The 57,671-nt window shown below is 40.0% G+C and carries 53 protein-coding genes and 1 other annotated feature (2 of these 54 running past the window's edge); of the genes, 37 read left to right on the forward strand and 16 right to left on the reverse strand.

Features of this window, described 5'->3' with window-relative positions:
* The 8 genes from NYE58_RS18115 to NYE58_RS18150 form a co-directional block, all read left to right on the forward strand.
* On the forward strand, positions 1 to 1,824 hold the 3' portion of the coding sequence (locus NYE58_RS18115) for a BglG family transcription antiterminator (RefSeq protein WP_341002552.1). Its footprint begins 99 nt before the window's first position; the window shows 1,824 of its 1,923 coding nt (coding positions 100-1,923); the start codon falls outside the window, past its left edge; its stop codon occupies positions 1,822 to 1,824.
* 143 nt (positions 1,825 to 1,967) lie between these two features.
* On the forward strand, positions 1,968 to 2,285 hold the full coding sequence (locus tag NYE58_RS18120) for a PTS sugar transporter subunit IIB (protein ID WP_036677859.1): 318 nt from the start codon (positions 1,968 to 1,970) through the stop codon (positions 2,283 to 2,285).
* A 23-nt stretch (positions 2,286 to 2,308) separates the two neighbouring features.
* A complete protein-coding gene (locus NYE58_RS18125) occupies positions 2,309 to 2,632 on the forward strand; it encodes a PTS lactose/cellobiose transporter subunit IIA (protein WP_051490993.1) in 324 nt (107 codons plus the stop codon).
* A 59-nt stretch (positions 2,633 to 2,691) separates the two neighbouring features.
* Positions 2,692 to 3,990: a PTS cellobiose transporter subunit IIC gene (celB, locus tag NYE58_RS18130; protein WP_038571015.1), complete on the forward strand. Its 1,299-nt coding sequence runs from the start codon at positions 2,692 to 2,694 to the stop codon at positions 3,988 to 3,990.
* A 42-nt stretch (positions 3,991 to 4,032) separates the two neighbouring features.
* Positions 4,033 to 5,505 (forward strand): glycoside hydrolase family 1 protein, encoded by a 1,473-nt coding sequence (locus NYE58_RS18135; protein ID WP_076278465.1) that lies wholly within the window; start codon positions 4,033 to 4,035, stop codon positions 5,503 to 5,505.
* A gap of 216 nt (positions 5,506 to 5,721) precedes the next feature.
* Positions 5,722 to 6,042, forward strand: coding sequence for an ArsR/SmtB family transcription factor (locus tag NYE58_RS18140; protein WP_038571021.1), 321 nt, complete (start codon positions 5,722 to 5,724; stop codon positions 6,040 to 6,042).
* Between the two features lie 2 nt (positions 6,043 to 6,044).
* Positions 6,045 to 6,461, forward strand: a complete 417-nt coding sequence (locus NYE58_RS18145) for an SRPBCC family protein (protein ID WP_341002553.1) — start codon at positions 6,045 to 6,047, stop codon at positions 6,459 to 6,461.
* Positions 6,462 to 6,564: 103 nt separating this feature from the next.
* Positions 6,565 to 9,729 (forward strand): ATP-binding cassette domain-containing protein, encoded by a 3,165-nt coding sequence (locus NYE58_RS18150; protein WP_341002554.1) that lies wholly within the window; start codon positions 6,565 to 6,567, stop codon positions 9,727 to 9,729.
* Positions 9,730 to 9,797: 68 nt separating this feature from the next.
* On the opposite strand, the gene NYE58_RS18155 is transcribed toward NYE58_RS18150, so the two are convergent.
* Both NYE58_RS18155 and NYE58_RS18160 read right to left on the reverse strand, forming a co-directional pair.
* A complete protein-coding gene (locus tag NYE58_RS18155; RefSeq protein ID WP_076217591.1) occupies positions 9,798 to 10,193 on the reverse strand; it encodes a cupin domain-containing protein in 396 nt (131 codons plus the stop codon).
* Between the two features lie 18 nt (positions 10,194 to 10,211).
* Positions 10,212 to 10,532 (reverse strand): carboxymuconolactone decarboxylase family protein, encoded by a 321-nt coding sequence (locus tag NYE58_RS18160; protein WP_076276521.1) that lies wholly within the window; start codon positions 10,530 to 10,532, stop codon positions 10,212 to 10,214.
* Between the two features lie 169 nt (positions 10,533 to 10,701).
* On the opposite strand from NYE58_RS18160, the gene NYE58_RS18165 reads away from it, so the two are divergent.
* From NYE58_RS18165 to NYE58_RS18175, 3 genes are all read left to right on the forward strand, one after another.
* Positions 10,702 to 11,106: a MerR family transcriptional regulator gene (locus NYE58_RS18165; protein WP_341002555.1), complete on the forward strand. Its 405-nt coding sequence runs from the start codon at positions 10,702 to 10,704 to the stop codon at positions 11,104 to 11,106.
* A 229-nt stretch (positions 11,107 to 11,335) separates the two neighbouring features.
* Positions 11,336 to 13,294: an RICIN domain-containing protein gene (locus NYE58_RS18170; protein WP_341002556.1), complete on the forward strand. Its 1,959-nt coding sequence runs from the start codon at positions 11,336 to 11,338 to the stop codon at positions 13,292 to 13,294.
* Positions 13,295 to 13,452: 158 nt separating this feature from the next.
* Entirely contained in the window at positions 13,453 to 14,379 is a 927-nt protein-coding gene (locus tag NYE58_RS18175) for a VanZ family protein (protein WP_341002557.1), read from the forward strand.
* Between the two features lie 24 nt (positions 14,380 to 14,403).
* Here NYE58_RS18175 and NYE58_RS18180 read toward each other — a convergent pair whose 3' ends face one another.
* Positions 14,404 to 15,462, reverse strand: coding sequence for a PocR ligand-binding domain-containing protein (locus NYE58_RS18180; protein ID WP_076125624.1), 1,059 nt, complete (start codon positions 15,460 to 15,462; stop codon positions 14,404 to 14,406).
* A 203-nt stretch (positions 15,463 to 15,665) separates the two neighbouring features.
* Between NYE58_RS18180 and NYE58_RS18185 the strand changes: the two genes are divergently transcribed.
* Together NYE58_RS18185 and dhaK are read left to right on the forward strand one after the other, a co-directional pair.
* On the forward strand, positions 15,666 to 16,802 hold the full coding sequence (locus NYE58_RS18185; RefSeq protein WP_076217597.1) for a glycerol dehydrogenase: 1,137 nt from the start codon (positions 15,666 to 15,668) through the stop codon (positions 16,800 to 16,802).
* A gap of 1 nt (position 16,803) precedes the next feature.
* Entirely contained in the window at positions 16,804 to 18,564 is a 1,761-nt protein-coding gene (gene dhaK / locus NYE58_RS18190) for a dihydroxyacetone kinase subunit DhaK (protein WP_341002558.1), read from the forward strand.
* Between the two features lie 70 nt (positions 18,565 to 18,634).
* On the opposite strand, the gene NYE58_RS18195 is transcribed toward dhaK, so the two are convergent.
* Positions 18,635 to 19,414: a GNAT family N-acetyltransferase gene (locus NYE58_RS18195; protein ID WP_076303799.1), complete on the reverse strand. Its 780-nt coding sequence runs from the start codon at positions 19,412 to 19,414 to the stop codon at positions 18,635 to 18,637.
* A gap of 149 nt (positions 19,415 to 19,563) precedes the next feature.
* On the opposite strand from NYE58_RS18195, the gene NYE58_RS18200 reads away from it, so the two are divergent.
* From NYE58_RS18200 to NYE58_RS18220, 5 genes are all read left to right on the forward strand, one after another.
* Entirely contained in the window at positions 19,564 to 20,265 is a 702-nt protein-coding gene (locus NYE58_RS18200; RefSeq protein WP_076125619.1) for a hypothetical protein, read from the forward strand.
* Positions 20,266 to 20,558: 293 nt separating this feature from the next.
* On the forward strand, positions 20,559 to 21,533 hold the full coding sequence (locus NYE58_RS18205) for a helix-turn-helix transcriptional regulator (protein WP_076125617.1): 975 nt from the start codon (positions 20,559 to 20,561) through the stop codon (positions 21,531 to 21,533).
* A 129-nt stretch (positions 21,534 to 21,662) separates the two neighbouring features.
* The gene (locus NYE58_RS18210) at positions 21,663 to 22,652 is read left to right on the forward strand and encodes an ABC transporter substrate-binding protein (protein ID WP_341002560.1); all 990 of its coding nucleotides are present in this window, start codon (positions 21,663 to 21,665) and stop codon (positions 22,650 to 22,652) included.
* Between the two features lie 68 nt (positions 22,653 to 22,720).
* Entirely contained in the window at positions 22,721 to 23,314 is a 594-nt protein-coding gene (locus NYE58_RS18215; protein WP_341002561.1) for a chloramphenicol phosphotransferase CPT family protein, read from the forward strand.
* 109 nt (positions 23,315 to 23,423) lie between these two features.
* On the forward strand, positions 23,424 to 24,434 hold the full coding sequence (locus tag NYE58_RS18220; RefSeq protein WP_076280633.1) for a helix-turn-helix transcriptional regulator: 1,011 nt from the start codon (positions 23,424 to 23,426) through the stop codon (positions 24,432 to 24,434).
* 99 nt (positions 24,435 to 24,533) lie between these two features.
* Here the strand turns inward: NYE58_RS18220 and NYE58_RS18225 are convergent, their stop codons facing one another.
* Positions 24,534 to 25,616: a GntR family transcriptional regulator gene (locus tag NYE58_RS18225; protein ID WP_076125610.1), complete on the reverse strand. Its 1,083-nt coding sequence runs from the start codon at positions 25,614 to 25,616 to the stop codon at positions 24,534 to 24,536.
* A gap of 308 nt (positions 25,617 to 25,924) precedes the next feature.
* Between NYE58_RS18225 and NYE58_RS18230 the strand changes: the two genes are divergently transcribed.
* The 3 genes from NYE58_RS18230 to araA are packed head-to-tail and all read left to right on the forward strand — an operon-like array spanning position 25,925 to position 29,701.
* On the forward strand, positions 25,925 to 27,532 hold the full coding sequence (locus NYE58_RS18230; protein ID WP_341002562.1) for a xylulokinase: 1,608 nt from the start codon (positions 25,925 to 25,927) through the stop codon (positions 27,530 to 27,532).
* A gap of 16 nt (positions 27,533 to 27,548) precedes the next feature.
* Positions 27,549 to 28,244, forward strand: coding sequence for an L-ribulose-5-phosphate 4-epimerase (locus NYE58_RS18235; protein WP_036677359.1), 696 nt, complete (start codon positions 27,549 to 27,551; stop codon positions 28,242 to 28,244).
* Between the two features lie 32 nt (positions 28,245 to 28,276).
* Positions 28,277 to 29,701 carry an L-arabinose isomerase gene (gene araA, locus NYE58_RS18240; RefSeq protein WP_038571054.1) on the forward strand — a complete coding sequence of 475 codons (1,425 nt, stop codon included), beginning with the start codon at positions 28,277 to 28,279 and terminating at the stop codon, positions 29,699 to 29,701.
* A gap of 82 nt (positions 29,702 to 29,783) precedes the next feature.
* Here araA and NYE58_RS18245 read toward each other — a convergent pair whose 3' ends face one another.
* Positions 29,784 to 30,926: a glycosyl hydrolase family 8 gene (locus tag NYE58_RS18245; RefSeq protein ID WP_076276527.1), complete on the reverse strand. Its 1,143-nt coding sequence runs from the start codon at positions 30,924 to 30,926 to the stop codon at positions 29,784 to 29,786.
* 48 nt (positions 30,927 to 30,974) lie between these two features.
* Entirely contained in the window at positions 30,975 to 31,949 is a 975-nt protein-coding gene (locus NYE58_RS18250) for a glycoside hydrolase family 43 protein (RefSeq protein WP_076218117.1), read from the reverse strand.
* A 327-nt stretch (positions 31,950 to 32,276) separates the two neighbouring features.
* Between NYE58_RS18250 and NYE58_RS18255 the strand changes: the two genes are divergently transcribed.
* Entirely contained in the window at positions 32,277 to 33,176 is a 900-nt protein-coding gene (locus NYE58_RS18255) for a glycerophosphodiester phosphodiesterase (protein ID WP_341002563.1), read from the forward strand.
* Between the two features lie 122 nt (positions 33,177 to 33,298).
* On the opposite strand, the gene NYE58_RS18260 is transcribed toward NYE58_RS18255, so the two are convergent.
* A complete protein-coding gene (locus NYE58_RS18260) occupies positions 33,299 to 33,784 on the reverse strand; it encodes a nucleoside deaminase (RefSeq protein ID WP_076218115.1) in 486 nt (161 codons plus the stop codon).
* Positions 33,785 to 33,934: 150 nt separating this feature from the next.
* Between NYE58_RS18260 and NYE58_RS18265 the strand changes: the two genes are divergently transcribed.
* The 5 genes from NYE58_RS18265 (at position 33,935) to NYE58_RS18285 (ending at position 37,717) form a co-directional block, all read left to right on the forward strand.
* Complete coding sequence (locus tag NYE58_RS18265) at positions 33,935 to 34,384, forward strand: OsmC family protein (protein ID WP_038571065.1); 450 nt, start codon at positions 33,935 to 33,937, stop codon at positions 34,382 to 34,384.
* Between the two features lie 37 nt (positions 34,385 to 34,421).
* The gene (locus NYE58_RS18270) at positions 34,422 to 34,784 is read left to right on the forward strand and encodes a hypothetical protein (protein WP_076218114.1); all 363 of its coding nucleotides are present in this window, start codon (positions 34,422 to 34,424) and stop codon (positions 34,782 to 34,784) included.
* Positions 34,765 to 35,712 (forward strand): LLM class flavin-dependent oxidoreductase, encoded by a 948-nt coding sequence (locus tag NYE58_RS18275; protein ID WP_076276528.1) that lies wholly within the window; start codon positions 34,765 to 34,767, stop codon positions 35,710 to 35,712. Before NYE58_RS18270 ends, NYE58_RS18275 begins: the two co-directional genes overlap by 20 nt.
* An 18-nt stretch (positions 35,713 to 35,730) precedes the next feature.
* Positions 35,731 to 36,756 carry an AraC family transcriptional regulator gene (locus NYE58_RS18280; protein WP_341002564.1) on the forward strand — a complete coding sequence of 342 codons (1,026 nt, stop codon included), beginning with the start codon at positions 35,731 to 35,733 and terminating at the stop codon, positions 36,754 to 36,756.
* Between the two features lie 166 nt (positions 36,757 to 36,922).
* Positions 36,923 to 37,717: an SDR family NAD(P)-dependent oxidoreductase gene (locus NYE58_RS18285; protein ID WP_076125594.1), complete on the forward strand. Its 795-nt coding sequence runs from the start codon at positions 36,923 to 36,925 to the stop codon at positions 37,715 to 37,717.
* Positions 37,718 to 37,762: 45 nt separating this feature from the next.
* Here NYE58_RS18285 and NYE58_RS18290 read toward each other — a convergent pair whose 3' ends face one another.
* Complete coding sequence (locus NYE58_RS18290; protein WP_341002565.1) at positions 37,763 to 40,822, reverse strand: ATP-binding response regulator; 3,060 nt, start codon at positions 40,820 to 40,822, stop codon at positions 37,763 to 37,765.
* Positions 40,823 to 41,714: 892 nt separating this feature from the next.
* Between NYE58_RS18290 and NYE58_RS18295 the strand changes: the two genes are divergently transcribed.
* From NYE58_RS18295 to NYE58_RS18315, 5 genes are all read left to right on the forward strand, one after another.
* Positions 41,715 to 42,062 carry a VOC family protein gene (locus NYE58_RS18295; protein WP_076125591.1) on the forward strand — a complete coding sequence of 116 codons (348 nt, stop codon included), beginning with the start codon at positions 41,715 to 41,717 and terminating at the stop codon, positions 42,060 to 42,062.
* A 299-nt stretch (positions 42,063 to 42,361) separates the two neighbouring features.
* On the forward strand, positions 42,362 to 42,973 hold the full coding sequence (locus NYE58_RS18300) for a hypothetical protein (protein WP_341002566.1): 612 nt from the start codon (positions 42,362 to 42,364) through the stop codon (positions 42,971 to 42,973).
* 98 nt (positions 42,974 to 43,071) lie between these two features.
* Positions 43,072 to 43,953, forward strand: a complete 882-nt coding sequence (locus tag NYE58_RS18305; protein WP_341002567.1) for a phosphotransferase family protein — start codon at positions 43,072 to 43,074, stop codon at positions 43,951 to 43,953.
* A gap of 250 nt (positions 43,954 to 44,203) precedes the next feature.
* Positions 44,204 to 44,653, forward strand: a complete 450-nt coding sequence (locus NYE58_RS18310; RefSeq protein WP_341002568.1) for a DUF1569 domain-containing protein — start codon at positions 44,204 to 44,206, stop codon at positions 44,651 to 44,653.
* Between the two features lie 103 nt (positions 44,654 to 44,756).
* Positions 44,757 to 44,997, forward strand: a binding site (T-box leader).
* 47 nt (positions 44,998 to 45,044) lie between these two features.
* A complete protein-coding gene (locus NYE58_RS18315) occupies positions 45,045 to 45,854 on the forward strand; it encodes a GNAT family N-acetyltransferase (protein ID WP_341002570.1) in 810 nt (269 codons plus the stop codon).
* A gap of 47 nt (positions 45,855 to 45,901) precedes the next feature.
* Here the strand turns inward: NYE58_RS18315 and NYE58_RS18320 are convergent, their stop codons facing one another.
* Entirely contained in the window at positions 45,902 to 46,615 is a 714-nt protein-coding gene (locus NYE58_RS18320; RefSeq protein ID WP_339282101.1) for a MerR family DNA-binding transcriptional regulator, read from the reverse strand.
* A 157-nt stretch (positions 46,616 to 46,772) separates the two neighbouring features.
* Between NYE58_RS18320 and NYE58_RS18325 the strand changes: the two genes are divergently transcribed.
* From NYE58_RS18325 to NYE58_RS18335, 3 genes are all read left to right on the forward strand, one after another.
* Complete coding sequence (locus NYE58_RS18325; RefSeq protein ID WP_341002573.1) at positions 46,773 to 47,654, forward strand: alpha/beta fold hydrolase; 882 nt, start codon at positions 46,773 to 46,775, stop codon at positions 47,652 to 47,654.
* 252 nt (positions 47,655 to 47,906) lie between these two features.
* Entirely contained in the window at positions 47,907 to 48,542 is a 636-nt protein-coding gene (locus NYE58_RS18330; RefSeq protein WP_036677315.1) for a glycoside hydrolase family 11 protein, read from the forward strand.
* Positions 48,543 to 48,705: 163 nt separating this feature from the next.
* Positions 48,706 to 49,533, forward strand: coding sequence for a formylglycine-generating enzyme family protein (locus NYE58_RS18335; RefSeq protein ID WP_076280618.1), 828 nt, complete (start codon positions 48,706 to 48,708; stop codon positions 49,531 to 49,533).
* A gap of 104 nt (positions 49,534 to 49,637) precedes the next feature.
* On the opposite strand, the gene NYE58_RS18340 is transcribed toward NYE58_RS18335, so the two are convergent.
* The gene (locus tag NYE58_RS18340; protein WP_341004275.1) at positions 49,638 to 50,492 is read right to left on the reverse strand and encodes a LysR family transcriptional regulator; all 855 of its coding nucleotides are present in this window, start codon (positions 50,490 to 50,492) and stop codon (positions 49,638 to 49,640) included.
* Positions 50,493 to 50,623: 131 nt separating this feature from the next.
* On the opposite strand from NYE58_RS18340, the gene NYE58_RS18345 reads away from it, so the two are divergent.
* The gene (locus tag NYE58_RS18345) at positions 50,624 to 51,613 is read left to right on the forward strand and encodes a quinone oxidoreductase family protein (RefSeq protein WP_341004276.1); all 990 of its coding nucleotides are present in this window, start codon (positions 50,624 to 50,626) and stop codon (positions 51,611 to 51,613) included.
* A gap of 23 nt (positions 51,614 to 51,636) precedes the next feature.
* Here the strand turns inward: NYE58_RS18345 and NYE58_RS18350 are convergent, their stop codons facing one another.
* From NYE58_RS18350 to NYE58_RS18365, 4 genes are all read right to left on the reverse strand, one after another.
* Positions 51,637 to 52,206, reverse strand: a complete 570-nt coding sequence (locus tag NYE58_RS18350; protein WP_341002574.1) for a hypothetical protein — start codon at positions 52,204 to 52,206, stop codon at positions 51,637 to 51,639.
* Positions 52,207 to 52,348: 142 nt separating this feature from the next.
* Entirely contained in the window at positions 52,349 to 53,596 is a 1,248-nt protein-coding gene (locus NYE58_RS18355) for a sensor histidine kinase (protein ID WP_341002575.1), read from the reverse strand.
* A complete protein-coding gene (locus NYE58_RS18360; RefSeq protein ID WP_076278485.1) occupies positions 53,593 to 54,285 on the reverse strand; it encodes a response regulator transcription factor in 693 nt (230 codons plus the stop codon). The genes NYE58_RS18355 and NYE58_RS18360 overlap by 4 nt, the downstream gene beginning before the upstream one ends.
* A 165-nt stretch (positions 54,286 to 54,450) precedes the next feature.
* Positions 54,451 to 56,535 (reverse strand): subtype B tannase, encoded by a 2,085-nt coding sequence (locus tag NYE58_RS18365; protein ID WP_218640430.1) that lies wholly within the window; start codon positions 56,533 to 56,535, stop codon positions 54,451 to 54,453.
* Positions 56,536 to 56,787: 252 nt separating this feature from the next.
* On the opposite strand from NYE58_RS18365, the gene NYE58_RS18370 reads away from it, so the two are divergent.
* The gene (locus tag NYE58_RS18370; RefSeq protein WP_341002578.1) at positions 56,788 to 57,291 is read left to right on the forward strand and encodes a DUF1572 family protein; all 504 of its coding nucleotides are present in this window, start codon (positions 56,788 to 56,790) and stop codon (positions 57,289 to 57,291) included.
* A 70-nt stretch (positions 57,292 to 57,361) separates the two neighbouring features.
* Here NYE58_RS18370 and NYE58_RS18375 read toward each other — a convergent pair whose 3' ends face one another.
* On the reverse strand, positions 57,362 to 57,671 hold the final stretch of the coding sequence (locus NYE58_RS18375) for an AraC family transcriptional regulator (protein ID WP_341002579.1). 560 nt of this gene lie beyond the right edge of the window; the window shows 310 of its 870 coding nt (coding positions 561-870); its start codon lies off the right edge, out of view; the stop codon is at positions 57,362 to 57,364.

The raw sequence follows: 57,671 nt of genomic DNA on the forward strand, positions 1-57,671 counted from the left end.
CGAACGATCCGTAATGATTTGAAAGAGTTACAAAATATATCCGCCATAGTAGGACTAAAAATAGAGTTAATTCGTGGGAAGGGCTTCGTTGTAAGAGTCTTCGATAAAGATATATTTTCCCAAAAATTAAATGAGTTAACTAATGATAAAATCAATCCTTCTACAGTAGACTTTTCTGAACAAGATAATAGGGTTCTTTATTTGTTGAGTCGGTTTTTATTAGAAAATAAGTATATCAAGTTGGCCACTATAGAAGATGAGATGTTTGTATCTAAATCGACAATCCAAAACGATCTAAAAGAAGTGCGTAAGATACTGGAAAAATACAACCTGAATTTAGTTAATCGGCCTCATTATGGCCTGTTTATAGAGGGCGATGAATTTAAGAAACGAATATGTTTGTCTAATTTTTTATACAAAAGAGAAGAAAACTCCGATCCAACTTTCGATAACTTTACTTTGTTTGACAAAGAGGTATACACGAAAATTAAAGAAATAATCATCGGCAAAGTAAATAAATACAAAATTGAGATTTCAGATATTTCCTTGGAAAACCTCGCTATTCACTTAATAATAGCTTGTAAACGTATCGAAGAGGGATTTTTAATCGAACAACCGTCGGTAAACCTTATGGAAGAGTATCCTTTTGAAAAAATTGTTGCCCATGAAATTGTTAAAGACATAGAAGATTTCACGGATCTGCTCTTTTCCGATTCAGAGATTAATTATATTATCATCCATTTGGTTGGAACAAAATTGCTGCCGAAAGAAAATCTAACGGAGTACAGTAAGTTCGATGAAGTGGACTCCATTGTCAGCTGTATTTTAAAAAGTTTACAAACTGAGTTGAATTGGGATTTTGGCCATGACCATGAATTTATTCAAGCCCTGACCCTTCACATTAGACCTGCGATGAATAGATTAAGATACAACATGAATTTTAGAAATCCTCTGTTAAATGATATTAAGACGAGTTTTCCAGCCGCATTCGAAGGAGCACTTATTGCGAGTAAATGTATTAACTACTATTTGGATTCAGAAGTTGGAGAACATGAAGTTGCTTACATTGCTTTGCACATTGGGGTTGCTTTAGAAAGAATGAAAAATAAAAACAAAAAAATAAAACGAGTTATTCTTGTATGTGCGTCTGGTGTTGGGAGTGCCAAATTACTTTATTACCGATTGATCAATTCATTTGAGAATCTATTGCAGATTGTAGACACAATTAGTTTTTACAAATTAGCAGAAACGGACCTATCCTCGATTGATTTTATTATCAGTACAGTTCCGATCAATGAAGATATAGGTATTCCCGTCTATGTTGTAAATACCTTTCTAGAAGCCAAAGACCTCAAAAGAATCAAGGACGTCTTACTGTCTTCAGAACTGGTGGCAGAAACTCATTCTTACCTTGACGCATCTAGAGTATTCGTGAAAAAAGAATTTACCACAAAGGAAAGTGTGATTCATTTTTTAAGCAATGAGCTAACAAAACAAGGACTTGTACCAGAGCATTATGAATCCTTAGTAGTTGAAAGAGAGTCCTATGCACCCACTAGTTTTGGAAATCTTGTCGCTGTTCCACATCCTTCACTTCCTGTTACCTCGGAAACCTTTTGGACAATCTGTACGTTAAAACGTCCTATTCGTTGGAATGATAAGCAAATGGTGCAATTAATTTGTTTATTAAACATTAAAGAAGGAAACAATGTCGACCTAGATAAAATGTATAAAAAGCTAGGATCATTGATAGAGGATAAAGAGATTGTTGTGCAGATCCTTGCTAAGGACTCTGTGGAAGAAATTATACAATTACTAAACTAGAGTGAGTGAGAAATTAGGTACTGCCTTACTATTTGCAATGTAACCGTTTCCTGTTGATTTGGAAAAAGGTTAGCTTAAAAAGAAAGCGATTTAAGTTTACACTAAAGGTGTTCAATAAATGATAATTTTAGGGGGAAGTCAATATGAATACAATTATGTTAGTGTGTTCAGCAGGAATGAGTACAAGCCTTTTAGTAACAAAAATGCAGAAGGTTGTTGAAGAAAAAGGGTTGGATGTCGATGTTTTTGCTAAATCAGCATCTGAAATTGATATTACTTTGCAAGAGAAAAAGGTTGATGTCTTATTGTTAGGACCTCAGGTGAAATATATGAAAAAGCAATTAGAAACAAGATTAGCAGATAAAAACATTCCTATAGAAGCTATTGATATGTTGAATTACGGAATGATGAACGGTGAAAAAGTACTTGAACAAGCCTTGCAATTAATTGAAAGTAAATAGAGATAAGAGAGGAGTAGAGAGAAATGGTAGATGAAGTGAAAGAGGAATACTATACTGTGGCTTTTAACATTATCAGTAATGTAGGCGCAGCTAAAAGCTTAGTAATGGAGGCGCTTTACGCAGCCAAAGAGGGAGAATTTAAAGAGGCACAAGAAAAATTAGAAGAATCAAAGCAATTTTTTAGAGAAGGTCATAAAATGCATAAATCATTAATCAAAAGAGAAGCAAATGGCGAACAGCTTCAATTCTCACTGATCCTTATGCATGCTGAAGACCAACTAATGAGTGTAGAGACCATTTCTTTACTTGTTACGGAGATCATTGAACTTTATAAGCTTTCAAAATAGGATCAAAAAGAAGTGGCATCGCAATAAGAAAATACTTCTTCGGGAGCGTGCAAGAAACTATGGATAAAATAACGAAATTTTTAGAAGATAAGGTAATGCCAGTTGCAGGTAAAATCTCTGGTCAGCGGCATTTACAAGCGCTTCGCGATGCAATGGTTTTAACTATCCCGTTTATTATTATCGGTTCCATTTTTTTAATCTTAGCAAACCTGCCAATTCCAGCCTATTTAGATTTCTTGGTCGCCCATCCAAATATCAAAACAGCCTTACTATATCCGTACAATGGTACATTTAACCTTGTCGCATTAGTTGCAACATTTGCCGTGGGATATAGACTAGCAGAGAGCTATAAAGTGGATCCGCTTTCTTCAGGGGCTGTGGCATTATGTTCATATTTTGTAGTCACACCATCAACTTCTTTCACAGTAGATGATGTTGTTACAAAAGCAATGAACGTGAATTATTTTTCGAGTCAAGGTTTATTTGTAGGATTGTTAACCGCAATCTTCGCAACAGAAATATATCGTAGAATCGTACAAAAAAATATAGTTATTAAAATGCCGGATGGTGTGCCGCCAACAGTTGCTAAATCCTTTACAGCGATTATTCCTGGTTTCTTTGTTATCGTGAGTGTCTGGGGAGTTCGCCTACTTGTTGAGAACTTTACTGGTTTTGATAACGTGCATACCATTGTTGCCAAGCTTCTTCAACAACCATTAACCACTGTTGGAACAAGCTTAGCGGGAACAATTGTTGTGTTCTTGTTAATCAACTTATTATGGGCAATCGGATTACATGGTTCCACCATTGTAGGTTCTGTCATGTTGCCTATCTGGCTGCAATTGACCTCAGAAAATGCTGCAGCCTACGCAGCGGGTTCACCCGTCCATAATATTGTTACAGCAGAATTCAGATATCTTATCTTTATCGGTGGATCTGGTGCAACTCTAGGACTAACGATTGCTATGTTATTCTTTGCGAAGAGCAAACAGCTGAAACAAATGGGTCGACTGACGATTGGACCAGGACTATTTAATATCAATGAGCCGTTAATCTTTGGGATGCCTATCGTATTAAACCCAATGATGTTAATCCCATTTCTTATAACACCGATTGTTACTGTTTTGATAACCTATCTCTCCATGGATTTTGGATTAGTAGCGTTGCCAATAGGTGTACTGCCTCCGGGAACAATGCCATTAATTATCGGCGGATATTTGATGACAGGTAGTATCTCGGGAATGATCTTACAAATTGTACTGTTTGCAGTAGCGTTTATTATTTACTATCCGTTCTTTAGAATAATGGATAATCAAAAATATAAAGAAGAACAAGATGCCCTTATCCAACAGGTTTAATCCGTAGCATATGTTTTATTTAACAACAAGGAGGGTTTACACATGTTTGAATTGAAAACGACATTTCCAGAAAACTTTTTATGGGGAGGAGCAGCAGCTGCCAATCAACTAGAAGGAGCAAGTAATGTTGGCGGTAAAGGGCTTTCTCTAGCAGATGTATATATTTTTGACGAAAACACCCCTAAAAAAAACTGGTCTGACCAGTGGCACCTCATGACTCATAAACAAATAGAAGAAGCACAAGATCCCGCAAGTGAAAAGTATTATCCCAAAAGACATGGGGTGGATTTTTATCACCACTATAAAGAAGATATTGCTTTATTGGCCGAAATGGGTTTTAAAGCCTTCCGTATGTCCATTGCTTGGACTCGTATTTTTCCAAATGGGGATGAATTAATCCCTAATGAAGAAGGTCTTGCATTTTATGATCGTGTGTTTGATGAATTGAACAAATATGGAATTGAGCCTATTGTTACTTTATCCCATTATGAAATGCCACTTCATCTAACAACTAAGTATGGAGGTTGGGTGAACCGGAAAGTTATAGATTTCTTTGTTCGCTATGCAACCACTGTAGCTGAAAGATACAAGCATAAAGTGAAATATTGGATGACTTTTAATGAAATTAACTGTGTAGTACACCACCAATATGTAAGTTTAGGGGTTATCGAAGAAAATCACCCGAATATTGAACAAGCAATGTTTCAAGGAGCGCATCATCAATTTGTCGCAAGTGCACTTGCAACCAAAGCGTGTAAAGAAAGTAATCCTCAAGCAATGGTTGGATGTATGGTTAGTTATCAACTTCTTGTTCCTTATAGTTGTGATCCTGACGACGTTCAAGCCACAGTTGATAAACAACGTACCTCTTTATTCTTTACTGATGTTCAAGCGAGAGGTTACTATCCGGCTTATACCGCTCGAATGTTTGCAGAAAAAAATATAGTTCTGAAAACAGAGCCCGAGGATGAACAAATCATGAAAGACTATCCAGTGGATTATGTATCCTTTAGCTACTATATGTCTGGTGCAGTCAGTGCACATCCAGAAAAGATAGAAGGCGCAGAAGGGAATTTGCTTACAGGCGGAGTGAAAAATCCTTATTTACCATCGAGTGATTGGGGTTGGCAGATTGATCCTAAGGGTTTACGAACTGCAATAAACCAATTGTATGACCTCTATCAAAAGCCGGTACTTGTTGCAGAGAATGGCCTAGGTGCCTTAGACGTATTACAAGAAGGCGATGTTATAGAGGATGATTACCGAATTGATTATTTAAAAGAACATATTAAGCAAATAAAAGAAGCCATTGCAGATGGTGTAGATGTAATGGGCTACACAAGCTGGGGTTGCATAGATATGGTGAGTGCAGGAACAAATCAAATGTCCAAACGTTATGGTTACATTTATGTGGACCAAGATGATATGGGCAGAGGTACAAAACGTCGTATAAAGAAAAAATCATTTTATTGGTACAAAAATGTTATCGCTACTAATGGAGAACAATTAGATTAATTATTAAAGCGTACAACGAAATGATTTATCTGGAGGCATTATCAAAAGCAGTCCTATGCTGGACTCGCTTTTGGTAATGCTTTTTTTACTGAATTGTTGACATGTGACCATTTGGTGTCTTATAATCAATTAGACACCAAATGGTGTCCTATTAATTAATAATGATGGATACTAGGTGACATTACAGGAAATATTACGGAAAAGGTGGGGGTGGTTGTGAGCGACAATAGTCAAGTGAGGGATGTTTATGACGCTGTTGCGGATCCAACAAGACGAAAACTTCTTCAAATTCTGGCTGATGTTGATGAATTACCTCTGTATGAGATAACGATTCATTTTGAAATGGGTCGTACAGCCGTTTCGAAGCATTTAAATATACTTAAAGATGCTGGTCTCGTAATTGCTCGAAAGGTTGGCAGAGAGACGAGGTATCGGTTGAATGCCAATCCTTTGAAAGAAATTCAAGATTGGGTATCTTTTTATGAAGGATTCTGGAAACAAAGAATTGATAAATTAAAACTTATATTGGAGGAATAACTATGAAACCAGATGTATCATTAGATTTTCAATTTACAAGTTCGATCGAGAAGGTATGGAATGCTTTAACGGATTCGGATACGCTTGCGAAATGGATCTGGAGTAATGATTTTAAACCCGTCGTTGGTCATAAATTTCAATTCCGTGCTGAGCCAAATGAATGGTGGGATGGAATTATAGATAGCGAAGTACTCGTCGTGGATGAGCCGCATACGTTATCTTATACTTGGAATAGTGCGGGAGAAAGTACAACTGTTACTTGGACTTTGAGTCAAGATTCAGAGGGGAAGGTTAATCTCCATTTAGATCAATCAGGATTTAGTGAAGAGACGAAAGCCCGCCAAGGAGCCATCGAAGGTGCTAAATATGCTTGGACAAATATGGGTGGTCAGCTCGAAAAGGTATTAGCAGAATTATAATTTCAAGAATAGGGCGCTTTTCTGGAACAAGGAAAGTGCCCTTTTTAATGGAATAAATCATGGCAATACTAGATGAAGAGAATGGAGATGAGATGAGCTTACTATGAAAATAAATCAATTAATTGCGAACAATATTAACAGATTAGAAACGGTACTGCCAGTTGATGAGTCGTTAGGAATTGCTGGTTTGTCTGGATCTGGTAAAACAACTTTTTGTCAAACGATTGGGGAAGAATCAAAAAAACGTCTCGTTTCCTTACTGCCAAAAGCTGAATACCAGTATTTATTCCCCAATATTATGGAGACTAATTTCAGTGCGATCAAAATGGAAGCAATGCCACTTGTTCTTTTTCTTGGTAGATCATCCATATCTTCAAATCCTCGGTCAACCATTGGCACACATACAGGTGTGTTTACTGAAATCCGTGTCACTCTTGCTGAACAATATAATCTCTCTCCAGAGGTTTTTTCATTTAATAATGAATTGGGTTGGTGTCCTGATTGTAAGGGTCGTGGAACTACAAAAAATGTCGAGTGTAAAAAGTGTCAGGGGAAACGCTATAATCAAGCAGCTGAACAATATAAAATTGAATTATTGGATCAAGCAAAGAGTATTTCTGATCTAAACGACTTAAGTATAGAGACCATTTTATCACAGGCAGATATTCTAAAAATAAGTGAAGGTAAACAACAAATTCTGAAAAATATAATCAATATGAATATTGGTTATTTAACATTAAATCGTATTATGGGTACATTATCAGGCGGAGAATTAACACGACTTTACCTGGCAGAATTCATGGCAACAAGTGAAAATACCGTGATTATCATTGATGAAATCTCCGTGGGTCTCGATCACCAAACCTTATTGAAGATTTTAGCGGAGATTAAACAGTTGGGATATAAAAATCAAATTTGGCTCATTGACCATTCTGACACCGTGCTGGACACAGCGGATAAACACTTGTTCTTTGGACCTGGCAGTGGCAAATATGGCGGGAAAATTGTTGAAGAATCACCACGTCCTGAGCCCATCAATAGAGAACTAAATCAGGCAGCACCTGCAGAATATTATCAATTTCATGATCTTTATTGTCGTAATATTCAAATGGCCCAAATTCAGATTCCTCAAAATAGACTGGTAACTTTTACAGGTGAGTCCGGATGTGGTAAATCTACACTGGTTAATGAATGTATGGTCAAAGATTTTCTAAAGCGTTATTCCAAAGATAAGCTGGTGATCGTAGGGCAAGATCGAAATCAGTCGATTACCAGTCGCTCGACCGTTGCCACTTTTCTTGATATTAAAAGGAAACTCACAAAGTACAGTGAGGATATTGATGATATTTTTGAGCGCTCGATTGAAGATATTATTGTTGAACTGCCAAATGAGGACATTGCTCATAAAAGACTAAGCTTATTGATCAAGCTTGGACTTGGTTATTTGACGTTGGAGCGGAAAACACAGTCCTTATCCACGGGTGAATTTCAATGTGTCCATTTAGTTTCTGAGCTGTTTGCGGGCTCAAGAAATCCACATACACTTTTTATTTTTGACGAGCCTTCCAAAGGTTTATCACAAAATATTTTAAATCAATTCATTGACAGCATTAGGGACATTCTGCAGGATGAATCTGTCTCCATAATCATGATTGAACATAATTCTTATATGTTAGAGAACTCTGATTTTATCGTTGATTTTGGCAAAAGACAGCTTGCACCTGTGGAGCATCTTGATGTTCTCAGTCATGATGATTATTATCGTCAACAAAATCCTGCTGATAGTGTGGCACCTGCGCACATTTCTTCAACACTCCAGCTACAAAATGGAACTGACTATTTAAAAGAAAGTCAGATCCCCTATTTTAAAAATGCAGAGAACATCTATAAAGGTGGCATCTTAAAAAGCTTATCCTCCATGGCCCGCCTGATTTATGGTGAATATGAATCGGATACGATTGCGCCTGTCATCGCCATTGATCTGGAACGACACTTGTATAGTCAGTTTACTTTCCTTTATGAAATGGGTAGCTTGATCAACCATATTGTGGCAGCGCATCCCACTAATAAGGATACAAAAAGCTTTGATTTCTATCAATCAGACAATCATTGTCCAAGCTGTAAGGGCCGCCGTGTGATTGAAGAATTTGACTTTGATATTGTTCTTCAGGACAAGAACGTACCCTTTTGGGACGGTTCATTACATCCAGATGCGATGGAGATTCTGAAATTCTATCAATTACCAAAAATAAAATTCATCTTTGATGAGTTAAAGAATGAGCTCGGACAGGATATTAGCAAAAGTTATAATGAGATGACAGAAGCTGAAAAACACACCTTTTTATACGGGTATTGGGAAAAGTCCTTCTATGATAAAGCAGCTAAAGCCTCGAGAACTTGGGATGGCTTTAATACCATTATCGGGAACTATATGGTTATCTCGAAATCGATTATTAAAGAGCATATTAAAGCATCCAAAAAAATGATTACCTGTCCAATTTGTCAAGGAACGGTATTAAATCATCATAAAAAGCTTAAATACGGCGACACTGATATTCGCGAGCTTATTGGGATGCCCCTTGATCAAGTTATTAGCACTGTTGGCGAATTACAGGTACTAGAAAAAATGAAAGCCATCGTGGGCGGCGATATGGTTTTGACAGAAGAGGTCTCTCTATTACCTAGGGAAACACAAGTCGCTCTAAAAATGCTTGAACTAGAGTTAGGAAGTTTTGCGCAATATGAAATGGTGTTACAAAATGCCCTGCCATTCTGGGACAGCATTAGCGGCAGTATCGAAACCATCAGCATGAAAAACCGGATTACGATCTGTGATTTTGCCAATATCCACGAAACAAGAGAAAATATCATAGATAAGTATTTCACTAATGGAAAATATAAAAAGCTGACTTATGTCTATGAAGCGTTTGGTTACAAAAAAATCGTCACCTTAATTAATAAGGTTAAAGCAAGCCATCCCTGTCCATTCTGTAAAGGAAAAAAAGTTATCTCGGAAGATGGACTTCATGATGGTGTATATAAATTAACTATTCCCTGTGTGAGTTGTTATGCGAGTGGAATCAATGATGAAGGACGTAAGGAAGTCGTTGAAGGTATAGATGTTCAGACTTGGCTAACGGGTAAAGTAAGTGACGTTATTTCTGAAAGCTTAAATATTGAAGCTGTTGCTGATATTCCAATTTTCAATCGTATTCGTGAGTTGAATAAACAAGAGATGATAGCAGTTTACCAATTTCTTGAGCAATAAAGTTTAGTTTTCTCAAAAAGACGATATAGAAAAGAAACGCATCGAGTCTATAGACTCGATGCGTTTTTTTATAATTGATTATAAAGCTCACCATCAACAGGTTCTAACCATTCTGTTTCTCCGGGTGAAATGGCTAAGTGGACAAACCAACTGTCTTTTGTAGCACCATGCCAATGTTTTACGTTCGCTGGAATATTCACAACATCCCCGCTTTGGAGGAATTGAGCTGGTTTGCCTTCTTCTTGATACCAACCCTCACCACCGGTAACTAATAATACTTGTCCGATTTTATGGAAGTGCCAGTTATTGCGAGCTCCCGGGGCAAAGGTTACGTTCCCAATAGGCGCATTCAAAGGTGTCGCATCAGTATAAATCATCTGCAAGTATGCATCACCTATAAAATTAGCTTCAACCTTTTGTCCGAGTGGAAAGATAGTACTGTTGCTTAGTTGCTCATTAGCCATAATAAAAACCTCTTTCGTTTAATTTTTATAAATTTCTTTAGCAATATTAAATGCCGACCATGCTTTAGGCCACCCTACATAAAACGAAAGGTGCGTGATGATTTCCGCTACTTCATCTTTTGTGACTCCGTTTGCCTTTGCTTTATGCAGATGTGGAGTTAATTGTTCAAAGTTTCCTCCTGATATTAATGCTGAAACTGTAATCATGCTGCGGTCACGTGCAGATAATTCTTTCTCTCTTGACCACACTTCACCGAATAAGATATCATCGTTCAGTTCAGCAAATTTCGGAGCGAATTCTCCTAACAAGTCTCGTCCTGCTGTTTGTTTTTCAGCCATATAAGAACATCCCTTTCATCGATGATTAACTGCTTCAAAATGAAGTATAGACCTTAAAGTACACTTTAAGGCAAGCCATAAAAATGGATTCATACTCTGACATTTGGTTTTTTATTAATTTAAGTATATCCTTTGAATAGAAACAAAATTAGAAATGGAGGTGGGGATCATGCCTTATTCCATTGGAGAATTTGCAGAAATCGTCGGTGTTAACAAGAGCACGCTCAGATATTATGAATTGGAAGGCTTACTTACTCCACATCGAAGTGACAATAATTTACGTGAATATACAGATCAGGATATAGGTTGGGTTCAATTTTTGCTTCATTTAAAAGATTCAGGAATGACGATGGCAGAATTGAAGCAATATACCGAGTGGCGGGCTATGGGGGACGAGACAATTCCTGAACGGAAAAATTTACTTGAACAGCGTAAGCAACAAGTGGAACAAGAAATTAAGGCATTGCAACAAAACTTAGATATACTGAACCGTAAAATTGTATTTTATAATGATCAACTAACAGGGAATAAATACGAATTCGTCCTTTATCACAATGAAAAGAAATCACATTAAGAAAAAAAAGTAGATTCCTAATAAGTTAAGAGGCAGATGAACAACCTTTGATTATCAAAGGTTGTTCATCTGCCTCTTCTAATTTCAAAACTTGAAATCGAAGATGAGAGTCTATTTGTGTAATCATATTGCATGATCCGGTCGAGATATTACATTCTCATTTATCCGTTTATTAATTATATTGAAGCTGTATTCGTTTAAAAAAACCAGAGTAAAGGAGAAATTACTTTTGAGAAGAGAACTGAGGAAGGTTTTGTCTTTTTTGTTGGTTTTAGTGACAGTGGTTGGCACAGGGATTAGCTTTGACGGCGATATTGTAAACGCTTTCGGTCCTAATGTCTTATATGTACCACCAGCAGATTCACCATCCTATGGGGCTTTATCACCTAGGGCAATCCAGCTTAAATATAGTGGCATCAACAATAATAAAATGTATGCTACATTTGAACAAACCTCTAATACCACCCCTGTTTTCCCTATTTATGAAAGCGTTGACAATGGTGTCACTTGGAATCAGGCTGGAGAAGTGGAGGATACTCAAAACGGTTGGGGAATGTTAAATTGCCCTGAATTGTTTGAACTCCCCCAATCTATAGGTAACATGCCTGCAGGTACTATGCTTCTTGCAGGAAATTCTGTGCCAAGCAACAAAGCAGCTACCAAGTTGGAATTATATAAAAGCAATGATTTAGGTAGAACATGGACATATGTAAGCACCATTACTGAAGGTGGACGAAACGATATTGGTTATGATCCCATTTGGGAGCCTTTCTTTTTGGTTCACAACAACAAACTCATTGTTTATTATTCAGATGAACGTGATCCTGCCCATGCCCAGAAGTTAGTTCATCAGACTACGTTGGAGGGTACGAACTGGGGACCTGTGGTAGTTGATGTGGCATTTGCAGACAGTAAATTACGTCCAGGAATGCCTACAATCGCTAAGCTGGGCAATGGTAATTACGCAATGACCTATGAGATGGTCGGATACCCGGGCGTGCCCAATTATTTGAAAATTTCAGCAGATCCTGAGAGCTGGAATCCAACTGAAGTAGGATCTCTTGTAGGGTACGGAGGAAGTCCCTATATTTCTGTTTTGGGAGATGGGAGACTCGTATTAAACGTTGCAGGGAAAAAAGAAGTGCTGATCAACTCTTCTAGAGTGGATGCATCCGGAAGCTGGGTTCCATATAATCCGCCCGTAGATGCAGGGTATAACCGCCAACTACTGCCGCTTAGCAATGGCCGCTTATTTATCCCTCAAGCCGGATTTTTTAGTGGGAAAAACACGGTGAAATATGGTGATATGTCCGTAGGTTACTACAAATTAATTAATGTGAAGAGTGGGAAGGCTTTAGGTGTATTGGAAGGTGGAACTGCGAATGGCAATCCGCTCGTCCAATGGAGCAGCGGGACTAATTCTTTGGATCAATATTGGCTCATTTCCACAGCGGAAAGTGGTTATGCTCCTAACGGTTACAAATCCATTGTGAATGCAAAAAGTGGAAAGGTCGCCGGAATATTAGAAGGATCAACAACAGAAGGAGCTAAAGCCGTTTTATGGACTGAAAACCATTCCGATGACCAGCAGTGGACTTTACAAGCCTCTGGTAACTACTACAAGATTGTTAACCGTAACAGTGGTCAGACGTTAGGTATAGCGCAGGGTTCTACTGAAGAGGGTACCCAAGTTATACAGCAGACTGATGCAGGCAGCACTGATCAGCTGTGGGAGTTGGTTCCAGATGAAGGACATATTATGGTGGACAGTTATCGATTAGTTAATGAGAACAGTGGTAAAGTGTTGGGTATCTATCAAGGTTCGATGGCGGATGGAGGGAAGGCGGTTCAGTGGACCAGCGGAATTTCATCCCATGACCAAAATTGGTTTGTAGTCAGCACAGCTGATGGCTATACGAAGCTGGTCAATACTAATAGTCGTAAAAACCTGGGCATTTTAGGAGGTTCATTAGCTAACGGTGCTCAAAGTGTACAATGGAATGATAACGGATCGAATGACCAGCAGTGGACTTTGGAGTCCTCAGGTGATTTTTACAATATTATTAATCGTAATAGTGGAAAAGCTCTGGCAGTAGATCAGGGTTCGACGACAGAGGGGGCAAATATTATTCAAACAAATAATACAGGTTCTGCTGGCCAGCACTGGAAACTAGTCTCGAATAGATAATTTATGTAACAAAAAGTCATCGACCTTAAATTAAGGGTGATGACTTTTTGTCGATATAAGCTTTGAATGACTAAATCGTCACCTTCAGTGTCACGGGAATGTCACTTTGGAGAGATATACTATTTCCATCGACATATGGAGGGAATTGTGAAGTTATTATGGGAGTGAAATTACGAAAGATTCTTATTATAGGAACTATTTTGTATACACTGTTGATCTTATATTTTTTGTTTTTTGCTTTCAATAGAGTAGAGCATGCAACAAGCCAGTATGAATATACGTTTATGTTGATTCCAGAAAGTGTTCCGCTTCTTTTTCCTGATCTCTTTGACCTATCCTTTTCTTGGGTTTATGACTTTGGGAACATCGCTGCTTTTATTCCTTTTGGCGTATTATTTCCTTTGCTGTATCGTACACATTTTAAGAAGTTTATTTGTTTGTTTATCTTAACAATTTTTGTGCTGGAAAGTCTTCAAGCTTTAACTTTTTTGGGTTCCTTTGATGTAGCCGATGTCATCTCCAATACGTTAGGGGCAATGATCGGATTTTGTGCATATAAGATTGGATTTTCCCCGGAAATCACCAGGAGATCACTTTTTACTTCGGCATTATCTGTTGTTGTGCTATTGGTTGGAATCATGGGAATCTCTGAGATTATTGATTTAACTCTGAAGAAAAGTGAAAGACCCGTGCAGGGATTACAAACGTTGGAAAAGCTTACGGGAAGCATGCCTACCACGCATAATCTTCCCCGTTTCACTATCGCAGGTAAAAATATAATACCAAAAATGAATTTGTACAGCAGTGAAGGTGAAGATATTAAAAAATACACCTATACTTTGGGTGATAAAAAAGAGGTATGGTTATATTTCAGCTTTGGATTCCCGCAAAATGAAAATTCTAGCAGTGAACTAATGATTATAGCTGATGGTAACATGATCCTTCAATCCAGTGAACAATATAGTTCCCAAGCTGAACTCAACAATACGGCATTAGTTACCGTAAAAGAAATAACCTTTATCCTTAAAGGGAATGTGAAGTTATGGGATGTAGGATTCAGTGAAATGAAGCATTGGTGGGAATGAGGAACTAACCCTTCGTTAATTTTATTAACGGAGGGTTTCTTTTGCTGATCGCCTCATATACATATTCCGATATACAGCCGGGGTGAGGTTCTCGTATTTTTTGAAGGTTTTAATGAAATAGCCCGTGTCGCAAAAGCCCAAATCATCACTGACTTGATTGATCGGGGAATCCGTGGATTCCAGCAGTTGCTTAGCCCATTCAATCTTGAGTCTGGCAATGAAGATGGAGAAATTCTCTCCAGTTTCTTTAGTGAAAATACGGCTGAAATAACTGGGGCTGATATGACAAAGCTTAGCCATCTCTTTGAGGCTGAAATTCTCATTTTTGTGAGCATAAATGTAATTAAAAGCAGGCTGAAGCACAGAATTTACTGAGACGAACTTTTGTACACCATTCTTTAATTTGGTCTCGATCAAGGCCCCGGATAACTCCTGCTGTATGGATTGGATTTTTCGGTACGTACGGTCTGACTCGTCCATTGCTTCAGCAGAAGCGGGTGCTTCTATATTGGTGGTCAGAACCTTTTTGTACAAATCCACAGTAGTATGCTTTTGAATGGCTTCCTCCACGATATAGGTACTTAACTGCAGCAGCAGCTCAACACACTTTGTTACTTCATCGTAGGATAAAACAGGCAGTGCCTGGTAATCCTCTTTGAGTGCTTTAAATTTCATGTTCGTCTCCACATTCGGAGGGCGAGAGACAATTTGCTCCAGTTGTGGCACGTCAGGTTCACGAAGCTTGAGCTGTCCGGCCATAATTGCACCTAGATATTGATTATCTATAATGATCGGAATCGCGATATCTATAATATTGAAATGACATAAATAAATAAACGGTTTGTTCTGGCGAACCGCTTCAATCCCAGCGCGGGCATCACATTTTTGACAATATTGAGAGAGATGGGAGTCCTGGCGCACACCTTGACAGAATGGCTGGCAATAGCTGTGCTTGGTCACAGGAACACCCTTGTAATCAACAGTAAGAATAGCCATTTTGGTTACAAGAGATAAGGAATCCTGGAGCTTTTCCCATTTCTTCAAATCAATAATTTCTTCTAGATTGAACCGGGATTTTGACATCACAAAATTCTCCTATGTAAGTTATAGAATCTTAATGAACATTATACAGAATAATTCAACATAATGACATGAAAGTTCGATTTTTCACGATTATGACAAAAAAATACGATAAGAAAACGCTTTAATAAGCTTTTATTGTTTCATGTTTCTTAAATTAGAGCAATCTATAATGATAACTATAAACAACTGAGGAGGAACGAAAAATGAGAAGAGCATTTATCAGTCCGACGAAATATGTACAAGGTGAGAATGAATTATTGAACTTAGGTTACTTCGTAAAAACATTTGGTGATTCTGCTTTGTTAATTGCCCATCCAGATGATGTAACACGTGTGAAAGACAAACTGGAGTCAACTAAACAGAAATTTAATATAACTCTTGTTGAAAGTGGCTTCCACGGGGAATGCTCAAGACAAGAAGTCGCCAGATTACAAGCGCTAGCCAAAGAACATCAATGTGCATGTACGATTGGCTTGGGTGGAGGTAAGGCGATTGATACGGCAAAATGTGTAGCTGAAGGAGAAGCGCTGATTATCGTTCCAACGATAGCAGCAACTGATGCTCCGACAAGCCACTCAGCGGTGCTCTATACTCCGGAAGGTGAATTCGATGATTATGCTTATTTCAAGCAAAGCCCGAGTGTAGTCATGATTGATACAACAGTTATTGCCAATGCACCTACAAGATTTCTTGTGGCAGGTATGGGAGATGCACTTTCAACCTATTTTGAAGCAAGAGCTACTGCAAATTCTTACTCCAATGTGAATGCAGGTCTACCTTGCGGAGTTCGTGAAGGGGTTTGCGGTGAAGCTAAAGGAACAGTAACAGCGTTGGGACTTGCGAAGCTCTGCTATGAGACATTGCTTGAGAATGGATTCAAGGCGAAGCAAGCTTGCGATCTGAATATCGTAACCCCAGCTTTGGAGAATATAATTGAGACGAATATTCTTTTATCGGGTCTTGGGTTTGAAAGTGGTGGTTTGGCAGCGATTCATGCGATTCATAATGGGTTAACTGCTTTGGAAGGAACTCATCATTATTATCATGGTGAAAAGGTTGCCTTCAGCACGATTGCTCAATTGGTTCTTGAAAATGCAGACCGGACTGAATTAAAAGAAGTGTTGGACTTCTGTCTTTCGATTGGCCTCCCAGTATGCTTAGCGGATATTGGTGTTGAGCATGTAACCTATGAGGAACTGCTTGAGGTTGCTAAAAAAGCTTGCATTGCTGAGGAATCTATCCATTCGATGCCGTTCCCAATTACGGAGGATGCGGTTGCATCAGCAATTATGGCAGCCGATCAATTAGGCCGTCAATATAAATCAATTAAGGAGCTTTAAGATGAAAAAAATAATAAACAAGCCGGAGACTCTGGTTAGGGAAATGTGTAACGGGCTTGTCTTGGCGCATCCCGAGCTGGATTTCGATCCTAAATTCAAAGTGATTTCTAAGAAAGAGATCAATCAAGATAAAGTTACCCTGATCAGTGGTGGCGGAAGCGGGCATGAGCCGGCTCATGCCGGGTTTGTAGGAACCGGGATGCTGGATGCAGCTGTATGCGGTGATGTGTTTGCTTCTCCATCCCAAATTCAGGTTTATCAAGCGATTCGCCGCACAGCAAGCACCAAAGGTTCGCTGCTTATTATCAAGAATTATAGCGGTGACATCATGAACTTTAAAAATGCGGCCCATCTAGCAACTGAAGACGGTATCGAAGTGGATTATGTCAAAGTAGACGACGACATTGCCGTTGAAGACAGCCTTTATACAGTCGGAAGAAGAGGCGTAGCCGGAACAGTGCTTGTTCATAAGGTAGCCGGAGCAGCAGCAGAAGCTGGATTATCCTTAGCGGAGGTGAAAGAAGCGGCGCAACATGCAATTGATCATGTGCGCAGCATAGGCTTCGCCTATACCTCTTGTACCGTGCCTGCCAAAGGTACTCCGACATTTCATATTGAAGAGAACGAAATGGAATATGGGGTTGGCATCCATGGAGAACCCGGAATACGCAGGGAGAAAATTGTACCCGCAGATGAATTAGCACAGCGAATGGTTACTTCTTTGTTAGACAACTTCCAAATGAATGATCAGAAGCAGGGGGAAGTAGCCGTATTAATTAATGGTTTTGGCGGCACCCCGCTGCAAGAGTTATATTTGCTGAACAATTCTGTTATCCGCGAATTAACCGCTAAGAACAAACAAGTGTTTAAAGTGTTTGTTGGTAACTACATGACCAGCATTGACATGGCAGGTGCATCGGTGACGATAATGAAGCTGGATGAGACACTGAAAAAATGGTTATCTGCGCCTTGTGATACACCAGCCTTGTCGATTAAAGGCCCTTTTGAGCCTGTGAAATATACTGAAGTAATCCAAGAAGAGAAAGCAGACAGCAATGTATCCTTTAAGAATAATACGGATGCTGCTTCAGCGGTGATTAAGAACAATCGGTTTACTTTGCAAAATATCGTCTATCTGCTCGATCAAATGAGCCAGGTTATTATCGAGAATGAAGTTCCGTTCTGTGAGCTTGACTCCCACGCTGGAGACGGCGATTTCGGGATGAGTGTAGCTAAGGGCTTTAAACAGCTGAAAGTCGAGTGGGAAGATATTTTAGCTCATCATTTCACTAATATCGGTGAGTTCCTTGACGCCTGCTCCATGGTCATTATGGAATATTGCGGTGGAGCATCCGGACCGATCTGGGGATCAGGCTTCCGCGCAGCGAGTAAAAATGTTCAGCAGAAGGAAGAGCTGACCATTCAGGAGTTTGCTGATATGATGCAGGCTGTTGTCAAAGGGATTCAAGATACGGGTGAAAGATCTTTTGGCAGAGGGGCTGTCGTCGGAGACAAGACATTGATTGATGCGCTTGTACCGTTCGCAGATGCCTGGACCCAAAGTGCAGAACAAGGCGACGATATCAAAGTGGCGGCAAATAAAGCAGCGGAAGCAGCTGTCCAAGGTTCTAAAAATACTATAGAAATCGTTGCCCGTATGGGAAGAGCCGGCACAGTGGGGGAACGCAGCATCGGTTATCCAGATGCGGGTGCTCATGCGCTGGGGGTTATTTTCACAGAGCTGGCAAAAGCAATGAAATAAACAAGGTTAACTGGCGTATCACCTAAAAATTTAAAAAAACGTACTGCATTAGCTGCAGTACGTTTTTAATTTAAATCATAAATTCAACGATGTATTGTTGGCAAATGAGTTCATATCCCAGCGATTGATATAGAGAAATGGCTCCTACATTCTCCTCAAAAACATTCAAATATACGTTAGCTGAAATGGCATGTCCTTGGCGTGTTAGCTCTGCACAGACTTTTTTACCATAACCATTTCTTCTCCAGGCCACATCTGTTCCGATATTTCCTAGTTCAACGTAATCCTCACTATATATATGGTATCCTCCTACAGCAATCAGCTCGTCTTGTGCCATCACACCATAGAACGGATTCTGTAATTCTTCTTTTGAAAAAGCCATGGTTTGCAGCTCGTTCATCTTTGCTTCAATTCGCTGGAAATGAGCAGGTCCTAAGTGCATAACATGCTTGTCCGCTGTTGGTAGAACATCTTCATGAATATGTTTCATAAGAAGCAATTTTTTGGGAGGGCTGTAGAACTCAAGCTGAGAAGCAAAGACCTGCAGCTCTTGTTCGTTAATAATAAAGCTACCTACCGCATGGTTATGTAGATGTAATTCATCTTTCATGAACGCCAACATTGAGCTGAGACAAAAGGATTGCTGAACTGGATATACAGAAAAAGCATTAAACGGAAGGCCACTTAAAAAGGCTAATACTCCAAGCAACTCGCCCTGGTCAGAATACTGACCGTAATGCACTGTGTTTTGTCTGCGAAAAGTAAGGTATGAATAATATAAAAAATGCTGTTCCTTATTAATCGAGCTTAATATAAAATCTAACTCTGCTGCTGTTAATTTTCTATACATATACGACCTGCCTCCATTAACAATTGCTGTTGCTATTTCCTCTTGCCGAATTTGCACAACCTTTTCTAATATATCATAAATCAGAACTTTAATTGCTTTATTGCTGGGTTGAGTCAAGTATGATACTATTGTCCCCTTAGAAACATAAAATGAGATATGAAGGTTTTCTTGAAAGGATGATATATATTAAGGCAATCTTAGTTCGGTACTTCGGAAATCCGCAAGATCGAACCGCCATGTTCAACGCTGCTTCCTTAGTCATCGATGCTTTTATTGGTATAGGCAAGTTAATTCTTGGGTTATATCTATTGTCCGGATGGTTCATCACAAATGCACTTTATTATCTGATCCTTTGTATAGCCAAAGGACAGGTGCTTCATAAATATACATTAGCTAAAAAAGTCAGTTCAGCACAGCAAAGGTATTCCATGGAGCTTTATGTTTATAAGCGTGGCGGTGTTTTTCTTTGTCTTCTAGGGGTTTCATATCTGTTGGTCTGCCTGCGGATTTATCTAGTCGGAGACGCTTTGGTTTATGAAGGTTACATTGTATATCTGGTAGCACTGATCGCTTTTACAAAACTTGGTTTTGCCATTCATGGAAATATTGTTAACCGTCATCTCAAAAATCCCATTATATCAACATTAAAAATGATTAGCTTTACTGATGCCTTAGTCTCCATTGTTGTCACTCAAATGGCTGTGCTTACAATGAAAGGCTCACCTCAGGCATTAAACGCCAGCGCGTTGTTTGGCATGGGATGTAGTGTTTTATTTTGTCTGGGGGGGATCTGGATGATGCTCCGTAAGACAAAGGCTCCAATGAAGGAAGTAGAATTAATTAAAAATTAGATGATATCATAACTTCCCCTTATCCCTTAGGATGAGGGGTTATTTGTAATTTTATATGCAACCTAACTCAGCGATCTCTTTATAAGGCTGACACAAGAAGTGCTACCGCTTTACTGAGGAGGCGGAGATAAGAGATCCTTAAAAACTGTACATTGCAGGTTATCTAATATCTCGCATATAATGATCTAAATGATAATCGTTATCATTTAATAGAAGAGAAAAGGTGATCTGCTCATGATAAAACATAATATTGGGATTACGGAGTGCAGCTTACCTGCTGAGTGTATAACAGAATGACAAGTTCATCTATTCATAACATCTATAACGGGTATTTCGATGCTTTGTTTGAGGCTCCGTCTATGAGGGGCACTACAGAGAGGAAACATTTTGCACAATCCAGTACCCAAGGATACGTCGATAGAGTGATCACACCCTCCGGGATCGAAATTGTTGATAGTGATTACCGTTTTGCTGATGATCGCCTAGTTCGGGTTCAATCCGAAGCGGCGATGATTGAGTTAAGCTTTTGTCTGCAGGGAAGCGGGGAAGTTCATGTAACAGATACCAGCCATGAGTTAATGCCCGATAGTTGTTCATTGCAGTTCATGCAGGATTTCCAAGCGGAATTTCACTATCGCAGTGCTGAACCTATCCGTTTATTGTCCATAGGTGTACCGGTTACACTATTCGATTCATGGATGGCGGATCAAGGCTCTTCACATGCTCGCAGCTTATCCGGGCTGTTAGATTCACGTGCTTTTCGAATGTTCCGTATGCCTATTCTTCCAGAAACCACCCGATTATTGGTTCAATTGAGAGACTGTCCATATCATACCTCCATGCGCCGGTTGTACGTAGAGGGGAAGGCATTAGAACTCCTTTCTGTATATTTTGACGCTTTTCTTTTTGAGCAGAAACATACTAAACGTAGTTTGCATTTATCACGTAGTGACCGAGAAAACATTCGGAAAGCCAGGGATATCATCCTTGACCACATGGCAAACCCACCATCGCTAATCGAATTGTCCAAGCTGGCAGGCATTAACGAATACAAATTAAAAGTTGGATTTAAGGAAGAGTACGGAACAACTGTATTTGCATATTTACGGAACAAACGTTTAGAAAAAGCATGGGAAATCATAAGTACCGGGGAAATTAGTGTCAGCCAAACGGCGACGATGGTAGGTTACAACAACTTTAGTCATTTTGCCGAAGCTTTTCGGAAGCAGTATGGAATTAATCCTTCAGAAGTAATTAAAAAACGATAAAAATTAAATAAATATCCGCCAAACCGTTATTCAATCCCTCTGCCGGTAGTTCTGTCCTATTAGCAGAGTGTATGATCGGACTTGCTAGAAGTGAGAATGATTATCAATAGATTGGAGAGGGTTGGAAAAATGTTCAGTTTAAAACGAATCTCTTTTGTCGGAATCGCCTTAATCATGATGGTGATGCTGTACGGGTGTGGGAATTCAGGTCAGGAGGCTAAAGTAGAAAATTCTCAACCTGCGGTAAATTCAGAACCCGTCGCTACTAATTCGACCGAAACACGTACCCTCAAGGATGCTAAAGGGGATATTGTAATACCGGTGAACCCGGTTAGAATTGCCGATGTATCCGGCTCAACGGAAGAACTTCTGGTGCTTGGATATAAACCTGTTATTACTGGGAATACAGATATGGCTAATTCATTAGAAATCACTCCTATTCTCAAAAAAGAACTGCCTGATGTAACTCCCGCTGGATGGTTTCAGACGGAAGTCAACTTAGAAGCGATCATTGCAGCAAGCCCTGATTTGATACTGGCAGGACCTACCCAAGAAAAAATCTATGATCAACTAAATATGATTGCTCCAACAGTGAGGGTGCCTTATGGCTTTAACGCTTTTAGAGAGCGATTTGCATTTGTTGCGGAGGTACTTGATAAGAAAGCGGAAATGGAAACGTGGTTGAAGGTCTATGATCAACGTGCTCTACTACTACATGATCAAATCACTGAGATAACCAAGGAAGAGACGTTTGCGGTAATCGAAGCTACAGAGAAAGAAATACGCATCTATTCCCGCACAGGTATTGCGGATATGATTTTTAATGATCTAGGATTACCCCTCGCGCCAGGTACACCGGAGCCAGATCCATGGGGAGGGAAAGTGACAAGTCTAGAAGCACTGTCTACCTTTAATCCAGACCATATCATTTTATTATCCGATAATGACCAGAATGTTCTTGACCAAAGCAAGGTCTGGAGTAATCTGAAAGCTGCAAAATCGAATAATATATATCGCATGACAAGCAGACAAAATTATAATGAGGCTTTCTTTGCTTTAGGAAAAGAAGCATTGTTGGAGCAAATAGCCGAACAAATCAAGGAACATATCAAACAGTAAAGGATAATTTAATCTTTTCTCGAATATTCTCTGAGTTGCAATGATTATTATTTGAAGGGATGATTAAATTGAAGCAAGGGATATTAGTTTTTCTAAATGGAACTTCAAGTTCCGGAAAGACCTCCATATCGACTGAACTGTTAAAACAGAAAGAGATTCCTTTTTATCATTTATCAATTGATGATTTTTTTAATAATTACAATGATTTTATTAATAATAAATTTCCAGATGAACCTCCAAGAGAAATAGATCATCAAGTCGTTTCCCAAATATTGGATGATTCCATATTCTCAGTGTACCACTCGACAATTACATTGTTAATAAAAATGGGTTTTAATGTAATAGTAGATACCGTAATCGACAATGATAAGAGGTTTAATGTGTTTCTTGAGCAATTTTTCGATCAGCCTACGTTATTTATAGGTGTAATATGCTCGAAAGAAGAACTCATAAGAAGAGAGCAAACAAGAGGAGATAGAAAGATTGGACTAGCAGCTTCACAGTTTAGCAAAGTATATTGCTTTGATGAATATGACCTCGAAGTAAATACGGAAGAGATGAATTCAATAGAATGTGCCGCAAAGATATTAAGTTTTATTAAGTCCAATAAGGAATACTCGGTATTTAAGAAATTAAGTAAAAGAAATGTTAGTGTTTCCTAGATGGCGTATCCAGATAACACCATATTCAAGCGGGTCAAAAAAGAGAGGATCCTTTATAATAATGAGAATTATTCTCAATATTATAAAACTTGAACGGAGAGCGGTAGCAATGACTGGAATAGATTATCATCACAATTTCAATCTTTTTTTCGATGGGCTTGAGCTGCCGCGGCAGAATAGAGATCGTACAGAGCACATGGCACTACATTCGCAAAGGGGAGAAGGGTTCGTTCGTCGATTCGTCCCACGCTTTGATATCAATGTGGTGGTATCCGATTTTACCTTTCGCCAGGATTACAGCATGCCTTTGGTAACCAAAACAGCAATGGTTGAACTTAATTATTGTTTACAAGGGAAAAGAGAAGTCTCTGTAGATGGTGTCCAGTATGAGTTTGTTCCGGGAAGCTGTACGCTACAACTCATGAATGAAGTTGGCTCTCAATTTGAGTTTCAGGGGAATGAATCTTATCTTATGTTAGGCATAGGTATTCCTGTTTCGACTTTTCATCACTTCATGGAAGAAGGCGGGGGTGGGAGATCCGCTGATTTTGACCGCATTCTTGGCCAAGCGTCTTTTCGTGTATTCCAGGAAACGATGCAGCCGTCTACTGCTATCGTGCTTGAACGAATGCTGGCAGCGCTTCAAAACCGCAGCACCAAAAATCTGGAGATCGAATGTAGTACATTAGAGCTTTTGTCGTTGGGCTTTCAATCGATTCTAACAGAGGGTACTTCTGGGACAACAAAGCTGTCGAAAAGCGACATGACAAAAATTAGTGAAGCCCGGGACATCATGTTGCAACGGATGATAGATCCGCCAAGCCTGTTGGAGCTCTCCCGATTGATTGGAATGAATGATAACAAATTAAAATCAGGCTTTAAAGAAATGTTCGGAACAACTGTATTTGGCTATTTGCGGGATATAAGGTTGGAGAAGGCTCTACACCTATTGCAGCAAGGTAATTTGAACGTTAATGAGACATCCTGTGCTGTAGGTTATTCCAACTCAAGTCACTTCTCAGAGGTGTTTCGGGAGAAATACGGGATCAATCCCGGCAAGCTTGTGAAACAGTTTGCTTCTTCTGTACTGTTGACTTCAAAACACGAATCGAACCTTTAAAGAATACGGAGATGACAGTTGCAAATAACCCACCAGTCACGACTGGTGGGTTATTACATTTACATATGAAGAGGAACGCAAAATCCCTCAGAATTTATTCTATCTCTCGACTACTGTTTCTCCTTCAATTAACACAGGTTGATAATAAGTATTGTTGGGAAGATCCTTTTTTCCTTGTAATTTTTTAATGACCCAATCCGCTGCATCACGGCCCATAGTTTCTTGGGGATGTGTTAAAGTGGTCAGTTTGATGTTTGCATTTTGGGCAATATAGGAGTTGTCCTGGCCAATAATTGATAATTCCTCTGGTATAGAAATGTCTAGCTGTCTGCAAGCATTGACCACTTCCAGACCAACCTCGTCGTTGTAGCAGACAATCGCAGAGAGGGTATCTCTATTTTTATTTAGGAAATCCTTCAAGTTCGTAGCTAAGGTTTGTTTGGTCTCGGTGTTGAACGAAAATATTTGCTCTGGATAAAACCGCAATTTAGCTTCTTCGAGGGCTTTGATATAACCCTTCATTCGATATTTGCCTTGTAAATCATCCATTTTTGCGATAAGTCCAATTTGAGAGTGGCCTTTGGAGATCAATTCTTTTGTTGCCAAATAACTGGACTGCACATCGTCAAGACAAAGGAAGGGGAGCTCTATTTCCTCATAAAAAGCATTAATCATAATGAGTGGAATATCTTGCTCCTTAAACGACAGATAATACGCAATATTGGGATTATACAGATTACTTTTCGTAGGTTCAATAATTAAACCATCTACGCCGTAGGACAACATCATTTCGAGAGCTTTTTTTTCTTGCGCAACATCGTTATTGGTACTAGCCAATAGTAGTGAATAGTTATCCTCATTCATTCGGCTTTCAATCCCCCGGATAATAGAAGGGAAGATATAGTCAGAGATATAGGTCGTAATTACACCGATCGTCTTCTTATGGGAACTCCCGCCGGTCTTTGTGCGATATTGGTTGCTGACATACGTGCCAGAACCTTTTTCGCTGCGGAGGAATCCTTCGTTGGATAGCTCTAAAATGGCTTTTCTGACAGTCTGTCTGCTAACCTCGTACAAGGACTGCAAGGCAGACTCCGTAGGAATTTGTTCGCCTACATTGTAATCTCCTGAAAGGATCTTGCTTTTTATATCCTCTATAATCACTTGATACTTTGGTTTCATGTAATTCCTCTTTCCATACTTGTTCGCTTTATAATTCGTACATTTCGTTAAGTTGTATGTACAAATTATAGCATGACTACGAATTAAATATAAAGGGGCTCTTTTTTTATGAAAAAATGTAAATATTTCGTACCCATAGATCATCATAAACAAACTAAGTAGGGCGCGAAATTATTATCATCGCCATATTTGTATGTATATATAACTATTTTATTGACAAATGTACGTACAAAAATTTATACTAAAGCTGTCAATTAAGAAAGCGAATTCTTTTATATTAAAAAAGCGCTGTCAGAGAGGTGACCAACGTGATATCGAATCGATTAAGCATCGGAGAAGCAATCAATAAGGGAGAAACTTCGCTAGGGATTGAATTTGGATCCACGCGTATTAAAGCAGTACTTATTGATCATAGTTTTCAAACGATCGCTTCTGGAAGTTATGAATGGGAAAATCAATTGAAAGACGGCTTTTGGACGTACAGCCTAGAAGATATTATCAAAGGTCTACAAGATGCTTATCGTGAGATGAAGCAAGAAGTTCAACAAAATTACGGAATCACCCTCCAAACCGTTGGTTCAATCGGGTTTTCTGCAATGATGCATGGATATATGGCTTTTGACGAACAGGATCAATTGCTCGTTCCGTTCCGGACTTGGCGTAATGCAACAACGGGTAAGGCAGCCAAAGAACTGACCGATGTATTTAAATTCAATATCCCTGAACGATGGAGTATTGCTCATCTTTATCAGGCGATCTTAAACAAAGAAGAACATGTGCCGCAGATTCGGTTTGTTACGACGTTAGCAGGATACATTCATTGGTTATTGACCGGCAACAAAGCACTTGGTGTTGGGGATGCTTCAGGTATGTTCCCGATTGATGAATCCATAGGAAATTATAATGAATCTATGATACAACAGTTTGATGAGCTTATTGCTGGCAAAGGTTATTCGCTGAAGACCAGCGACCTTCTTCCTAAGGTGTATGTTGCCGGTGAGCAAGCAGGTCTATTAACCGAAGCAGGAGCCAAAATTCTGGATCCATCATTGCAATTACAAGCTGGGATTCCGCTTAGTCCTCCAGAAGGGGATGCGGGAACCGGTATGGTTGCTACCAATAGTGTAAGAAAACGTACCGGGAATGTCTCCGTAGGAACCTCTGTTTTTGCCATGATCGTATTGGAAAAAGAGCTTTCCAAGGTTTATCCGGAAATCGATATGGTGACTACGCCAGACGGAAGTCCAGTAGGTATGGTTCATGCTAATAACTGTTCAAGTGACCTTAATGCCTGGCTCGGATTATTCCGTGAATTCTATGAAGCGATGGGGCAAAAGGTCGAAGCTGACAAATTGTACAGCGTACTGCTGAATAAAGCTTTGGAAGCAGACCCAGATGCCGGTGGATTGCTCAGTTACGGTTATTTCTCGGGTGAGAACATTACGGGGTTAGAAGAAGGTCGTCCGTTATTTGTACGTTCGCCTGAGAGTAAATTTAATCTGGCTAACTTTATGCGTACACATTTGTTCAGCGCCTTTGGTGCTTTGAAAATTGGAATGGACATTTTGACGAAAGAAGAGAATGTAGCCATAGATAGTATTTTAGGACACGGCGGTATATTTAAGACTCCGGTTGTTGGCCAAAGAATGATGGCAGCTTCACTGAATGTTCCTGTTTCCGTAATGTCGACAGCTGGAGAAGGCGGCGCATGGGGAATGGCTATTCTTGCCTCCTACATGATGAACAAAAATCAGGAAGAAAGCTTGGAAGACTTCCTCGATCAAAAAGTGTTCAAAGATGTAAAGGGAGAAGAAATTCATCCCGATGCAACCGACATTAAAGGTTTTGAAACCTTTATCGAACGTTATAAAAAAGGTCTGGCGATTGAGCAATCCGCTGTTGATAATTTAGTCTGAAAATGGAGGGACCAAGATGTTAGAACAACTTAAAGAAGAGGTTTTTCAAGCCAATCTGGAATTGCCGAAACATGGACTAATCAAGTATACATGGGGAAATGTGAGTGCAATTGATCGCGAAAGTGGATTATTCGTAATCAAACCTAGTGGTGTAGATTATGAAACAATGAAAGCCAGCGATATGGTAGTTGTTGATCTGGATGGCAATGTGGTTGAAGGGGAGATGAGACCTTCCTCCGATACACCTACTCACGCAGTACTTTATAAACATTACTCCGAAATTGGCGGAATTGTGCATACACATTCCACTTGGGCGACTATCTGGGCACAAGCAGGACTTGACGTTCCTGTAATGGGAACTACGCACGCTGATACATTCTATGGCTCCATTCCTTGTGCGCGTTTCTTGACGCAAGAGGAAATTGATCGGGGTTACGAAGCGGAAACAGGTAATGTAATCATCGAAACCTTTGAACAACGCGGGATAGATATTATGGCGGTTCCCGGTGTTTTGCTTAAAGGCCACGGACCCTTTACTTGGGGGAAAAATGCAAAATCCGCTGTAATGAACAGCGTAGTGTTGGATGAAGTATCAAAAATGAATTTATTTGCTAGAGAGTTGAACCATTTTGCGGAAGAATTGCCACAACGTATTCTAGATAAACATTACTTGCGCAAACATGGGAAAGACGCTTATTACGGTCAAAAATAATCAAACTACAAAATGATGAAAAGAGGATGAATATGTCAACAGCAGTAGCAAAAGAATTTTGGTTTGTCGTAGGTTCGCAACATCTTTATGGGGAAGAAGCATTGGCTGAAGTTAAAGCGCACGCACAAACGATGACAGATGCTTTGAATAAAAGCGGAGTTTTGCCTTACCCACTAGTATTGCAGGATTTGGCTGTCAGCGCAGATAAAATCACCAACATTATGAAAGAAGTTAACTACCGTGACGAAGTTGCAGGTGTCATCACTTGGATGCATACTTTCTCACCTGCAAAAATGTGGATCCGCGGAACAAAAATGCTGCAAAAACCTTTGCTTCATCTAGCTACGCAATATAATGAAAGTATTCCATGGGCAACAATTGATATGGACTTCATGAACTTGAACCAAGCAGCTCATGGTGACCGTGAATATGGTTTTATTAACGCCCGTTTGAACAAACAAAACAAAGTGGTTGTAGGCTATTGGGAACGCCCTGAAGTTCAAAAGCAAATTGCAGAATGGATGGACGTAGCCGTTGCTTATAACGAAAGCTTCAATATCAAAGTTGCTCGTTTTGGTGACAACATGCGTAACGTTGGTGTAACTGAAGGAGATAAAGTTGAAGCCCAAATTCAATTTGGCTGGACGGTTGACTACTTTGGTATTGGTGACCTGGTTCAAGTCATTAATGAAGTTAAAGAAGAAGAAATCGATGGTTTGTTTGCTGAATATGCAGAGCTGTATGAATTCGACTATGGCACTAACAGCAAAGAAGCTTGGGAAGCTAGCGTAAGAGTTCAAGCAAGCTATGAAATTGCTATCAAACGTTTCCTTGATCAAGGTGGCTACAATGCCTTCACCTCAAACTTCGAAGATTTACATGGAATGAAACAACTTCCAGGACTTGCTGTTCAACGTTTGATGGCACAAGGATATGGTTTTGCTGGAGAAGGAGACTGGAAGACTGCAGCTCTCGACCGCTTGCTTAAAGTGATGAGCCATAACCAATCGACTGGCTTTATGGAAGATTACACTTATGAATTGACAGTTGGACAAGAATCTATTCTTCAATCCCATATGCTTGAAGTAGATCCAACTTTGGCAAGCAACAAACCAAAAATCATCGTGTCTCCACTAGGTATTGGTGGTAAAGACGATCCAGCCCGTTTAGTATTTGACGGCAAAGCAGGAGACGGTGTAGTGGTTTCCATGGCTGACTTCGGTACGCATTACAAACTTTTGATCAATGAAGTGACTGCTTTTGAACCAACTGTTCCAGCTCCAAACCTTCCAGTAGCTCGTGTGCTTTGGAATGTTAAACCAAACTTCCAAGACGGAGTTAAAGCTTGGATCGAAAATGGTGGCGGTCACCACACCGTTGTTTCATTAACTCTTACAACAGACCAAATTATTGCTTACGCAAAACTTGTTAACTTGGAATATGTAGTTATTAAATAATAGCAAAGCTTTATTACGATCAATAGGACTCCATTCCTCGGCTTTTTGAGGAATGGAGTCCTATTGTTTTGTTCGATTTACTTCAATAAATGCGATAGTTTCCACTTAGGGCCAGTAAACTAAAGAAGTACAGACAGTTATCATAATAACGACGTTGTCCAGTTCGCAAAGGTGTATCCCAAAACAAACGGACAAAATGCTCTGCCTCCGGGCCATCCGAAGCAAGCGAAGCCATAGCGTTGGTCGCCAAAAGGCCTACCGGATGCAGCGCCGGTTCGTCGAATGCCTGTCCCTCAATGGTATACCTCCGGTAATTGGAAACTTCGATATTCCTAAAAAAAGCTTGAATCCGGTTACATTGATCGACCTGCCAGCTGTCCTTTTGGAACCATGCCCAGTCCAGACCGATATTAGCCGCAACCCGGTAAGCATCACTGAAAAAATGGCTGAAATCACCATGAGGCTGGGGTTCTGCCGGGGTGCCATTAAAATTGGCATATTCGGGAGCGAGACCAGTTATAGGATTACATGTAGTGTGTAGATATGAGCGGCTGGCTTCCGCCGCTTCTCGCCAAAACATGTGGTCACCTGCATCAGCCCACAAAGCGAACAAATCATAGAAATGGGGGAGATGGTAAGATGGATCACTGAAGGTGGATTCCGGTACGAATTTAATCAGTTTCGTTTCCTCGTCCCACATTGAGTCACCAGCGCCTGTTTCAGTTTTATGTACACAAGCACGCAATATTATTCGAGCCTGCTCGGAATAATTATAAGGTGCCGGACCGTTCCCCCAACGTTTTGAGGCAAAAAACAAAGCCATGGCGAAAAACTCTTCCCCGTCCGGTGCGGGTCCTTGAGAAATTCTTGTACCGTCAGGCTTGCAGTGCCAAGCAAAGTAATCGGCATAACGGCCTTCTTTGTGCTGCATAAACGTCTTAGAGAAGTTCCATAAACGATCAAACTCATCTTTTTTATTCATTTGAACAGCCATCATCATCCCGTAGGACATTCCTTCAGACCTAACATCCAGATTACCTGTATCCAGAATATAGCTTTTATCCTCGTCCAGCGGATAGTAGATTCGTACGTTCGGATCTCCGTAAAACAAATCACTCCAAGTTTCTTCGAGTTTAGCGTTGATTTCATCTTCAGAAAAGCCGAGCTCTTTAAATAAATTGCGATATTTCCCCGTATAAAAAGCACCTTGTTGTGTTATTGGCATGATATTTCCCCTCCTGTGCACTACGCATGCACTCCATTTCAATAAAAACTAAGGATGGATGGTTTGAATGGTGCCATCATCGTTGTATTTCAGCTCCGTATATTTTACAGAACGCTTGTTGTCAGCACCACCAGATAAAGAACTATCATGATAAAATAAATACCATTTCTCTTTAAACTGAACAATAGAATGGTGTGTTGTCCAGCCCAGGACGGGTGTAAGTATTTTTCCTTGATATACAAAAGGCCCAAGCGGATCTTTACTGATAGCGTATACAATATTATGGGTAGTACCCGTGGAATAAGAAAGATAATAATAACCGTTATATTTATGAACCCATGGACCTTCAAAATATCTTCTCTCTTCATCTCCAGCAAGAATCGGATTTCCGTTCGTATCGACGATGGATATTTCTCTAGGCGCACCTTCAAAGCTCAGCATGTCCTCGCTCAGCTCCGCTACGATAGGTCCTAGAGCAGGTGCCGTTTCAGCCGGTCCCTCGGCATCCGCAACAAATGAGCCGGTTTGCCATTTTTCAAGTTGACCGCCCCAAAGACCCCCAAAGTATATATATGATTTGCCATCATCATCAACGAAAACAGCGGGATCAATGCTATAACTGCCGGGAATGTAGTTCGGTTCAGGTGTAAAGGGTCCCGAAGGTGACGCTGAGGTTGCAACCCCAATTCGGAAAATATCGTCATGGTCTCGGGCTGGGAAAAACAAATAGTAGATATTGTTTTTGTATGCTGCATCCGGAGCCCACATTTGCTGTTTAGCCCATGGGACATCCTTCACATGAAGCACTTCACCGTGGTCGATACAAGGGGAGCCATCTCCATCAATAGACAGAACATGGTAATCCTCCATATTATATTGGTCACCGTTGTCATTAGAGATCATATCGTGATCCAGGTCATGAGAGGGATAAATATAAATCTTGCCTTCAAATACATGAGCAGAAGGGTCCGCAGTATAAATATGAGTTACGAGAGGTTCATTGGGTTGCACTGGCTTTGTCAAGTCATTTCCTCCTATAAAGTTAATCGCTTACAAAGTTAATGGTATAAGAACTTTAGGACTCTGTATATATAGCAACTATAGTTTATACCCCACAAAGTTTAGATGTTGCTTTCTTGACCTTGCAGACCCTTTCCCATTTATGCTGCCTCACAATATTTTCTCTAGATAATCTGGTACAATAGAAATCTCCAAACTTTGTCCTTACAAATACAATGAGGTGAGATTAACATAAGGGAATATAAATCATAATTTTACACAAGAATGAATGTTAGAGCGAAAGACACCAAGTATTCTACATTATATTTTTAAAAAGATGAGGTCAGCTTAATGCAAAAAATTCAAAATTCCAGAATCTACTTTATAGGTATACATGTGCTTTTATTAATCTTATTGTTCACCTCTTTGTATGCTTATTCCCCCTGGATTCGCATTAAAGTAAAGGAAATTATCATGCCTGCGGATAAAGTATATACCATCGCTCACCGTGGTGCTTCAGGATATGCTCCTGAGAATACAATACCTGCATTCGAGCTAGCCATTGATATGAAGACCGATTATATCGAGTTAGACATTCAGTTAACAAAAGATCATGTTCCTGTTGTTATTCACGATGGGACCGTAAATCGTACCACGAATGCTAAAGGGTATGTAAAGGATTTTACTTTAGAGCAGATCTCAAAATTAGACGCGGGTTCATGGTTTAATGAACAATATCCCATGTTCGCTAGAGATAAATATGTAGATTTACGTATTCCGACACTAAAAGAGGTATTTGAAAGGTTCGGAAAAGAAGTGGACTATATGATTGAGATTAAAGATCCCACGTCGAATTCGAACATCGAGGCATTGTTAAACGAAGAAATCTTAAATTATGATCTGTCGGCTCATGTTGCTATTCATTCATTTAGTGAAGTGAGTTTGCGTAGATTCCATTCCATAAATCCAGCAGTCCCTCTTTATCAAATTGTATGGTATGATTTCCCTGTTTATAAAATATCAGAATCCTATGTGAATAGATTAAAAACTTATGCTGTAGGCATAAGTCCTAACTTTCAAAAAATAAATGCGGCATATGTCGCGCAGGCAAAAAATTCAGGGCTAAAGGTGTTTCCATATACTGTGAATTATCAAGTGAATATGGATAAAGCCGTAATTTGGGGTGTAGATGGTGTACATACAAATTTCCCTGACCGCTTTAACGAAGTAATTAAGAATAATAAAAGGTAAAGGGATGTGAAATCACCCTTTTCTGGACATAAATAAAGCTGTCGGGACTTTCTCGACAGCCTAAGAACCTTTATCCAAAGGTTCTTTTTTTACGGAAAATCAATTATTTTTGTTTCTTCTTTCTAATGAAGTCTTTTCTCGTGAAATTGTAGATGAAGCTCCCGTACTTGTTCTGCAAGATCGGGTACAGGGCCATCTACGAACGCATCGTAAATAACCTCCTGAATACTTAAATTACGGACGGGTGATGCTGCAATTCCCATATCATTTAACCACGCCGATAATTGCTTCGAGGAACTTGCATATACAATTCGTCCTAAATGAACCCACCCGTGTGCCGCTGCACACATAGGGCAATGTTCTCCGGAGGTATACACTGTTGCCTGCTTACGTTCTTCCAGTGTCATATTCTGAGCTGCCCAGCGGGCTAAAGCGAATTCGGGATGCTGAGTATGGTCACCGCTACCTACATGGTTGCGGTCTTCCGCCAGCACTTCGCCACTTGCTGATACAAGGACGGAACCAAAGGGTTCGTCCCCAGCTTCGAGTGCAATTTGGGCAAGTTCAATACAACGCTTAAGATGTTTGATATCCGTGTCGTTTATCATGATGGTAGAACCTCCTGAATTTTAATTTATAGATAAGTTTCATGAATAGTAGGCCTGAGCCTGTTTGTTCACCACATTCTTCTATGTTAGCATGTAAAGTATTCGATAAAAAATATATCATGCATATCAAGCTAGGGAGGATATATAAAAATGAAGCACCCATTTATATTGAACGCCGTATGGAACGGTGGCCGTAACAGTGACGGAACTATTGAAGCTGGACAGCTTAAGACTCAAATTTCCATTCCGAAGGAAATGGGAGGACCCGGAGTAGGAACGAATCCGGATGAGATGCTTTTGGGAGCAGCAGCAACCTGTTATCTCATTACACTTGCAGCAATGCTGGAGCGGGCAGGGCTTACGACTTCAGAGCTGACGTTAACCTCAGAGGCGACGGTCGATGTAACGAATAACATTTTTACATATGAAGCCATCAAACATTCACCCCTAATCACCCTTACCAAAGATGCGTCACAGGACGATATCGATAAAACCATCCGAATTGCCCATAAAGCAGAAGGCTCCTGCATGATCTCCAGAGCCGTTGCAGGAAATGTAGAAATCACGACAGAGCCAACGGTGCTGACTGCAAGCCTATAAAATTGAGTCCTAGGTAATCAGAGAGGAGACGTTAACTTTGAACGTTGAGTTATATAAGGATTTGATCAAGGATGAGCGCGGAAATTATTACGTGGCTGTACAAAAAGAGGGCAACGAGCTGACTTTGGTAAACGCAATGCTAGAGCGGTCTTACCAAGAGGTGTGGGAATTTAATGAAGCTTTCAAAAAGAAGTACGCGGAATACGAGCATCAGTTCATCGGCAAAATGATTATGGACAAGCTGCGGCACGATGTTGTTTTTGCCTCCAAAGAAGACGGCCATGGCCGAATGTATGATCTGGCTGCGGTGACAGTTGATTACAAGCTTATTTTTATCGATATGATCGAATTTTACCGAAACCCTCGAGTAGGACTTAATCATGACAACAACATCCATTAAGCTTAGTGTATTAGATCTCGTACCTGTTTTTAATACGGTGGATGCTAGTACCGCATTGGGACAAGCAGTGAAGCTGGCTCAGACAGCAGAAAGACTGGGATATACTCGTTATTGGGTTGCTGAACATCATGATATGCCGGGATTAGCATGTACCTCTACGGAGGTGCTTTTATCGCATATTGGAGCGAAAACAGCACACATTCGCCTTGGCTCAGGTGCTTTATTGCTGCCACATTATAAGCCGCTAAAGGTGGTGGAAGCATTTCATTTGCTGGCCAGTTTATACCCGGGACGCATCGACCTTGGATTAGGCAGAGCTCCCGGCGGTACTGCTGAAGTAAGTTTAGCACTGAGTGGCAATTTTCTCGAAAATGTTTGGAAAATGCCAGAACTCCTTAAAGGCGTCACTGAATTATTGCAGGGTAACTATTCCTATGAAGGACGTTCAATAACCGCCCGTCCGGTCCCTCCCATATCTCCAGAGCTATGGCTGCTGGGTACAAACAAGAAAAGCGCGGCATATGCTGCCGAGTTTGGAGCAGGTTATGTGTTCGGCCAGTTCATGAGCGATGTAGCAGGGGAGGAGGTTTTGCAGGCTTACCGTGAAACCTTTACTCCTTCTTCACTTTCTCCTGAACCGCAGGCCATGGTTGCTGTTGGCGTCATTTGCGCCGAGACTGAGGAAGAGGCAGAGCGATTGGCCTCATCTGGTACGACATTATTCCAACAAGAAGGTTCTGCCGAAGCGAAGTCTGAGCCCTTGGAACGCAAGCTGCTGGTAGGTACTCCGGAAAGTGTTAAAGGTAAGTTGGAACGGTTATCTCTTTTGTATGGAGTTAATGAATTCATTATCGTTACCATGATTCCAGATTATGAGAAACGGTTACATTCGTTCGAACTGCTTGCCCAAGCGTGCTGGAGTTCTTAATAAAGGAGGTCCATATGTATGAAGTCTCATACCTCTGATCAAATTAAAATCCCACCAGGATTTTGGGCTGGATTAAGCCAATTAGGAATAACTGCACAAGATGTAGCCAGCAAAGCAAATCTTCCACTTAGCCAGATCACAGAGTCAGAAGTCACCACCGCCCAATATTTCGCAGTCTGGCAGGCATATTCCGATCTCATTGGGGATACAGCCGAAGGAATCATTAAGCTTGCAACCGTCTTTGAAACTACACAATATCCGCCTACGGTCTTAGCAACATACCATGCTAAGGACTATCGCGATGCTCTTAAACGAATGGTACGATACAAACAAATGTGCCCTCCTGAAAGCTTGCGTTTTACCGAGGAAGGCGAGCTATGTACAATCGAATTGGAATGGCAGCATCCCGGGCATTCTGGTCCACCGCTGCTGCTCGGCCTCACTTTGGCATTTCTTCTAGAACTCGGACGGCGAGGCACAGGTCTACCTTTGACAGCACAGCTTGTCGAGTTTTCACAGCCTATAGGAAATGTAAAGATTCTTGAAGCTTATTTCGGCTGCCGAATTCAGATAGGTGCTCAATATAATCGTTTGACGTTGCGTCGAAATGATTTGGATCGGCCTTTTATCTCGTACAACGAAGAGCTGCTGGAGATTCTGACTCCCGTTTTGGACCGGACGCTTGCTGAACAGAAGGGCACTCGCTCTATAACCGAGAGGGTCAAATGGATCATGAAACGCAGCTTCAGCGGAGGACGCCCTGACATTCAAGCTGTTGCGAAGGCATTAAGTATGAGTGACCGTACGTTGCAACGCAGGCTTACTGAAGAAAACACAAGCTTCAAGCAATTGCTGACACAAGCTAGACATGAGCAAGCACGAGAGTATCTGGCAGATCCATCGCTTGATATTAAAGAAGTGGCTTTCTTGATTGGATATGAAGACCAGAACTCGTTCTACCGTGCCTTCCGTCTTTGGGAAGGTGATACTCCTTCAAATTGGCGTACTGAACATTTAGGTTTAAACTTGATACCCTCTTCATAAAGACAGTATTTTCAGAGATTTATCATTGGCGTGTTAAACAAGAACTTTGGCGCAATCCGCTAGTTACTGAACAACCCCGGTACGATAATATAATCCTAGCCGGCACACAGGACTATTCTTGAAATGACAACTACTCAGCACGCCGTGATAAAAGGAGAAATGTAATATGGATATGGGATTAAATAATAAAACAGCTTTAATTACAGGATCAACAAAAGGTATTGGCAAAGCAATCGCCTTTGAACTTGCTAAAGAAGGAGTTAATGTACTAATTAATGGACGGAATTATGATCAGGTAGAACAAACTGTAAATGAAATAAAGTCAAATTTCCCGGCTACCTCTCCACAAAATGCTACAGCGGATATTGTGAATATTGAACAAAGAGAAGCCTTATTCGAAAAATACCCTAATATAGATATTTTAGTTAATAATATGGGTATCTATGAAATTATGAAATATGAGGACGTTGACGACGAAATATTCGAAAAATACTTCCGTACTAATGTCCTTGCTGCGAATGGATTAACAAAATTCTATTTACCTAAAATGTTACAAAAAGATTATGGCCGCATTCTCTTTATTGCTAGTGAAGAAGCCATTATGCCTTCAGGCCAAATGCCTCAATATGCAATGACCAAATCAATGTTATTATCATTGTCAAAAAGCTTATCTAAGTTAACGATAGGAACTGAAGTTACAGTCAATACAATCATGCCAGGACCAACACTTTCTGAAAATGTGCATCAAATTATCGATGGGATATACTCCAATGAAGATATGACTTTTTCAGAAAAAGAAAGAAAATTCATGACTACAAATCTTCCTCAATCTGAAATACAACGATTTATTAAACCTTTTGAAATAGGCAGACTAGCAGCATTTGTATGCAGTCCTTATGCCTCTGCATTTAAAGGTTCTCCAATTCGCATGGATGGGGGAATGGTGCCGACTATTTTTTAAGCTTACTCTAAAAGGATAGAGATAACGATACAAAAAAGCCACTCCTTATGGAGCGGCTTTTTTGCTTGAAAAGTTATCACTGTCCTCTGGTATAACAAAGGATACCAAGGTGCCTTCTCCAGGCTTACTCTGGATCGAGAGACCTTGACCATATAATTGACTTAACCTCCGATGGGTGTTGGCCAGCCCGATGCCACCTTTGCCTTCCATCATTGGCTTCAGCAGTAAAGAGAGGGTCCCGGAATCCATACCTTGCCCATTATCCTCCACCTCAATCATTACAGCGTTGTGCAGACGGATAATACGTATTTCAACAGTCCCACCCTGTTGGCGCTTAAGTATACCGTGCTTAACAGCATTTTCTACCAACGGTTGGATGGATAGAGGAGGAATTAGGATGTCAATATTCGGATCTACCTTCCAGACAACAGATATCCTTTCTGCAAATCGAGTCTGTTCAATATACAGATAAGATTCTACCAATTCCAGTTCATGGGAGAGGTTCACGAGCTCTCCGATATTTAAAAAGTCAAAACTGATTCTTAAAAAAGAAGTAAACGCACCAATGAGCTCCTGCATTTTTTTAGTATCCAAATCACTGAGTGCGGCAATAGAGTTCAATGTATTGAATAAAAAATGTGGTTGTATCTGTGCTTGTAGATAGGCTGCTTCTATGCGCACCCGTTCATTGAAGGAGAGCTTCATTGCAGTTAAAGCCCGAATACGGTATTTAAGCTCTACAGCATCCACAGGTTTTGTAACATAATCATTGGCACCGGACAAAAATCCAGTGTAAATATCCTCAGGCTGACTACGGGCAGTAAGCAGTAGAATCGGAAGCTCATATAAGGAGTAACGAGTACGAACCTTCTGTGTTAATTCGTATCCCGACATCTGTGGCATCATAACATCGCCAATAAGTAAGTCCCAGTTCCTTTTATCCAACAATTCCAATGCTTCATGGGCTGAGTTCACGGTAGTTATGATATAAGGTTCGGTTTCAAGAATACCCTTTAGTACATTCAGATTGACAGGATCATCATCTACCACCAGAATATTTACCTTAATCTCTGTAAAAAGCGGCGGAATTTTTTCAGAGTGATTACTTGGCTGATGTTCGGAAATTCCCCACTCAGTCATCTGTCTATGAATCTCATCTGCCATATACGAAACTGTAGGTTCCGTCTGTTTTATTATCTGCTCGCTGTAAGAATCGGCAAGAGAGAGTGTGAAACTAAAAGTTGAACCTTTACCAAGCTCTGATTGAATGCTTAGGCTGCTTCCATGCAGTTCTACCAGCTGCCGGCATATGCTTAATCCCAGCCCAATTCCACGCCCGTCATTTATTCCGTGAGGGCCTTGCTCATAGGGTAGAAATATCCGTGCCATAGTCTCTTCAGTCATGCCTACTCCGGTATCTGTCACATAGATAAGAACCTGTCCGTCCTGTTCCTCAGCCTTAACAGTTACAAGTCCTGCTTCGGTGTATTTGAGCGCGTTGTGCACCAGATTTAATAAAACCTGCACCAGTCTTTTCTCGTCCGCACGAACTGGCGGCATAGCTTCCGGGATATCCATAGATAGCTGTACTGGCTTACCTTCAATCATATATTGAAGCATACTAATCACACCGGGAACTACCGATTGAACCGAAATAGGTTCCTGTTGTAAAATAACACGATGCTCCTGAAGACGGACCACATCCAGTAGATCACCAAGCATATGAGACATACGGCGGCTGATTGTAATCAGCAGTTCCATATCTTGACGGCTACTTTCGTAAAGTCTGTCCTTTTCTTTTGTGACAATATTTTGCGCGATATTCATGATTCCGTGAAGTGGTGTACGCAGCTCATGTGAGGTATTAGCGAGAAACTGGTCCTTAAGTTTGTCTGCTTTTTTCAGCTGCTCATTTAGTTCCATGTTCTCTTTAGCATTTTGAAAATACTTTTTAAACCAATAAGCTGAGAAGCCCACGATGGCTGCGATAATATCCAAAGGATAATAGACAATTGAATAGTGTCCGTTACTATCCCACAAATTCCATAACAAATTAGAAACGATCGCCGCACCTGATAACAGCAGAAAAACAACATCTTTATCATCTTGCTTTTTGAACAATAAGCGCCCTAAGCTATAGAGCAACCAAATGAAGGGAATATACTGGAACACTTGAATGATTCCCAAATGAATGGATGTGCTGACTAAATAAGCAGGGACAATAAATATAAACAAGGTATAAAGGAAAAGACACCATGTGTAAGCACGTAACCACTTGTTGACTTTGGTACCTGAGGTGAATTTCCTGAAAACAAGCAGAATAAAAAGGTTTTGCCATAAGAAGGCGATCAAACGGATTTTTAAGGACCAAGTATAATTAATCGGCAGTAATGAAAGCACTAAGTTGTCATTTCGAGCTAAAAGGATTACAGCTACAGATAAGGTCATTAACCCTACAAGAAACAGAGCACGTTCTTTAGGATTAAATAAGTACAGAATACAGGCATAAAGCCCATGCAGTAGTAAGATAATTGCTGTAAGCATTTGAAATCCGACAGTGTAAAAGTATGTCCGGTCAATGAGTTCCTGAGAGCCAAAGAAAATAGGGCCTTTTATACCGCCCTTATAGGGGTGATCAAAGTTAGCTACGTGAATAAATACATCTATCACTGTGGTGTTTTTTGAAAAATAAGCTGCTGTATATGAGGTGGTTTTGGGTACATATGTATCGGCATCAAGAGCTATTACCCCATTATTGAGAATAGGTGTGCCGTTAATCTCCACACTGGAAGCGGAATAAATTTGTTTGATCCAGAAAGAGACAGGTTGCTGAAGCGGGTCTACCAAAATTCGCAGACGATACGTACCATAACCATAAGAAGAATTCTGATCGCTTTCCATAACATGGCTCCAATTTCCAGGAACTTGAAGCGAGTGGGATAGCTTTGGTAGAGTAGAAGTCTTCGATGAAACGAATTGCGAAGGATAGAAGCTCCATTCACCATCCAGCCTGAATAAGTTAGCCTGCTCCAGATCCTGGCCGCGTAAATCCAGTACCCCATTGTTAATCACAGGTACAGTGTCGGAAACCTTAAATAGACTCAACCAAATGCAGCGTAGGCCAAAGAGAATGCTTATAAAAAGTAGAATGATAGCTAATTTGTTTAGGATAGTTTTATTTTTCATGAGAACATTATAGCAAATAATTCTAATCTAGAATCTAAAATGAAGATTATTTACATAAGAAGGAGAAGTAATGAGCAACGGACACTGCGTGGGGCTAAGAGGAATGTTCTCCACATGGAAGATGCATGATGTATCTCCTTGAACACTTGAAACACTGGAATACACGAATACACGAATACTTCAATACTTGATTGGTGCTTTGCTGTTGGGCGCCTGGATTACCGAATGTGCTATTTTGCTGCTGGTTTGGCGTTTGTGTTACCTAATTTGTGACTATGCTGCTGGTTTGGCGTTTGTGTTACCTAATTTGTGACTATGCTGCTGGTTTGGCGTCTGTGTTACCTAATTTGTGACTATGCTGCTGGTTTGGCGTCTGTGATACCGGATGTGCGACTATGCTGCTTGTTGTGCGTATTGTATTCCCACACGCTCTCTTCACCATGAGCGATCGGACTCAGATGCAGCTATTCGGCAGAATTTTGACTTTTAAGAAGTGTTTCGGACCCCAGAGGCGTTATTTGTTCCAAACATGCGTGATATGAGGGCTTTTCGAGCCAATAGCGACTATAGAGTCCGATAGGTTCTCAAATGAGCCGAATTATGGTTAATAGCGACTATAGGGTCCGATAGACTTCACTCCTGCTTCTAATGCCATTTGTTATATGCTTGGCTTCTCGTTTATTGTGAATGTGATTTGGAATACCCCGTTAGTACTAACCTTCGGTGTAATGCTGGAGGTTAACGGTGGATTCTCCTTAATCCTAAAGGGTATATTATTAGAAAATTCAATGCAGACAGGAGTGTAGATACGATGATTAAAGGTTTCGGAGGAATATTCTGGAGAACTAAAAATCTTGAAGCTACAAAAAAGTGGTACAGTGAGGTGTTGAAGCTTGACATTGAGAATTGGAATGGGACTGTGATAAAACCTCAAGTGGGAAATGAGACTATTTTTTCTTTCTTTACCGAGGATGACAGTTATTTTCCAATAGAACAACAAGTGATGTTGAATTTCCAAGTGCATGATCTAAACGAGACGATTAAGCATTTTGAACAGATTGGTGTACCTCTTGCAAAGAAAATAGAGATTAGTGAATTTGGAAAGTTTATTTGGATTGAAGATCCAGAAGGTCGACTGATCGAGCTTTGGGAGAAGTAAGGAGTTGCAGATTATTGCTATTGAGCTAACAGGTGCGTTTTTTTATAAAAGCTCAGTTCAATATCTAATTGTAAATGAATTAGGGAATAAAGTGGAATCAAATCCGTGGGGAATATTTCTTCAAAGCTTTAAGCTCCCAGGAAGAACTTTAACTTCTATCATCTGAGGTGCGGTGCTTGCGCTTCATCCACAGCCAACGAAATACTATTGTCAACCCAAATAGGGAGCATACCGTCGAGGTGTACTCCCTATTTCATTGAAGGAATTGGAAAATTAGTGCAACATTTCACCTATAACTTATGTCAATAAAGAAGTTATGTAATAAAATCATAGGAGTAGGTGGTAAATTGAAACTTCGTTTAATCACGTTAATATGTTTATTCACATTCGCATTCTTTATTGCAAATGGACAAGATGCTAAAGCTTTATCCTGTGTCGAGTTAGGAAGTCCCCAAGAAGCCCTAGAGGTCTACGGTGGAGCAATTTACGGTGAAGTAAAACAAATAAAGGTCGATTTGAAACAAGAAGGATTTACGGGGCCAAAAGAGAAAATCAGATATATATTAGTGGATGTTGAACGAAGTTGGAAAACTGAAGTTGACTCTCAAATTATTGTGAGAACAGACTACACTTGGGGTTTTGATTTCAAGGAAGGTAATAAATACTTAATATACATTAGCGAAGTGGATGGCGAATTAAGCAGTAGTCCATGCAGTTCAACAATTGAAATGAATAACCTTAACCAAGCAACAGAACTATTCGGTGAAGGACTTCGACCCAAACAGCAAGTACACCTAGAATATAAGATGTGGTTAATGTTTGAGCAGGATATTGATTTGTATATTGTAATTGCAATAGGACTAGTAGTGATTTCGGTCATTTACCTGAGAGCAAGAAGGAAAAAGGGCTAAGTGTAATTTTATTATACTAATGGTTAGGATAGTTCAATAAAATTAAGAATAAGATAGCTGAACTAATTACTATTCATTCATAACATGTGAGGTGCGAGTTGAACTTAGTGGAAACAATCATAAAAAGATTTAACCTTAATGTATTAAGTATAGATAATGTTCCTGAGTCCTTTAGTTCACAAGTATACAAGCTGAATCTTACTAATGGAGAAACGCTGTATGCGAAGATCCCTTATAACAGGGATAAACTATATCGCGAATATCGTATGCTTGAACTGTTGAGGGAGGTATTACCGGTTCCAAAGGTGTTAGACTTCTGGAGTGGGGATGACTTAATTTCTGGTGCATTACTTTTATCTGAGATTAAAGGTATACCATGTACAGGTGCTATTGACGATGAATTAGCATTTCAAATTGGAGTACTTCACGCAAAGCTGCATGAAGTTAAAATGCCGGGATATGGTGTGGAAGGATTAGACGGTTTTCAATTTTTCAATCAGAACAATTGGAGACTTTATATAAGAAATAGCTTTGAAAAATTTATAGAACCTTGCAAGGAAGTCCTTGAGAGAGGACTTTTCGAAAAATGTATTAATTACTTTGAGGGTGTTTTCTCAGTTTTACCTCCTCCTGATGGCCCGTGTGTTGTTCATATGGATTTTCGACAAGGTAATATACTAACAAATAATAATATGGTTGTTGGAATTATTGATTTTGAGAGTGCACGGGGTGGATCCTCTGAAATTGATTTCACAAAAATTAACCGATATGTTTGGGAAGTGAATCCTCAAAGTAGAATTTCGTATAAAGAGGGATATTCAACAATTCGTCCTCTAATGGATTTGGAAACAATACTACCCTTTTATGATTTTTACGATGCTTTTGGTGCTGTTGTCTGGTGTAAAAATAGAGGGATTGAAAAGAATAGGGCGTTCCTAAAGGAAAGTATTTCTGTATTGCAGAAATCCGTAGGTTGTTGAACTGACGGGAAACGATATTTAAAGACAGTTTATGACGAGGAGCTACCTCCATGATGGATAGCTTTATTACGTTAAAGGACATGATAGTGAATAAAGGATAGAATAATGGAAATGGCGAATATTAGATCGGCAGTATACTGTAAAATTATTATGATGCAATCATTAATACAATAGCTTATCGTGATATATGGATCACCAGAACTAATAATGAAAAAATCGAAAACCCAAAAAACGTAATGGAAGTGTGTTTATGGAAAATATATATAACAAATTACATACAGCGGAAATACTGAGCCGTATCGAGAATTTAAGTCCTAATTCAAACCCACAGTGGAGAAAAATGAATGTTTCTCAAATGTTGGCTCACTGTTCAGCATTTCAAGACATCGCAAATGGAAACTCCTTTCCTCCTAGAAGTTGGCTAGGAATATTAATAGGAGGGTTTGTGAAATCTATTTTTTTCAATGACAAGCCAGTACCACATAATATGTCAACAATTCCGACCATACTTATTTTAGATGATAGAGATTTTGGAAAAGAAAAAGAAATACTGAAACAAAAAATTATAACTTTTCAAAGTAACGGTCCGGAGAATTGTTCATCCCATCCACATCCTTTTTTCGGAAAATTCACTCCGGAGCAATGGGGTAAAGGGATTTATAAACATCTAGACCATCATTTAAGACAATTTGGTGTTTAGTATTTTTTCGCAGTGAATAATAATTGTTTAACGTCGCCAACTTACATATTTTTTATTGACATAAAATCCCTATTACTTTATATTGTATCTAATTACATTGCAATCAAATGCGACGAAGAGGACAAGTAAATCCGGATATGTCGATCAGAGAACTGCCGGTTGGTGCGAGGCAGAGGACACCCGAATCGAACAATCGCCTCAGAGCTGGCTCCCGAAATCATAGTAGGCGGGCCCGGGATTCTGCCGTTACAAAGAAGCATCGTTGTTGGACGATGGCAGCAGAGAGGGTGTATTCATAAATACACCAATCAGGGTGGTAACGCGGAATCTACTCCGTCCCTAATGGGACGGAGTTTTTTGCGTTCTTATAAATAAATAAGGAGGAGTAACAATGTTTCAAAAAATCAATGTCTCCGATCGAATACTTAGCCAGGATATGTTTATTGCTGATGAGGTTCAATACAACCTGATTCACCTTATTTGCGAGTCGAAGAGTTCTACTTGCTTAAAAGATTCTGATGAAACAATGATTTATGCCCAGTCAAAGGGACATAACGCATGGCTTTGGAGTTCTAAGGATATTGTCGAGGATAAGAAGGCCGTTCTCTACGAAGAACTTATAGAATTTCTTAAAGAGACTACATTACCGGGAGTATCTGGAGAACAAAAAACAACAGAACGTTTTGCACAGCTGTATTCTCAGGCAAATCATCTTCAATATGAGTCCACGATGACTATAGAATCTTATTTCTGTACAGATCCAAAGAAACCTTTGAACGTAAAAGGTACAATGCAGCAAGCAACGAGAAAAAACCTGGCCATTGTAGCAGAGTTTTTGGCGGGTTTCTCAGAGGGGGCTTATGGGGTTAGGGTGAACCCAGAAGCTAAAATTCTAGATGCCAAGAGGATGATTGAGACAGGGGACTTGTATATATGGTTTGTAGACGATAAACCTGTATCGATGGCGTACATTGCACATAGGTCGGCAAGATATTCCAGATTAAATGCGGTATACACACCACCGTCTTGCCGGAAAAAGGGTTATGCAAGTGCACTAGTAGCAGAGTTATGTTCCGTTCTTTTATCGGAGGATTTAGTGCCCATGCTTTATGCTGATTTAAAGAATCCTGACTCGAATAAGGTTTATCGAAATATTGGTTTTGTGGAAAGCGGGAAGATTGTTGACATCAAGTTCAAATAGGCACAAAAGGGCTACCGCAAGGTAGTCCTTTTTCTATGATCAATATGTTACTCGGCATTACTTTTATACAATTTCACATAGTTTGTAAGTTCAGCTATCGCGAAAAATTGCTTCATTAATTGAGAATTCAATTTTTGTAAGGCAAGCTGAAAGGATATCTCCACTTTTTTGTAGTTATGTGTTTCTATTTCATTCAAAAGCTGTTTCATATTCTCGATATAATAAACAGTTTTCCTTAAACTGCTGATAAGAATAATTTTTCTTAATTCCGTTAAAGTGAAGACTCTGTAGCCATTATCTTTGTTCCTATTCGAAGAGATTAGCCCTTCTTGTTCCCAATGCCGAATAGCTGATGGATTAACTCCTGCCATTTGTGCAACTTCACCAATCGTCATTGAATCTGATACAGTTAAATCTTTGTATTTAGATAAATCAACATCCCGAAACATGCGTAAGACTTCCTCTAACCTTTCTTTTTCCACTTGGGTCTTATGTTGCTCTTGATTGATTGCCCAAAGAGCAGACTCCATCTGCTGGCCTTTTATCTTCCTCATCACATCGTACACAACCGGAATTTCATATCCCTGCAATAATGCCCGAATGGTAATAAAAGCTTGCACATGGATGGAAGTGTAACATCTGCGGTTGCTGGCGGTCCTTGGTACATCTGGAATTAAACCTTGATCTTCGTATCTCCTTAAAGTAGTGGTACTCACATTTAATTGCTTAGCTATCAGTGTAGGTGTATATATCTCTTCCATAAACATCATCACCCCAAAACATTAAAGTTAAACCTTCAAGTGCTACAACAATATTAAATCGAATTTAGGTAGATATATCAAGGGAGGTAGAGGGATAAACCGAAAGATTGCATGAATGTTATATGATACTTTTATAGAACACAAAGGAGTGAGTTCATTGAAAAAGATAATACAATTAGCAAACCAATCAGAAATAGAAGTAGGTATGGCAGGACTTCCAGATTGTCCAACCCTCATGTTACCCATCGCTAAAAAATCTGTGTACAATCAGGAAGCAGAAAACTTAAAGCTATGGGGAGTAGATCCCGAATTAGGTGAACATTTTGTTGAAGGATTAGCGGATACGTTTCAAGTGCTTTATTTCGATTATGAAGGTCATCTATTTCAATATCCAGAGGAAAATCTAACAGCAGATCATATTGTGAAGGATCTTCTCCACATTGCGGATGAAATGAATGTTACAAGCTTTAGTTACTACGGTTATTCCTGGCTTGCGTTGATTGGATTGCAAATGGCTATAAGAACAGATCGCTTGGAGAGTTTGGTAATGGGAGGTTTTCCACCCTATAATGGCCCCTATCAAGAAATGAGGGTTGTGACCCATAAAACACATACACAAGCTTTGAGTAACCAAAATGAATCTGTAGAAAGCCCAACAGGATCGGAGAATCCAAACGAAATGGATTGGGACAATATAAAGGTTACCATAGATACCCGTGTTACAGCACAATTTGTCTCTCTATACCAGAGCCTCACAGCCTTTGATGATCGCAGTATTCAACATTTGCTTAGTCTCCCTAAACTAGCTTTTGCAGGTGGAAATGATACGATTGTTTACGGTGAAAATTTCGGGAGCGTTACCGTTGACATCGTCGGGTTGTTAAAAAAGAATAAGGAGCAGTTGGCGGATTTAGGCTGGGATGTTGAAATCCTTTCGGGAGCCCAGATGGACCATACAAAAGCTATGCAACCAGCAGTAGCCTTACCACTGATTAAGCCTTGGTTTATGAACGTGTTACTAAAAAATACTGGATTGTAATTGTGGCAGATACAAAAATCCAGTGAATAAGGTATCCCAAAAGAACAATACTTTTTAGGGTAAAAGCTTTAATTTGAAGAGATTAAATAGTAAACGATCTATGATAAAATTCCTTATGTAATCGCTTACATTAATATATATGGAAGGAAGTGGTGTTGCGAATCTGCCCCAACAAGGAATTGCTTCGACTACTAGAAATACAGACAAGCAGTATGTAGGTATGTAGTGACAAAAAATTTCAGGAGGTAGATTATGTTTAAATTTAACAAGAAAATCGTGACTGTAATTATGGCAGCTTCAATGAGTTTCAGCTTGTTTGCAGCAACCTCAAGTGCAGCGACAGACTATTGGCAAAATTGGACCGATGGTGGCGGGACAGTAAATGCTACTAATGGATCTGGTGGGAATTACAGTGTTACATGGTCAAATACTGGTAACTTTGTTGTTGGTAAAGGTTGGAATACTGGATCCCCATCTAGAACAATAAACTACAATGCAGGCGTCTGGGCACCATCCGGCAATGGGTATTTAACTCTTTATGGGTGGACGAGAAACTCCCTCATAGAATATTACGTCGTTGATAGCTGGGGCACTTATAGACCTACTGGAACTTATAAAGGTACCGTGACCAGTGATGGAGGCACATATGATATATATACGACTACGAGAACGAACGCCCCTTCTATTGATGGTACGGCAACCTTCACACAGTTTTGGAGTGTAAGACAATCCAAACGAGCAACGGGAAGCAATGTCGCGATCACTTTTGCCAACCACGTTAATGCTTGGAAAAGTTACGGAATGAATCTGGGCAGCAGTTGGTCTTATCAGGTGTTAGCGACAGAAGGATATCAAAGTAGCGGGAGCTCAAACGTAACAGTATGGTAACTTGAGCATCGGACCAGCTCAGGCATCTCCAGATGATTAAAATAACTATTAATCACTGTCATTGCTAAGGTTGTCGGTCCACAGCCGGCAGCCTTAGATCATTCTAGATCATTCAACAAATGATACTTAACTACATACCAGTGGTTGGAAAGGAGATATATCCATGAGAAAACTATTAATTTCTCTTTTAATAGTAGTTGTTATCAGCGCTTGTTCGCAAGAAAAGCCTGAACAGAAGGATACTTATGTATTAGTCAAAGGCGGGGCTTTCATTAACACAAATTCCAACTACAAAAGTACAACTATATCAAATTTTTATATCGGGCAATATGAAGTTACTCAGAAAGAGTGGGTTGAAATAATGGGAAGCAACCCTTCAGCATTCAAAGGCGACAACTTGCCAGTAGAAATGGTTAACTGGTATGACGTAATAGATTACTGTAATAAAAGAAGTATAAAAGAGGGGTTCAAACCCTATTACAATATAGATAAAAATAAAAAAGATCCGAATAATAAGAGTGATAATGATAATTTAAAATGGACAGTAACGCTCAATGCAGGAGCTAATGGTTACCGATTGCCTACTGAAGCAGAGTGGGAATATGCTGCAAGTGGAGGACAGTTAAGCAAAAGTTACACCTACAGTGGAAGCAATAAAGCAGATGAAGTAGCATGGTATTGGCAAAACGCTGGAGACAAATACTTATCAGGAGATTGGAACTGGCCGATCATAGAAAACAACCATAACAAAACAAAATCTATTGGTGGCAAAAAACCTAATGAGCTAGGTCTTTACGATATGTCAGGGAATGTTAGGGAATGGTGTTGGAACTGGTACGGAGATATAGATAGTAAGAGCGGTTCTTTTCGGGTTGTAAAGGGTGGCGGGTGGATCGGCGGCATTAGCAACAACGAGATTTCATTTCGGGGAAAGTTCGAAGCGAATGGTATGGGTCCTGATCAAGGTTTTCGAGTGATTCGTGGTGAGTAAATGGGAACAAGACATACCAAGTATAATCGTAAAAAGCTGAAAAGGGTTTGATTAATAAACAAGCTTTGCGCTCGAATATAATCAATCCCCAATATGTATGTTTGCTATATTTCTTCGATCATTTGGATTAATTTTGAAAACGCACTAGAAAAAACCGCGTTCCGGCGATACACAAACCATACCTGCAAATCTCGATATCCTTCAGGCAGACGGTGGGAAGTAATTACTCCCGCCTCTTCGGCCTTGGAAATCGAAGATTGGGGCAGCATTGACACGCCGAGTCCAGCTGAAACCCCACTTAGAATTACATCTAACGTTCCGTATTCCATAATCTTATAAGAGCTCATCCCGCTTTCATTTAGGAAACTCTCAGCTTTGGCACGATGTGTACATCCGACGTCGAAAAACAACATTGGCTTTGTAAGCAATTCGCGCATTTCGCTCTTACCTGGTTGTGAGATAAGCACCAGCTCCTCTTCGAAAGCAACAACATGTTCTATATCAGGCTGGTCAATGGGTCCATAAACAAAGGCTCCATCTAGTTGGTAATCAAGCACCTTTTGTAAGAGGTTATGCGTTTCTCCCGTTATAAGCGATAGATTAACCTCGGGATATCGTAAGTGATATTCGGTTAGCAGAGGTGTCAGATGAGTAGCCGCTGTTGTTTCGATGGAACCTAAACGGAGCGGACCAGCAGGGTGCTCAGAGTATTGTGTGGTTATCACAGCCTCGTCCATTAGTAATAATATTTTGTCTGTATATACCAGTAAGTTCTCACCTGCCGGCGTTAACGTCATCCCTCGATTGGATCGACGAAATAGGGGGATTTTCAGCTGAGCTTCTAGATACTGAATCCGGTTCGTCACATTTGACTGGACATAATTCAAGACTTGAGCAGCCTTCGTTATGCTACCCTCGCGAGCAACCGCTTGAAATATTCTCAAATCTCCACTTTCCATTTCCTTTGCACCTTCTTGGTATGATGATTTATGATAGTCACCTTCAGTTTTGATCATTTTACTGGATTACACCCACTATGTAAAATTTATTATAGATTCATTAATAACAACTTGAGGAAGGGGCTTGGATGATGAAAGCCATTGTACATGCTGGAGAAGGTGGCCTGAAGGGCTTGAACTATAAAGAGATTATGGATAAGAAACCGGGGATTGGAGAAGTGAAGGTTAGGTTAATGGCTGCAGGGCTGAACCACAGGGACTTGTTTATCATGGATGACCGAACAAAACAGGATGTTCCTTTGATTATCGGCTCTGATGGCGCGGGGAGAATTGAAGCAATAGGTGAAGGTGTGCTGGATCATAATGTAGGTGAAGATGTCATCATTAATCCGTGCATCGGATGGGAATATAGCGACAATGTTCCAAACGTTCCAGCCATTGTAGGGGGACCTTCAGAAGGCACATTCGCTGAGTCAATCATCATTCCTGCGCAAAATGCCATCAGCAAGCCAGCTTACCTGTCATGGGAAGAAGCCGGCGTGCTGCCCTTATCTGCCTTAACAGCCTATCGGGCGCTATTCACTAGAGGCCGCTTAAAGAAAGGTGAACATGTTCTTATACCTGGCATTGGTGGTGGGGTTGCGACTTATGCCATGATGATGGCTTCAGCGGTGGGTGCACGTATCAGTGTCACTTCACGCAGTGAAACGAAAAGACAAGCTGCACTCGCTCATGGAGCTGATCATGCGTTTGACAGTCATAGCAACTGGAAGGAAAGCATGAAAGGAGACACCGTTCATCTCATCCTCGACAGCATTGGGCCTGCGACGTTCCTACATTACTTTGATATTATTAAACCCAATGGACGTATTGTTACGTTTGGTGCAAGCTCAGGAGATCGAATCGAAATCCCGACGCGAGCCATATTTTTCCCGCAAATTAGTATCATAGGTAGCTCAATGGGAAGTAGTGAAGAGTTTGCGGATATGCTTCAGTTTATGGAACACCATTCGATTCGACCTATCATTGATCGAGTGTATCCTTTACAAGACACAGTTCAAGCCTTTCACCGAATGCAGCAGGGAGAACAATTTGGTAATATCGCGATAAGAATAGAATGAGTGGAGTCCCTTATAACTGGAATTCAAATGCCAAATATATCAATTTCGGAGACAGGAAACCACTTTTTCGAAGCCACATCTTTAAAAAATACTTGAATAGTGTAGGTGCCCTTTATAGTAAAGGAATATGTATACTCATTGGTTTTGAACCAAAAGTTTTCTTCGCTGTTCTTAATTTGTTGAGCATCAATGGTTTCTGTTTTATCCGCAGGATCGGTGATCACAACCTTAATATCTGAAATTTCTGTTTTTAAATGATCCACCTGTAATAGAGTCGAAAATGCAAAACGTGACGGGCTTTTTACTTTACCAAAAATCTCTCCGTTATTATCGAGCATAACCATGTTTATATTAGGCTTGTAGATTCGAACGGTTTTACCTGATTCATCCAAGGCGAATAGTGCAAATAAATCTTTAGACAACTGTTCAGTCGTCAAGGAAATCGAACCTTCGGACAATATTGCGGGCTGTTTTTGAAGCACATTATTCAAATATAATGAAACTTCAGATGAGCCAGCTGCAGCATAAATCACGGTTCCCGGTAAAATCATGATGCAAAATCCTAAAAGAATCAGCTTCCTAATTTTTCTCAATGATTTTCCCTCCTATAGAGCTTTATGTTAATTATACCCATAAGATGGAAGATAGTTTCTTTTACACAATTAATAAAATATAAGAAGGTCAGTAGAGGGAAATACCCTTACCTGACCTTCTTGGTGTTAAATGAGAGAGTTATTATTTGAACCGTCTAATGGTAAATTGAAAAGCCGTTCCTTTTCCCTGTTTGCTTGTAACCAATATTTTTTCTCCCAGACCATTTACAATTTCCTCGGCGATAGCAAGCCCAAGACCACTTCCTTTTTCATTATGGGACTGTTCGCTTTTGTAAAATCTTTCAAAGATATAAGGGAGGTGCTCTTTTGCAATGCCGGGTCCATTGTCTGATATCTGCACAGTTACAACCCTCGAATGCACAATAGCATCAAAAGTTATTTTCCCATCCTCCTGAACGTATTTCATGGCGTTATCCATCAAAATATTGACTAATTGCAACACTTTATCTTTATTAGAAAAAACATCTGGAAGGTTTCTGGCGTTATCTGTAATCTCAAATACAATGCCCATTTCATCGGACAAGAAAGAGTATTTAGACTCAATAAGCATGACTAATTCCTGAGTATCTATTTTTTCTTTATTCCAAGTTTCTTTTTTATTTTGCATTCTTGATAATTCCAGTACATCATAAATCAATCGTTGCAAGCGCGCACATTCGGATAAAATAATTCCATAGTATTTATTTGTTTTTTCTTCATCTTGAATCATTCCATCTGCCAGCGTCTCCGTTAAAGCTCTGATAGAGGCAATGGGAGATTTCAGCTCATGGCTAATATTCGCTATATAATCCCGACGAGTCTTTTCAAGCTGCTTCATCTCCTTTAGATAGGAGGATATAAAGAAGCTGATTATTAGTGTGCCTAACAGAAGGGTACCTGTAAAAACGTAATAGAAGCCATTCAATACCGCCTGAAATTCACTACCAGGTTCTAATAAAAAGACGACTCCGACCGCTTGTTTATCCTGAATAATAGGTGCACCTACGACAATGGATTTACTCGGAAACCCCTTAATATTTTTAATCGCAGCGAATTTATTGTACTTAATTACTTCGGGAATATAATTTATAAGGGCATCCTTGAATTCTTCCGATGTAACATTGAAAAAAAGCTGCTTATTTTCGTCACCAGGTGAAAGGTCATTCCCCTCTAAATCATACACCTTCATAAGATACGGTTTAAAACCTCGAATGCTCATCTCATTTTGTGCCATTTCAGCAGCTATAGCAGAGGCCTGAGGCAGCATATCTTTTAATTTATAATTCAAAAAAAGCTGTTTAATAATCAAGGTTCCTCCAAGTTGTCCTAAAATGAAACAAAAGAGGATGGCCAGATAAATCACTTTTTTGTTGGAAGTTACTTTTTTCATGTGGAAGTCTCCATTTTGTAGCCCATCCCATAAACAGACTTGATTTCAAATCCCAAATTCTTTTCAGGCAGTTTTTTTCTCATTCTTTTAATGAGATTATCAACGGCTCTAGTATCACCGAAATAATCATAACCCCAGACCTTATTTAAGATTTGTTCTCTTGAAAGCACCTTGTTTTTATTAATTGTAAAATAGATAAGCAATTCGATCTCTTTAGGTGTAAATTCCATTCGTGATCCATTAATTTTGATATTAAAAGCATTTCGGTCAATCTTCATTTCTCCCAGCGTCAGGATGGCGTCTTCACTTGGAAAGGTGTAATGAGTGCGTTTTAAAATGGTTTTTACTCTTGTAACGACCTCCCGGGGGGAGAACGGTTTTGTAATATAGTCATCTGCACCAATTTCCAAGCCTAATATGCGGTCTGTTTCCTCACCTTTTGCGCTCAGCATTATAATCGGGACGTTACTAGTCAAGCGAATCTTACGGCAGACCTCTGTCCCAAAAAGTCCAGGCAGCATAATATCTAGAATTAAGAGATCAAAATGCTGATCTTCCAATTTGTAAAGAACTTCCTCACCATTGTATACGGATTCATATTCCATATTTTCCGCCTGTAAATAAGCAGATATGCTCTCATGTACAGCTATATTGTCATCACAAATTAGTATGTTCACTTTACCCTGCATAGCTACCACCCTTATTCCGATATCTTGGACCTTATTGTATGTAAATTGTCTAAAAGGAGCAAGGAAGACTGCATGTCCGTGAGGGAAATAATCGCATTCTACATGGAATGGAAAGAGACCGATTGAAGGATCGGCCTCTTGTAACCAGAATAAGTTACTGTTCTATTATTTATTGCTGTCCTTATAGATGTTAGAAGTATCTATACTTATGGTGTGCGTTCCAGCATCCCATTCCAAATTAAAATCAAGTGATTTTGCAACATCCCTCAGCTTAAAATACTCACTACCGCCGATATTATAGCCCGTTACTGAAATCTCTTGTCCGTTCAAAGTTATCTTAGTGGCTGTCATAACACCGGTCTTTGAACTAGTATTTACAGATGCTGAAAGTTCAATGCCCGTCGGAGTGTACGTTTTGTCAGATGTAATGTTTAAAGTATTTGTATTTTCATCCGATGTCACTTCAAACTGTTGTGTAGTGTTGTTTACAACCATAGCAATGTCCCGTAATTTAAAATAGTTGCTGCCGTCGATATTGTACGCGTTAACAGATATCTTGTTTCCATTCACCAACAATGATGATTTGGAAGGAATGGCAGCTGCGGATGCTTTTGGCGAAGTAGCACTAACCTTGTCAGCCCAAGCAAAAAGCTCATCCAGATCGTAATCTCCGCTGTGTGGAATATCCCAAGCCATTGCAAAGTCAACGTTTGAACCTTTGTTCTCAAGCTCTGTTGCCAATATAGTAGAAACAGCGAGGGAAGTATCACTATCCTTGGTTCCCATCCGAATCCGCCAATTATTTGTAGTGGTTGTTCCCTCAGTGCTGATATAGTTCATTGGATTCATCATTTTCACTAGATTCTGGTCAGCAAGTGTTCCCCCCGCTGTATCATGCTCCAAACCGAACTGAGTAAAATGCTGTGCAGCGACATTCGCTGTGCCGAATAGATCGTTTTCACCATTGCTCAGGTCTAAACCGTCAAAGGCTCCAGGCAGTTTCATTCTGCCCAAGTATGCAAGATATTGATCATAGTCGATATCCGTAACAGTGCCATTTTCAATGGTGATCCAGGTTTTGTCGGACAGATCTGTACCCGATTTTAACGCTTTTTGCGCTGAAGCGATCACAAAAGCTTTGATGTAATCTTTAAAGGTGCCATTGCCGTCCGCATCCATCTTCAAAGCTGTTCCGTCAGTATTCGTAAGTCCTAGACTATTGACGTATTCAGGGAACATAGCTTCCAGTTCGTTAGATACCTGAATCTGATTCTCCGTCAATGTTCCTTCTACCAACGTTCTTTCCATGTTAAAATCCGTATTTCCGGAGAAATCAAGTTTTTCATAAGTGTTAATTCCGTTGAATTGCCACTCATAAGCTGCATCTGCGTTATCTAGATTCGTAATCGGCGTGTAGGCCGAAACGGCAAAAACGTCGTCACGCTCATCAGCTGCTCCGATCGCTTCCAAATAAGGCTCATATTCCGCATTGTTGCCGGTAGCACCCAGTAATGCGGAGAGCGCGCCGCCAGCACTTGTGCCGTTAGAGATGATCTTCTCGGCGTCACCAGGCATAATGTCGTCGTTAAAGCGAAGGTAGCGGACAGCCGCCTTCAGATCTACGATAGCTGCGGGTGCCTTACCAGTGTAAACACCTTTTTCGTCCTTTGTAGTTCTACCGCGAGCGCCTGGAGATGCGACCACATAACCTTTGGACAGGGCAACTGCGATAGCACTGGGAGATTCAGATGAAGGTGTTCCTGCGTTTTCGTCTTTACCCGCAGCGGGTTTATTCAATTCCGTTCCTGTATCGGCGCCTGGGGCTGCTGCGGATTCTTTGTCTGTTTTCGGAGCGCCGTTCTGTGGACCTGCCCCCATACCCATTCCTTTACCTGTTTCAGTACTACCTGGCTGAGCAGGCATATACCCGCCAACCTGGTTTGGGAAGAAGATAGGTGCGGTATCGGCGGTGTAACTACCGATCGACTTACCCTGGAAGTATTCCTCAGGGACATAGACGTTCATAGTTTCATAATTAATATCTACAGGGTTCTTTACATAAACGATATTCTCATATGCCCGATAAGTGACGGATTGACCATCCACCGTTATGGTCTTAGTAGTATAGTTAGTCGCATTGAATTTCAAGCTATACTCGCTGTTAGTTGCTGCACTTGCAGATCCTGTAGCGAAAGAGAGGCTCATCAGAGAACATGTGAGGATAGGGGCAATCCATTTTTTAAGTTTCATTTCGAATCTCCTTTTTCTAAAAATAGTAGATAATCTCATCAGTCTCTTTTGTACTAATCTGAATGATCCAGTGTCATATACCAACTCCTTCTTTTAAGGCCAACAAACGTTATCAATTAACTCTACTCAGGAGCTCGGATAAGAATGTAACAAATCATTGTGGCATAAAAATAGCATTGGTACTGGATTTCATTTGACAGTAGAGATGAGTTTGGTAAAATTTACATAGGTTATATCAATAGGAGGTTAGCAATGGATATCGCCATTGAGTTAATTGAAAGTATGTTGGTTAAATTTAGATCGGAAAAAAAATGGACGCTCCAAGCAATCGAGCAATGTACCCAAGAGGATATTACATGGTCCCCAACCGTGGAAAGTAACAGTATTGCAAATTTGGTTGCTCATATTAGCGGGGCAGTACACTCACGAATTGAAACCATTCTTTTAGATATTCCTGATACAAGAGATAGAGAGAGGGAGTTTGAAAGAGGTCTAGAAATGACAAAAGAGCAAGCTATAACCATGACCAGGAATGCTTTTGATATTATTATCCAATATCTTGAACGGCTCCAATCTAACCCGGAGTTATTGATGTCACAACCCTTTCTTAATTTGCCACCACTTACATATAGCCAAGTAAATAACGAGACCACTGCTCTTAATCTCATGATAGCGATGGTGAGAGAAGTCCATTATCATACAGGCCAAATCATCTATGCAGCAAAAATAAGAAAGGGACAGCTTGTATGGCAATAATAATTTAACTAGAGGAACGTTGCATACACTAACAAAGGACTGCCAAGAGGCAGTCCTTTGTTCACTCTAACTAGAATCCCCTCACACTGCTAGGGGTTACTTTTTTATGCTTTTTGAAGGTGCGGCTGAAATAGTAGATATCGCTGAAGCCGGTAGTGGCAGCGATTTCAGAAATCGTTAGCTGGGTATGGCGGAGCAAATAATCTGCACGGTCTAAACGGACAGCATTTACATATTCCGATATCGTATGCCCAGTTAGTTCTTTAAAGAGACGGCTGAAATGGAAGCGGCTTAGCCCCGTTAGCGCCGCAAGTTCGTCAACTTGAATCGGTTCCTGGTAATGGGTATCGATATAACGCAAAACAGGTGCGAAGCGTTCA

Source organism: Paenibacillus sp. FSL L8-0708, assembly GCF_038009325.1.
Taxonomy (GTDB): Bacteria; Bacillota; Bacilli; order Paenibacillales; family Paenibacillaceae; genus Paenibacillus_AQ; species Paenibacillus_AQ odorifer.

Bases quoted from the DNA above. Each gene is read 5' to 3' on its own strand.
- NYE58_RS18120 (WP_036677859.1), top strand. From the start codon at position 1,968: ATGAATACAATTATGTTAGTGTGTTCAGCAGGAATGAGTACAAGCCTT.
- NYE58_RS18125 (WP_051490993.1), top strand. From the start codon at position 2,309: ATGGTAGATGAAGTGAAAGAGGAATACTATACTGTGGCTTTTAACATT.
- celB (WP_038571015.1), top strand. From the start codon at position 2,692: ATGGATAAAATAACGAAATTTTTAGAAGATAAGGTAATGCCAGTTGCA.
- NYE58_RS18135 (WP_076278465.1), top strand. From the start codon at position 4,033: ATGTTTGAATTGAAAACGACATTTCCAGAAAACTTTTTATGGGGAGGA.
- NYE58_RS18145 (WP_341002553.1), top strand. From the start codon at position 6,045: ATGAAACCAGATGTATCATTAGATTTTCAATTTACAAGTTCGATCGAG.
- NYE58_RS18150 (WP_341002554.1), top strand. From the start codon at position 6,565: ATGAAAATAAATCAATTAATTGCGAACAATATTAACAGATTAGAAACG.
- NYE58_RS18155 (WP_076217591.1), bottom strand. From the start codon at position 10,193: ATGGCTAATGAGCAACTAAGCAACAGTACTATCTTTCCACTCGGACAA.
- NYE58_RS18160 (WP_076276521.1), bottom strand. From the start codon at position 10,532: ATGGCTGAAAAACAAACAGCAGGACGAGACTTGTTAGGAGAATTCGCT.
- NYE58_RS18165 (WP_341002555.1), top strand. From the start codon at position 10,702: ATGCCTTATTCCATTGGAGAATTTGCAGAAATCGTCGGTGTTAACAAG.
- NYE58_RS18175 (WP_341002557.1), top strand. From the start codon at position 13,453: ATGGGAGTGAAATTACGAAAGATTCTTATTATAGGAACTATTTTGTAT.
- NYE58_RS18180 (WP_076125624.1), bottom strand. From the start codon at position 15,462: ATGTCAAAATCCCGGTTCAATCTAGAAGAAATTATTGATTTGAAGAAA.
- NYE58_RS18185 (WP_076217597.1), top strand. From the start codon at position 15,666: ATGAGAAGAGCATTTATCAGTCCGACGAAATATGTACAAGGTGAGAAT.
- dhaK (WP_341002558.1), top strand. From the start codon at position 16,804: ATGAAAAAAATAATAAACAAGCCGGAGACTCTGGTTAGGGAAATGTGT.
- NYE58_RS18195 (WP_076303799.1), bottom strand. From the start codon at position 19,414: ATGTATAGAAAATTAACAGCAGCAGAGTTAGATTTTATATTAAGCTCG.
- NYE58_RS18200 (WP_076125619.1), top strand. From the start codon at position 19,564: ATGAGATATGAAGGTTTTCTTGAAAGGATGATATATATTAAGGCAATC.
- NYE58_RS18205 (WP_076125617.1), top strand. From the start codon at position 20,559: ATGACAAGTTCATCTATTCATAACATCTATAACGGGTATTTCGATGCT.
- NYE58_RS18210 (WP_341002560.1), top strand. From the start codon at position 21,663: ATGTTCAGTTTAAAACGAATCTCTTTTGTCGGAATCGCCTTAATCATG.
- NYE58_RS18220 (WP_076280633.1), top strand. From the start codon at position 23,424: ATGACTGGAATAGATTATCATCACAATTTCAATCTTTTTTTCGATGGG.
- NYE58_RS18225 (WP_076125610.1), bottom strand. From the start codon at position 25,616: ATGAAACCAAAGTATCAAGTGATTATAGAGGATATAAAAAGCAAGATC.
- NYE58_RS18235 (WP_036677359.1), top strand. From the start codon at position 27,549: ATGTTAGAACAACTTAAAGAAGAGGTTTTTCAAGCCAATCTGGAATTG.
- araA (WP_038571054.1), top strand. From the start codon at position 28,277: ATGTCAACAGCAGTAGCAAAAGAATTTTGGTTTGTCGTAGGTTCGCAA.
- NYE58_RS18245 (WP_076276527.1), bottom strand. From the start codon at position 30,926: ATGCCAATAACACAACAAGGTGCTTTTTATACGGGGAAATATCGCAAT.
- NYE58_RS18255 (WP_341002563.1), top strand. From the start codon at position 32,277: ATGCAAAAAATTCAAAATTCCAGAATCTACTTTATAGGTATACATGTG.
- NYE58_RS18260 (WP_076218115.1), bottom strand. From the start codon at position 33,784: ATGATAAACGACACGGATATCAAACATCTTAAGCGTTGTATTGAACTT.
- NYE58_RS18265 (WP_038571065.1), top strand. From the start codon at position 33,935: ATGAAGCACCCATTTATATTGAACGCCGTATGGAACGGTGGCCGTAAC.
- NYE58_RS18275 (WP_076276528.1), top strand. From the start codon at position 34,765: ATGACAACAACATCCATTAAGCTTAGTGTATTAGATCTCGTACCTGTT.
- NYE58_RS18280 (WP_341002564.1), top strand. From the start codon at position 35,731: ATGAAGTCTCATACCTCTGATCAAATTAAAATCCCACCAGGATTTTGG.
- NYE58_RS18285 (WP_076125594.1), top strand. From the start codon at position 36,923: ATGGATATGGGATTAAATAATAAAACAGCTTTAATTACAGGATCAACA.
- NYE58_RS18295 (WP_076125591.1), top strand. From the start codon at position 41,715: ATGATTAAAGGTTTCGGAGGAATATTCTGGAGAACTAAAAATCTTGAA.
- NYE58_RS18300 (WP_341002566.1), top strand. From the start codon at position 42,362: ATGTCAATAAAGAAGTTATGTAATAAAATCATAGGAGTAGGTGGTAAA.
- NYE58_RS18310 (WP_341002568.1), top strand. From the start codon at position 44,204: ATGGAAAATATATATAACAAATTACATACAGCGGAAATACTGAGCCGT.
- NYE58_RS18315 (WP_341002570.1), top strand. From the start codon at position 45,045: ATGTTTCAAAAAATCAATGTCTCCGATCGAATACTTAGCCAGGATATG.
- NYE58_RS18320 (WP_339282101.1), bottom strand. From the start codon at position 46,615: ATGGAAGAGATATATACACCTACACTGATAGCTAAGCAATTAAATGTG.
- NYE58_RS18330 (WP_036677315.1), top strand. From the start codon at position 47,907: ATGTTTAAATTTAACAAGAAAATCGTGACTGTAATTATGGCAGCTTCA.
- NYE58_RS18335 (WP_076280618.1), top strand. From the start codon at position 48,706: ATGAGAAAACTATTAATTTCTCTTTTAATAGTAGTTGTTATCAGCGCT.
- NYE58_RS18340 (WP_341004275.1), bottom strand. From the start codon at position 50,492: ATGGAAAGTGGAGATTTGAGAATATTTCAAGCGGTTGCTCGCGAGGGT.
- NYE58_RS18345 (WP_341004276.1), top strand. From the start codon at position 50,624: ATGAAAGCCATTGTACATGCTGGAGAAGGTGGCCTGAAGGGCTTGAAC.
- NYE58_RS18355 (WP_341002575.1), bottom strand. From the start codon at position 53,596: ATGAAAAAAGTAACTTCCAACAAAAAAGTGATTTATCTGGCCATCCTC.
- NYE58_RS18360 (WP_076278485.1), bottom strand. From the start codon at position 54,285: ATGCAGGGTAAAGTGAACATACTAATTTGTGATGACAATATAGCTGTA.
- NYE58_RS18365 (WP_218640430.1), bottom strand. From the start codon at position 56,535: ATGAAACTTAAAAAATGGATTGCCCCTATCCTCACATGTTCTCTGATG.
- NYE58_RS18370 (WP_341002578.1), top strand. From the start codon at position 56,788: ATGGATATCGCCATTGAGTTAATTGAAAGTATGTTGGTTAAATTTAGA.